50 protein-coding genes, 4 tRNA genes and 3 pseudogenes (2 of these 57 running past the window's edge) are annotated in these 57,671 nt (G+C 31.7%); 3 read left to right on the top strand and 54 right to left on the bottom strand.

What is annotated here, in order from left to right; genetic code table 11:
* From rpoB to rpsU, 15 genes are all read right to left on the bottom strand, one after another.
* Positions 1-2,214, bottom strand: partial view of a DNA-directed RNA polymerase subunit beta gene (gene rpoB / locus RCH19_RS02025; RefSeq protein ID WP_121925846.1) — the 5' portion only. The gene continues 1,599 nt to the left of window position 1, outside the view; the window shows 2,214 of its 3,813 coding nt (coding positions 1-2,214); it begins with the start codon at positions 2,212-2,214; the stop codon falls past the left edge of the window.
* 274 nt (positions 2,215-2,488) lie between these two features.
* Positions 2,489-2,857 (bottom strand): 50S ribosomal protein L7/L12, encoded by a 369-nt coding sequence (rplL, locus tag RCH19_RS02020; RefSeq protein ID WP_072993142.1) that lies wholly within the window; start codon positions 2,855-2,857, stop codon positions 2,489-2,491.
* Positions 2,858-2,945: 88 nt separating this feature from the next.
* Complete coding sequence (gene rplJ / locus RCH19_RS02015; RefSeq protein ID WP_343021806.1) at positions 2,946-3,458, bottom strand: 50S ribosomal protein L10; 513 nt, start codon at positions 3,456-3,458, stop codon at positions 2,946-2,948.
* Positions 3,459-3,480: 22 nt separating this feature from the next.
* The gene (gene rplA / locus RCH19_RS02010) at positions 3,481-4,170 is read right to left on the bottom strand and encodes a 50S ribosomal protein L1 (protein ID WP_121925844.1); all 690 of its coding nucleotides are present in this window, start codon (positions 4,168-4,170) and stop codon (positions 3,481-3,483) included.
* A gap of 13 nt (positions 4,171-4,183) precedes the next feature.
* Positions 4,184-4,621, bottom strand: a complete 438-nt coding sequence (gene rplK, locus RCH19_RS02005; protein ID WP_121925843.1) for a 50S ribosomal protein L11 — start codon at positions 4,619-4,621, stop codon at positions 4,184-4,186.
* A gap of 68 nt (positions 4,622-4,689) precedes the next feature.
* A complete protein-coding gene (gene nusG, locus RCH19_RS02000; RefSeq protein ID WP_121925842.1) occupies positions 4,690-5,241 on the bottom strand; it encodes a transcription termination/antitermination protein NusG in 552 nt (183 codons plus the stop codon).
* A 10-nt stretch (positions 5,242-5,251) separates the two neighbouring features.
* Positions 5,252-5,449 carry a preprotein translocase subunit SecE gene (gene secE / locus RCH19_RS01995; RefSeq protein WP_121925841.1) on the bottom strand — a complete coding sequence of 66 codons (198 nt, stop codon included), beginning with the start codon at positions 5,447-5,449 and terminating at the stop codon, positions 5,252-5,254.
* Between the two features lie 16 nt (positions 5,450-5,465).
* Positions 5,466-5,536, bottom strand: a tRNA-Trp gene (locus RCH19_RS01990).
* Positions 5,537-5,596: 60 nt separating this feature from the next.
* Positions 5,597-6,784 (bottom strand): elongation factor Tu, encoded by a 1,188-nt coding sequence (gene tuf / locus RCH19_RS01985; RefSeq protein ID WP_121925840.1) that lies wholly within the window; start codon positions 6,782-6,784, stop codon positions 5,597-5,599.
* A gap of 53 nt (positions 6,785-6,837) precedes the next feature.
* Positions 6,838-6,909, bottom strand: a tRNA-Thr gene (locus RCH19_RS01980).
* A gap of 88 nt (positions 6,910-6,997) precedes the next feature.
* Positions 6,998-7,078 (bottom strand) — tRNA-Tyr (locus RCH19_RS01975).
* A 52-nt stretch (positions 7,079-7,130) separates the two neighbouring features.
* A tRNA-Thr gene (locus tag RCH19_RS01970) sits at positions 7,131-7,204 on the bottom strand.
* A gap of 91 nt (positions 7,205-7,295) precedes the next feature.
* Positions 7,296-7,598 (bottom strand): ribosome-associated translation inhibitor RaiA, encoded by a 303-nt coding sequence (raiA, locus tag RCH19_RS01965; RefSeq protein ID WP_121925839.1) that lies wholly within the window; start codon positions 7,596-7,598, stop codon positions 7,296-7,298.
* A 34-nt stretch (positions 7,599-7,632) separates the two neighbouring features.
* A complete protein-coding gene (locus tag RCH19_RS01960; protein ID WP_343021805.1) occupies positions 7,633-8,529 on the bottom strand; it encodes a tyrosine-type recombinase/integrase in 897 nt (298 codons plus the stop codon).
* Positions 8,530-8,597: 68 nt separating this feature from the next.
* The gene (rpsU, locus tag RCH19_RS01955) at positions 8,598-8,792 is read right to left on the bottom strand and encodes a 30S ribosomal protein S21 (protein ID WP_121925837.1); all 195 of its coding nucleotides are present in this window, start codon (positions 8,790-8,792) and stop codon (positions 8,598-8,600) included.
* A 104-nt stretch (positions 8,793-8,896) separates the two neighbouring features.
* Here rpsU and RCH19_RS01950 point away from each other — a divergent pair, with 104 nt between their 5' ends.
* The gene (locus tag RCH19_RS01950) at positions 8,897-9,964 is read left to right on the top strand and encodes an endonuclease/exonuclease/phosphatase family protein (protein WP_343021804.1); all 1,068 of its coding nucleotides are present in this window, start codon (positions 8,897-8,899) and stop codon (positions 9,962-9,964) included.
* 43 nt (positions 9,965-10,007) lie between these two features.
* Here the strand turns inward: RCH19_RS01950 and RCH19_RS01945 are convergent, their stop codons facing one another.
* Positions 10,008-11,177, bottom strand: a complete 1,170-nt coding sequence (locus RCH19_RS01945; RefSeq protein WP_343021803.1) for an acyl-CoA dehydrogenase family protein — start codon at positions 11,175-11,177, stop codon at positions 10,008-10,010.
* Positions 11,178-11,349: 172 nt separating this feature from the next.
* A complete protein-coding gene (locus RCH19_RS01940) occupies positions 11,350-12,237 on the bottom strand; it encodes a helix-hairpin-helix domain-containing protein (RefSeq protein WP_343021802.1) in 888 nt (295 codons plus the stop codon).
* Between the two features lie 325 nt (positions 12,238-12,562).
* Here RCH19_RS01940 and RCH19_RS01935 point away from each other — a divergent pair, with 325 nt between their 5' ends.
* Positions 12,563-14,041: an amino acid permease gene (locus RCH19_RS01935; protein ID WP_343021801.1), complete on the top strand. Its 1,479-nt coding sequence runs from the start codon at positions 12,563-12,565 to the stop codon at positions 14,039-14,041.
* A gap of 75 nt (positions 14,042-14,116) precedes the next feature.
* Here the strand turns inward: RCH19_RS01935 and RCH19_RS01930 are convergent, their stop codons facing one another.
* The 7 genes from RCH19_RS01930 to RCH19_RS01900 form a co-directional block, all read right to left on the bottom strand.
* The gene (locus RCH19_RS01930; RefSeq protein ID WP_121925832.1) at positions 14,117-14,344 is read right to left on the bottom strand and encodes a PspC domain-containing protein; all 228 of its coding nucleotides are present in this window, start codon (positions 14,342-14,344) and stop codon (positions 14,117-14,119) included.
* Between the two features lie 64 nt (positions 14,345-14,408).
* Positions 14,409-15,680, bottom strand: coding sequence for a DUF2851 family protein (locus tag RCH19_RS01925; RefSeq protein ID WP_343021800.1), 1,272 nt, complete (start codon positions 15,678-15,680; stop codon positions 14,409-14,411).
* 99 nt (positions 15,681-15,779) lie between these two features.
* Positions 15,780-16,262, bottom strand: coding sequence for a 3'-5' exonuclease (locus tag RCH19_RS01920; RefSeq protein WP_343021799.1), 483 nt, complete (start codon positions 16,260-16,262; stop codon positions 15,780-15,782).
* A gap of 165 nt (positions 16,263-16,427) precedes the next feature.
* The gene (locus tag RCH19_RS01915; protein WP_343021798.1) at positions 16,428-17,789 is read right to left on the bottom strand and encodes a pyridoxal-phosphate dependent enzyme; all 1,362 of its coding nucleotides are present in this window, start codon (positions 17,787-17,789) and stop codon (positions 16,428-16,430) included.
* A gap of 203 nt (positions 17,790-17,992) precedes the next feature.
* Positions 17,993-19,921: a putative porin gene (locus RCH19_RS01910; protein ID WP_343021797.1), complete on the bottom strand. Its 1,929-nt coding sequence runs from the start codon at positions 19,919-19,921 to the stop codon at positions 17,993-17,995.
* Positions 19,922-20,158: 237 nt separating this feature from the next.
* Complete coding sequence (locus RCH19_RS01905) at positions 20,159-21,595, bottom strand: SusD/RagB family nutrient-binding outer membrane lipoprotein (protein ID WP_343021796.1); 1,437 nt, start codon at positions 21,593-21,595, stop codon at positions 20,159-20,161.
* A 17-nt stretch (positions 21,596-21,612) separates the two neighbouring features.
* On the bottom strand, positions 21,613-24,798 hold the full coding sequence (locus RCH19_RS01900; RefSeq protein WP_343021795.1) for a SusC/RagA family TonB-linked outer membrane protein: 3,186 nt from the start codon (positions 24,796-24,798) through the stop codon (positions 21,613-21,615).
* A gap of 315 nt (positions 24,799-25,113) precedes the next feature.
* Here RCH19_RS01900 and RCH19_RS01895 point away from each other — a divergent pair, with 315 nt between their 5' ends.
* Positions 25,114-25,854, top strand: coding sequence for a CpsB/CapC family capsule biosynthesis tyrosine phosphatase (locus tag RCH19_RS01895; protein ID WP_343021794.1), 741 nt, complete (start codon positions 25,114-25,116; stop codon positions 25,852-25,854).
* Positions 25,855-26,025: 171 nt separating this feature from the next.
* Here RCH19_RS01895 and RCH19_RS01890 read toward each other — a convergent pair whose 3' ends face one another.
* The 30 genes and pseudogenes from RCH19_RS01890 to rfbB (RCH19_RS01745) all read right to left on the bottom strand — a co-directional run.
* On the bottom strand, positions 26,026-27,993 hold the full coding sequence (locus RCH19_RS01890) for a nucleoside-diphosphate sugar epimerase/dehydratase (RefSeq protein WP_343021793.1): 1,968 nt from the start codon (positions 27,991-27,993) through the stop codon (positions 26,026-26,028).
* Positions 27,994-28,174: 181 nt separating this feature from the next.
* Positions 28,175-29,044 (bottom strand): annotated as a pseudogene (rfbA, locus tag RCH19_RS01885) (glucose-1-phosphate thymidylyltransferase RfbA).
* Between the two features lie 38 nt (positions 29,045-29,082).
* Positions 29,083-29,472, bottom strand: coding sequence for a GxxExxY protein (locus RCH19_RS01880; protein WP_343021792.1), 390 nt, complete (start codon positions 29,470-29,472; stop codon positions 29,083-29,085).
* Between the two features lie 26 nt (positions 29,473-29,498).
* Positions 29,499-30,535 (bottom strand): annotated as a pseudogene (rfbB, locus tag RCH19_RS01875) (dTDP-glucose 4,6-dehydratase).
* 202 nt (positions 30,536-30,737) lie between these two features.
* Complete coding sequence (rfbD, locus tag RCH19_RS01870; RefSeq protein ID WP_343021791.1) at positions 30,738-31,622, bottom strand: dTDP-4-dehydrorhamnose reductase; 885 nt, start codon at positions 31,620-31,622, stop codon at positions 30,738-30,740.
* A 31-nt stretch (positions 31,623-31,653) separates the two neighbouring features.
* On the bottom strand, positions 31,654-32,202 hold the full coding sequence (gene rfbC / locus RCH19_RS01865) for a dTDP-4-dehydrorhamnose 3,5-epimerase (protein WP_343021790.1): 549 nt from the start codon (positions 32,200-32,202) through the stop codon (positions 31,654-31,656).
* 96 nt (positions 32,203-32,298) lie between these two features.
* A complete protein-coding gene (locus tag RCH19_RS01860) occupies positions 32,299-34,668 on the bottom strand; it encodes a polysaccharide biosynthesis tyrosine autokinase (RefSeq protein ID WP_343021789.1) in 2,370 nt (789 codons plus the stop codon).
* Between the two features lie 7 nt (positions 34,669-34,675).
* Positions 34,676-35,452 carry a polysaccharide biosynthesis/export family protein gene (locus RCH19_RS01855; protein ID WP_343021788.1) on the bottom strand — a complete coding sequence of 259 codons (777 nt, stop codon included), beginning with the start codon at positions 35,450-35,452 and terminating at the stop codon, positions 34,676-34,678.
* 458 nt (positions 35,453-35,910) lie between these two features.
* Positions 35,911-36,147 carry a polysaccharide biosynthesis protein gene (locus RCH19_RS01850; RefSeq protein WP_343021818.1) on the bottom strand — a complete coding sequence of 79 codons (237 nt, stop codon included), beginning with the start codon at positions 36,145-36,147 and terminating at the stop codon, positions 35,911-35,913.
* 620 nt (positions 36,148-36,767) lie between these two features.
* Entirely contained in the window at positions 36,768-37,055 is a 288-nt protein-coding gene (locus RCH19_RS01845) for a hypothetical protein (RefSeq protein ID WP_343021787.1), read from the bottom strand.
* A gap of 2,243 nt (positions 37,056-39,298) precedes the next feature.
* Positions 39,299-39,982, bottom strand: a complete 684-nt coding sequence (locus RCH19_RS01840; protein ID WP_343021786.1) for an alkanesulfonate monooxygenase — start codon at positions 39,980-39,982, stop codon at positions 39,299-39,301.
* A gap of 140 nt (positions 39,983-40,122) precedes the next feature.
* A complete protein-coding gene (locus RCH19_RS01835) occupies positions 40,123-41,262 on the bottom strand; it encodes an aminotransferase class I/II-fold pyridoxal phosphate-dependent enzyme (protein WP_343021785.1) in 1,140 nt (379 codons plus the stop codon).
* The gene (locus RCH19_RS01830; protein WP_343021784.1) at positions 41,259-41,816 is read right to left on the bottom strand and encodes a sugar transferase; all 558 of its coding nucleotides are present in this window, start codon (positions 41,814-41,816) and stop codon (positions 41,259-41,261) included. The genes RCH19_RS01835 and RCH19_RS01830 overlap by 4 nt, the downstream gene beginning before the upstream one ends.
* 21 nt (positions 41,817-41,837) lie before the next feature.
* Positions 41,838-42,485 carry an acetyltransferase gene (locus RCH19_RS01825; RefSeq protein ID WP_343021783.1) on the bottom strand — a complete coding sequence of 216 codons (648 nt, stop codon included), beginning with the start codon at positions 42,483-42,485 and terminating at the stop codon, positions 41,838-41,840.
* A 4-nt stretch (positions 42,486-42,489) separates the two neighbouring features.
* Positions 42,490-43,098 carry a sugar transferase gene (locus RCH19_RS01820; RefSeq protein ID WP_343021782.1) on the bottom strand — a complete coding sequence of 203 codons (609 nt, stop codon included), beginning with the start codon at positions 43,096-43,098 and terminating at the stop codon, positions 42,490-42,492.
* On the bottom strand, positions 43,091-44,296 hold the full coding sequence (locus RCH19_RS01815) for a glycosyltransferase family 4 protein (protein WP_343021781.1): 1,206 nt from the start codon (positions 44,294-44,296) through the stop codon (positions 43,091-43,093). Before RCH19_RS01815 ends, RCH19_RS01820 begins: the two co-directional genes overlap by 8 nt.
* Position 44,297: 1 nt before the next feature.
* The gene (gene wecB / locus RCH19_RS01810; protein ID WP_343021780.1) at positions 44,298-45,437 is read right to left on the bottom strand and encodes a UDP-N-acetylglucosamine 2-epimerase (non-hydrolyzing); all 1,140 of its coding nucleotides are present in this window, start codon (positions 45,435-45,437) and stop codon (positions 44,298-44,300) included.
* Positions 45,438-45,495: 58 nt separating this feature from the next.
* A pseudogene (locus RCH19_RS01805) lies at positions 45,496-45,812 on the bottom strand (GxxExxY protein).
* Positions 45,813-45,916: 104 nt separating this feature from the next.
* Positions 45,917-47,035 carry an NAD-dependent epimerase/dehydratase family protein gene (locus tag RCH19_RS01800; protein WP_343021779.1) on the bottom strand — a complete coding sequence of 373 codons (1,119 nt, stop codon included), beginning with the start codon at positions 47,033-47,035 and terminating at the stop codon, positions 45,917-45,919.
* Positions 47,036-47,044: 9 nt separating this feature from the next.
* Entirely contained in the window at positions 47,045-47,467 is a 423-nt protein-coding gene (locus RCH19_RS01795) for a WxcM-like domain-containing protein (RefSeq protein ID WP_343021778.1), read from the bottom strand.
* A gap of 140 nt (positions 47,468-47,607) precedes the next feature.
* Positions 47,608-48,642 carry a polysaccharide biosynthesis protein gene (locus tag RCH19_RS01790; RefSeq protein WP_343021777.1) on the bottom strand — a complete coding sequence of 345 codons (1,035 nt, stop codon included), beginning with the start codon at positions 48,640-48,642 and terminating at the stop codon, positions 47,608-47,610.
* 12 nt (positions 48,643-48,654) lie between these two features.
* Positions 48,655-49,758: a glycosyltransferase family 4 protein gene (locus RCH19_RS01785; RefSeq protein WP_343021776.1), complete on the bottom strand. Its 1,104-nt coding sequence runs from the start codon at positions 49,756-49,758 to the stop codon at positions 48,655-48,657.
* Positions 49,759-49,850: 92 nt separating this feature from the next.
* The gene (locus RCH19_RS01780) at positions 49,851-50,984 is read right to left on the bottom strand and encodes an O-antigen polymerase (RefSeq protein WP_343021775.1); all 1,134 of its coding nucleotides are present in this window, start codon (positions 50,982-50,984) and stop codon (positions 49,851-49,853) included.
* Between the two features lie 105 nt (positions 50,985-51,089).
* A complete protein-coding gene (locus tag RCH19_RS01775; protein WP_343021774.1) occupies positions 51,090-52,457 on the bottom strand; it encodes a GNAT family N-acetyltransferase in 1,368 nt (455 codons plus the stop codon).
* On the bottom strand, positions 52,450-53,397 hold the full coding sequence (locus tag RCH19_RS01770) for a hypothetical protein (protein ID WP_343021773.1): 948 nt from the start codon (positions 53,395-53,397) through the stop codon (positions 52,450-52,452). The genes RCH19_RS01775 and RCH19_RS01770 overlap by 8 nt, the downstream gene beginning before the upstream one ends.
* Entirely contained in the window at positions 53,394-54,101 is a 708-nt protein-coding gene (locus RCH19_RS01765) for a WbqC family protein (protein WP_343021772.1), read from the bottom strand. Before RCH19_RS01765 ends, RCH19_RS01770 begins: the two co-directional genes overlap by 4 nt.
* Position 54,102: 1 nt before the next feature.
* Positions 54,103-55,185, bottom strand: coding sequence for a DegT/DnrJ/EryC1/StrS family aminotransferase (locus RCH19_RS01760; RefSeq protein WP_343021771.1), 1,083 nt, complete (start codon positions 55,183-55,185; stop codon positions 54,103-54,105).
* Entirely contained in the window at positions 55,182-56,618 is a 1,437-nt protein-coding gene (locus tag RCH19_RS01755) for a lipopolysaccharide biosynthesis protein (protein WP_343021770.1), read from the bottom strand. The genes RCH19_RS01760 and RCH19_RS01755 overlap by 4 nt, the downstream gene beginning before the upstream one ends.
* A 6-nt stretch (positions 56,619-56,624) precedes the next feature.
* Entirely contained in the window at positions 56,625-57,503 is an 879-nt protein-coding gene (gene rfbA / locus RCH19_RS01750) for a glucose-1-phosphate thymidylyltransferase RfbA (RefSeq protein ID WP_343021769.1), read from the bottom strand.
* A gap of 2 nt (positions 57,504-57,505) precedes the next feature.
* Positions 57,506-57,671: the 3' end of a dTDP-glucose 4,6-dehydratase gene (gene rfbB, locus RCH19_RS01745; RefSeq protein ID WP_343021768.1), read on the bottom strand. The gene runs 881 nt beyond the window's last position; the window shows 166 of its 1,047 coding nt (coding positions 882-1,047); the start codon falls outside the window, past its right edge; its stop codon occupies positions 57,506-57,508.

Raw genomic sequence — 57,671 nt, 5'->3', positions numbered from 1 at the left:
TTTTCTTACGATCGGTTTAAGGTTGATACTTGTTCCTTGATTGGTTTTTCTAAATTTAATTAGATTGTATGTTTTCTCATCAGATTCAAAACTAACCATTCTTTCTTCCTCAGTACGGTCGTATTTGATAGTTATGATATTAGCATCAACATATTCAATAACTCCATCTCCTTCAGCATTTATCAATACTCTAGAATCAGAAGCAACTTGACGCTCTAAACCAGTTCCAACGATTGGCGCTTCAGGACGAATTAATGGTACGGCCTGACGCATCATGTTAGATCCCATCAAGGCTCTATTCGCATCATCATGTTCCAAGAAAGGAATTAACGAAGCTGAGATAGAAGCAATTTGATTTGGAGCTACATCGGTATAATCAACTCTTGTAGGCTCAATTACAGGGAAATCTCCTTCTTGACGTGCAATTACGTCTTCAGATGTAATTTTTCCTGTAGCGTCCATAGGAATATTTGCCTGAGCAATCATCATTCCTTCTTCTTCTTCTGCGCTTAAGTAAATTGGAGTAGACTCTAAATCTACAGTTCCATTAGTTACTTTACGGTAAGGTGTTTCAATGAAACCCATTCCGTTTACTTTAGCATAAACACCAAGAGATGAAATCAAACCAATGTTTGGTCCCTCTGGAGTTTCAATTGGACATAAACGTCCGTAATGCGTATAGTGAACGTCACGTACCTCAAATCCAGCTCTTTCTCTAGAAAGTCCACCTGGTCCTAGTGCAGATAATCTTCTCTTGTGCGTAATCTCAGCAAGTGGATTCGTTTGATCCATAAACTGTGACAACTGGTTTGTACCAAAGAAAGAGTTGATAACTGATGATAATGTTTTAGCATTAATCAAATCAATTGGTGTAAACACCTCGTTATCTCTAACGTTCATTCTCTCACGAATAGTTCTAGCCATACGAGCCAAACCAACACCGAATTGTTGAGACAATTGTTCTCCAACTGTTCTAACACGACGGTTTGATAAGTGATCAATATCATCAATCTCTGCTTTAGAGTTGATTAATTCGATCAAATATTTTACGATAGTTATGATATCTTCTTTGGTCAAGACTTGCTTTTCCATTGGAGTATCTAAACCTAATTTTTTATTTATTCTATAACGACCAACTTCACCTAAGTTATAACGTTGATCAGAAAAGAATAATTTATCTATAATACCACGAGCAGTTTCTTCATCAGGCGGTTCTGCGTTACGCAATTGTCTGTAGATATGCTCAACAGCTTCTTTTTCAGAGTTTGTTGGATCTTTTTGTAACGTATTATGGATAATAGCGTAATCACCTTGATTAGCATCTTCCTTATGTAACAAAATAGATTTAACGTTAGAATCAATGATTTCTTCAACATTATCTTTGTCGATAATTGTATCTCTATCAAGGATTATTTCGTTACGTTCGATAGAAACTACCTCACCAGTATCTTCATCTACGAAATCCTCATGCCATGTATTCAATACACGTGCAGCTAATTTTCTACCGATATATTTTTTAAGACCTGTTTTAGATACTTTAATTTCCTCAGCAAGGTCAAAAATTTCAAGGATATCCTTGTCTCTTTCGAAACCGATTGCACGGAATAAAGTAGTTACAGGTAGTTTTTTCTTTCTATCAATATAAGCATACATTACGCTGTTTATATCAGTAGAAAATTCTATCCAAGAACCTTTAAAAGGAATTACCCTAGCAGAATACAGTTTTGTTCCATTTGCGTGGAATGATTGACCAAAGAAAACACCAGGAGATCTGTGTAATTGAGAAACAACTACACGTTCAGCACCGTTGATAACAAAAGTACCACTTGGCGTCATGTAAGGAATTGTACCAAGATATACATCTTGAACAATTGTTTCAAAATCCTCATGTTCTGGATCTGTACAATATAGTTTCAACCTTGCTTTTAAAGGTACACTGTAAGTAAGACCTCTCTCAATACATTCTTGAATGGTGTAACGTGGTGGATCTACAAAATAATCAAGGAATTCCAATACAAAGTTATTTCTTGTATCTGTAATTGGGAAGTTTTCCATGAAGGTATTGTAAAGCCCTTCATCGCCTCTTTCGTCAGATTTAGTTTCTAATTGAAAAAAATCTTTAAACGATTTAACCTGAACATCTAGAAAATCTGGATATTGAGGTATGTTTTTTGTTGAGGCAAAATTTAATCTTTCAGTCTGATTTGTAATCATCAATGGAGAAATTTTGATTAAAAAAAGTAGTTTTTGTGCTAAACACTGTTTAATTTATAAAACAATCTATACTTTTTTTTTATAACCGATACATCTTTAAAAATACTTCAAGAGAGACTCCTTCTATATTTTCTTTCATCGTATTGATTTAAAAACCTGTTGTATTTATGCTATTTTATAATAAAACTTAAATATAATTTTATTATACGAAAAATGGTTTAGGCCTTGGACATACATCCAAGACCTAAACCTAAATTCTTAAAAGAGAGATAAACTATTTAAGTTCAACCTCAGCTCCTGCTTCTTCTAAAGATTTTTTAAGACCTTCAGCCTCTTCTTTCGTAACACCTTCTTTAACGTTACTTGGTGCGCTATCTACTACATCTTTAGCTTCTTTCAAACCTAAACCTGTAAGTTCTTTTACCAATTTAACTACAGCTAATTTAGAAGCACCTGCTGCTTTTAATACAACTGTAAATTCTGTTTGAACATCTTCAGCAGCAGCTTCACCACCACCTGAAACTACTACAGCTGCAGCAGCTGGTTCGATTCCGTACTCATCTTTTAATATTGTTGCTAATTCGTTAACTTCTTTAACTGTAAGGTTAACCAATTGTTCTGCGAATTGTTTCAAATCTGCCATTTTTTCTATCGTTTTAAAATGATTTGTAAAAATATAATTTATTTATTGTGCGCTTGTTTAAATTAAATTAGAGTGAACTCTATTTTAATTATGCTTCTACTTCTTCTGTAGCCTCTTCGCCTTTTGCGAATTGGTTTTGAAGAGCAGAAATAACTCTTTGAGCTGGTGATTGAAGTAATCCTATGATTTCTCCAATAAGCTCTTCTTTAGATTTGATCGTTGCTAATGCATTCAATTGATCATCACCAATATATACTTCAGCATTGATGTAAGCTCCTTTTAAAACCGGTTTGTCCGATTTCTTGCGGAAATCTTTGATGATTTTTCCAGGTGCATTTGCTACGTCTGAAATAAATATAGCACTACTTCCAGTTAATACTGAAGGTAAATCACCATAATCATTATCAGAAGCTTCCATTGCTTTTGCAAGCAAAGTGTTTTTAACAACCTCTAATGTGATACCTGCTTTGAAACAAGCTCTTCTCAAGCTTGAAGTTGCTTCTGCATTAAGTCCAGAAATATCAGATACATAAATAATATTTGTACCAGCTAACTGTGCAGTTAAATCTTCAATCGCGATTGATTTTTCTTCTCTAGTCATACTAAAAATTTTTAACTACCAATTATACTGCTTTAGGATCCAATGCAATTGCAGGACTCATAGTGCTAGTTAGGTAAATACTTTTGATGTAAGTTCCTTTAGCCGCAGTTGGTTTAAGTTTGATTAATGTTTGAATAATTTCGTGAGCATTGTCAATGATTTGTTCAGCTCCAAAAGAAACTTTACCAATTCCTGCATGCACAATACCAGTTTTATCAACTTTGAAATCGATTTTACCAGCTTTTACCTCTGCAACAGCTTTTGCAACATCCATAGTTACAGTACCTGTTTTAGGGTTAGGCATTAAACCTCTAGGTCCTAAAATACGACCTAATGGACCTAATTTACCCATAACTGAAGGCATAGTGATGATTACATCAACATCTGTCCAACCGTCTTTGATTTTTTGTAGGTAATCGTCAAGACCAACATAGTCTGCACCAGCTGCTAAAGCTTCCGCTTCTTTATCTGGAGTAACTAATGCTAATACTTTAACGTCTTTACCAGTTCCATGAGGTAATGTAACCACACCTCTAACCATTTGATTCGCTTTTCTTGGATCTACACCCAAACGTACCGCGATATCAACAGACTCATCAAATTTTGCAGAAGCAACTACTTTTATTAATGCCGCAGCATCTTTAAGAGAGTATAATTTGTTCTTTTCAATTTTTGAAGCAGCCTCTTTTTGCTTTTTTGTCAATTTTGCCATGTCTTTCTCTTAATTAAAAAGGAGCTTCTCCTGATACAGTTATACCCATAGATCTAGCTGTTCCAGCAATCATGCTCATAGCAGATTCGATTGTGAATGCATTTAAATCTACCATTTTATCTTCAGCAATTGCTTTGATAACATCCCAAGTAACGCTAGCTACTTTTTTACGATTTGGCTCACCAGATCCAGACTTTAGCTTTGCAGCTTCCATTAACTGGACTGCCGCTGGAGGAGTTTTTACAACAAAATCAAATGATTTGTCTTTATACACAGTAATTTGTACTGGGCATATTTTGCCGGCTTTATCTTGAGTTCTAGCATTAAATTGCTTACAGAACTCCATGATGTTTACACCAGCAGCTCCTAAAGCAGGTCCAACCGGTGGCGACGGGTTCGCAGCACCTCCCTTAACTTGTAGTTTAACTACCTTACTAATTTCTTTAGCCATTTTTTAAAAAATTTAACATTATAATCATTGGAAGCGATTATAATGGATATTATAGATGTAACAAAAAATTATACTTTTTCAACTTGCATAAAACTTAACTCTAATGGAGTTTTTCTTCCGAAAATTTTAACCATTACTTCTAGTTTACGCTTTTCTTCATTAATTTTTTCAACAGTACCGTTAAACCCATTAAAAGGTCCATCGACAACTTTAATTGTTTCACCAAGGTTGAAAGGAATTGCACGAGTATCAGTATTAACTGCTAACTCATCTACTTTTCCTAACATTCTGTTTACTTCTGAAATTCTTAAAGGAACGGGTTCACCACCTTTGATCTCACCTAGAAAACCAATAACACTTGTTATCGATTTAATAATATGAGGTATTTCTCCAACAAGATTTGCCTCGATCATAACATAACCTGGAAAATACACCTTGTCTTTGATTATTTTTTTTCCTTCCTTTACAGTAACGACTTTTTCAGTAGGAACTAAAACCTGAGAAACATAATCAGTCATCTCTAATCTTGCGATTTCGGTTTCGATGTATGCTTTTACTTTGTTTTCTTGTCCGCTTACTGCTCTAACGACATACCACTTTTTAACATTATTATCTGCCATAACAAAAAATTTAAGCTTTTATCCAGTTAAAAAATCCAGCTAAAGCTTTTGCAAAGACTTCATCAACACCCCAAGTTGCCAAGGCGAATAATATTGAAAAAACAGCAACAACAATCGTTAGACGTTGTACTTCAGGCCATTCTGGCCAAGTTACATTTGACTTTAATTCTTCAAATGCTTCCGAGATATAATTTACAACTTTTGTCATTATCATTAGTTTTTTGCACGGGCGGAGGGATTCGAACCCCCATCAACGGTTTTGGAGACCGCTATTCTACCCTTGAACTACGCCCGTAGTGAAAAGCCAGTTATATTTCAGTTAAGAAAACTAACTGGCTTTATATAATTTTTAGGATTAACCTACAATTTCAGTTACTTGACCAGCACCTACTGTTCTACCACCTTCACGGATAGCAAAACGTAAACCAACACTCATTGCGATTGGGCTTAATAAAGCAACATTGATAGTTAAGTTGTCTCCTGGCATTACCATTTCAACTCCTTCTGGAAGAGTAATAACTCCTGTTACGTCAGTTGTACGTACGTAGAACTGTGGACGGTAGTTATTATGGAATGGTGTGTGACGACCACCTTCTTCTTTTTTCAAGATATAAACCTCAGCTTTGAAAGTAGCGTGTGGTTTTACTGATCCTGGCTTAATGATAACCATTCCTCTTTTGATAGATTCTTTATCAACACCTCTTAACAATAAACCTACGTTATCTCCAGCTTCACCTCTATCAAGGATTTTACGGAACATCTCAACTCCAGTAATAGTAGAAGTTAATTTTTCAGCTCCCATTCCAATGATTTCAACTGAATCTCCTGTATTAGCAATACCAGTTTCGATACGACCTGTAGCAACAGTTCCACGACCAGTAATTGTAAATACATCTTCAACTGGCATCAAGAAAGGCTTTTCAGTATCTCTGATTGGTTCTTCAATCCAAGCATCAACAGCTGCCATCAATTCAAGAATTTTTGGTACCCACGTTGCATCTCCGTTCAATCCTCCTAAAGCAGAACCTTGGATTACTGGACAGTTGTCACCATCATATTCATAGAAAGACAATAAGTCTCTAATTTCCATTTCAACAAGCTCTAATAACTCCTCATCATCAACCATATCCACTTTATTCATGAATACAACCATTCTAGGAATACCAACTTGACGTCCTAATAGGATATGCTCACGTGTTTGTGGCATTGGCCCATCAGTTGCAGCTACCACAAGAATAGCACCATCCATTTGAGCAGCTCCTGTAACCATGTTCTTTACGTAATCCGCGTGACCTGGACAGTCAACGTGAGCGTAATGACGATTAGCAGTTTCATACTCAACGTGAGATGTATTAATTGTAATACCTCTTTCTTTTTCTTCAGGAGCATTATCAATTTGATCAAATGATCTTGCTTGACAGTAACCAGCATCAGATAATACTTTTGTGATTGCTGCTGTTAAAGTAGTTTTACCGTGATCTACGTGTCCGATCGTACCAATATTTAAGTGTGGTTTCGAACGGTTAAAGGTTTCTTTTGCCATTTTACTTAATTTTTAATCTTGTTATATATTAATTTTTAATTCTTACTTACTTGAGCCAATGTCGGGAATTGAACCCGAGACCTCTTCCTTACCAAGGAAGCACTCTACCCCTGAGCTACACCGGCGGTAAAGACTTTATTGTTTAAGATTTAGAGGCTCACACTGCGTTTTAGACAAGTAGAATCTCAAAGTCATTAAAACTTTCTTTGATTGTGGGGAGAGCAGGATTCGAACCTGCGAAGTTTACACAGCAGATTTACAGTCTGCCCTCGTTGGCCGCTTGAGTATCTCCCCTTTTTCTTATCAATAAAACAATGAACTCTTCCAAATCGTATTGGAATTTTTGAGCCGGCGGAGGGACTCGAACCCACGACCTGCTGATTACAAATCAGCTGCTCTAGCCAACTGAGCTACGCTGGCATTATCAATAAAAAAAGTCCGCTATTTCTAACGGACTGCAAATGTAGAGATTTTATCTCTCAATCAAAACATTTTTTTAAAAAAATTTATATTAAATATGCGAACTTATTTTTTCTTTTCTTTTTACTAACAAGCGTTCTAGCGATTCTGAGGAAAGTTCAATTGCTTCTTCAAAAGTTTTACATTGCTTTTTAACTAAAAAATCATCTCCAGGAACATTAATTTTTATCTCTGCAATTTTATTTTCTTTATCACTAGTGTTTTCAACTTTTAAGAAAACATCTGCAGACACGACTTTGTCATAATACTTTTCAAGTTTATCCAATCTCATTTGAACAAAATCTACTAGCTTTTTGTCAACTGTAAAGTTAACTGCATGAACACTTACCTTCATAATTTTCTTTTTTAATTATTATTTATTTTCAAAATCATTTTCGTCCTCTAGGATGAGCATCCTTATGCACACTTTTAAGACCCGCTAAACTGTTATGTGTGTAAACTTGAGTAGAGGCTAAACTAGAATGTCCTAGTAATTCCTTAACCGAATTCAAATCTGCTCCATTATTTAACAAATGTGTCGCGAAGGTGTGCCTTAAAATATGAGGGCTTTTTTTTACCTTTTCTGTTACACTACTAAAGTAAGTATTTATTAAACGATACACAAAAGATTCATTCAATTTTAATCCTTTTTTATTGAGAAAAAAATAATCGCAATCGACAACGTCAGGCAGCTCAGACCTTTCTTCTAAATATAAGTCTATTTGATTGATAACAATAGGCAAAATAGGAATCAATCTTTCTTTATTGCGTTTTCCTAGCACTTTAATCATACTATTAGATACATCAACATTTTCCATTTTTAATTGAATCAGTTCTGCCCTTCGAATTCCTGTAGTATATAATAAATCAATTACGAGTTTGTTCCTTACTTCCTCAAATCCAACTGCAAGTTGCATTTGGTTTAAAACTGAGGAAACTTCTTTTTCAGAAAAAGGAATTTGAATTGTTTTAGGAACTTTTAAGGCTTTGTGTTTTAGCAGCGGATTAACTTCTATTTGCTTCGTTTTTAATAAAAACCTGTAGAACGCTTTTAGGGAAGCTATTTTTCTATTTACAGATATATTCGAAACCTTTGAATCTATTAATGAAACAATCCAGTTTCTTATTTGGGCGTATTCAACGTGATCAACATTTTCTTGATCGAAATTGATTTTATTGAAAATTTCAAAAGAGTCAATATCGTTGCAATACGCAGTTATAGTATGCAATGAATATTTTTTCTCGAATTGGAGATAATCGCGAAATGCATCCTTATTTTTTGACATAAAAAAACCGTTAGCATCAAAGTTATAAAATTTTGATGACTAACGGTATTTTAATTTAATGGAATCGATTAACTCTCTAAGTTATCTCTCATATTTTGGATATAAGCCGCTTTTTGAATTTTGATTCTATTCGATACTGAAGGCTTAATAAAAGCAGTACGTGCTCTTAGTTGACGAACAGTTCCTGTTTTATCAAATTTTCTTTTATAGCGCTTTAATGCTCTATCGATATTTTCTCCGTCTTTAATTGGTATAATTAACATAATATAGACACCCCCTTTCTTTAAGTGTGCAAAAGTAGGATAATAATACCAACTAACAAGGAATTGTGTATATTTATTTAACTTTACCAATTAATCGAAGCAGCATGTGGTTTATTATCATTTCAACACTTTTACTTCTCGCTAGTGCATTACCGTACTTACCATTGACGCACTGGTTCTACAGATTTTTCGAATTTGGTAAAATCCAAATACTTGTACTTCAAATTTGTACATTAATTTTTAGCTTCATTGCGGTAGAAAATTTTTCAATTGGAATACGTGTTTTGCAACTGCTGACTTCCGTTAGTATTGTAATCCATATTGCTACACTTTATAAATATACATCATTTTATAAGTCAGTAGAAAAACAACATTGCGATAATTCATCTAAAATGATCAAGGTCCTTTCGGCCAATGTCTATCAAGATAATACCGATCACGATTCGTTTATTACTTTAATAAATAAATACGATCCTGATATATTCCTAACGATGGAGTCAGATGAAAAATGGGAGAGCGCACTCTTAGCACTTGATTCATCTTTTAAATATAGAGTCAAAGTAGCACAGAGAAATACTTATGGAATGCACTTATATTCTAAGGTAAAGATTGTCTCTCATGAAGTTCATTATTTCGTTGCGAATGATTTACCAAGCATTGAGGCAAAATTAGAGACGACAGATAATTACAAGTTTACTTTTTTTGCAGTCCACCCGCCACCGCCAAGTCCCACTGAAGAAGAAAATTCTAAAGAGCGCGACGGAGAGCTTCTAAGCATAGCTAAGAAAATAAAACAGAATTCAGATACTTGTGTAGTAGTAGGAGATTTTAATAACGTTGCATGGGCCAAATCATCAATTCTATTTCGAAAAACAAGTTTAACATTAGATGGTAGAATAGGACGAGGTTTTATTTCGAGCTTTCACACTAAATATTGGTTTTTACGATTCCCTATTGATTTAATGTTTCATACTCCAGATGTTTTCATCGAAGAACTAAAAAGTTTAGAGCACTTTGGCTCTGATCATTTTCCAATATTTGCGAAATTTTTTATAAATAAAAAAACTGGGAATCAAGAACCATTGATTGAAAACTTAGAAGAAGGAGAACGTGAAATAGTGGCGGAAATAATAGTAGAAGGCAAAAACGAAAAAAGCGACAATCGTAATTGATTGTCGCTTCTCTATATTTAATAAACTACTTGTAACTGTGTTATTAGCTTACAGCAGGCTTGTAATTTTTATTATCAATAATCATTTTTGACAAAATCTCTTTTAAGATCTCAGATGTTCCACCACCAATTGGTCCTAATCTACTATCTCTTAAAAGACGTGCTAAAGGATACTCTTCCATATAACCGTATCCACCTAACATTTGCAAGCAACTATAGATTGTTTCGTCAGCTACCTTAGTTGATTTTAATTTGGCCATTGTAGCCTCTTTAACTACATATTCCCCTTTATCTAAACGCGCTACAGCAGCATAATTAAAGACTTTGCAGTGCTCCACATCTGTTGCATGTTCAACTATCGTGTGGCGCAAAGCTTGGAACTTATCAATAGTTTTTCCAAAAGCCTCACGTTGTGACATATATTCTATCGTATAATCAATAGCATACTCCGCTCTCGCATGTCCGTTGATCGCCATAATTAAACGCTCTAATGCAAAATGCTGCATTATATATGGAAAGCCTTTACCTTCTTCTCCCATTAGATTTTCTGCAGGAATTTCAACATTGTTAAATGCTATCTCTGCAGTATCTGACGCTCTCCAACCTAATTTATCTAATTTAGTTGCAGAAACACCAGCTGTTTTAGTATCAACTAAAAAGATACTAATACCTTTATTACCTTGAGTTGGATCTGTTTTTGCAGCTACAATATAATAATCAGCGTAAATACCATTTGTAATAAAGGTTTTAGAACCATTTATTACATATTTATCACCTTGTCTAATTGCAGTTGTGCGCATACCAGCAACATCACTACCACCAAAAGGTTCACTGATACATAAAGCACCTATTTTTTCACCAGCGATACTTGGTGCTAAATAATCTTGTTTAATTCTTTCATCACCTTCAGCATTTAAATGCGTCATCGCTAAATAAGAATGTGCCCACATTGCTGCGGCAAAACCTGATGATTTTATTTTTTGTAATTCCTCTAGAAAAATTACTGTGTAAAACAAGTCTAAATTTAGACCACCATATGCTTCAGGATACGAAATTCCGAAGAAACCCATATCTCCAAACTTTTTCCAAATAAAACGTTCAATCGTTCCTGTTTTTTCCCACTTTTCAATATGAGGAACAACTTCTTTTTGCAAAAATTCCTGTAAACTTTTTCTAAATGATTGGTGTTCTTCTGTGAAATAAATTGATTCCATATAAATTCTATCTTTTTTTTAACAAATTTAATTTAATAGAAATGCAAAATTGCATCTCAATAATAGTTTTTTTTATAAAGCACTAAACACTGCTTACCAACTGAATTTACACGTTGAAAATCGTTTATTTCCTATAAAATATAAGATTTAAAAACAGCAGTTTTGTCAAGTTCTAATTAAAGTCCAAATATAAACTAATTATTTTTGCTTTATCAACAGGAAAACCCTTAACTTTTGTTAAATCCTCAATATTCTTAAAATCTCCGTTCATACTTCTATAAGTCAAAATATCTTTTGCTAAAGCGTATCGAAAGTAATGAAACTGCGAGAGATCTTTAAGTGAAGCGTTATTAATATCTACTTTTTTAATAGCTGGAACTTTCAAAACCTTAAAATGCAGATTTAATTTCTCAATAACTTCAGGCGATAGACCCCAGACATCTGTCATTTGATCCATCGAAACAAACCCGCCTATAATTTCTTTCTGTTTTAAAATTCGAACAGAAATAGCTTCTCCAACACCGTACACTTTTATTAAGTCCTCCTTAGTTGCTTCATTAATATCTATTACAACTATTTTATCTTTTTTGGCGAAAGCCTCTACTGGAAATTTATTATAACTTTTAAATTCTTTTCTATTATTTAACCAATCTGGAAATTTAAACAACGGCGCTATTTCTTTTAGCAAGGAATCTGACACTTTAGTTACCTGCTGAAATTCCTCTGCTGACTTTACATATTTATTTGTTTTTCTAAATTCAAATAAGCGATCAATTTCTTCCACAGACATTCCTAGCTTATATCCCTTATAATCCGTTATGAAGTTTGGATTAAAAAGATATATTTTCGGACTACTATTATTCCGATTTAATTTCATTGAATCAACTTCCGCCTGAAGTGATAACCATTCTTGTTTTTTTGGATCAATTTCAGTTTTACTAGAAAAATCTGTAAAAAAATAAATGCATTGCAAAATAATGATGATTATAAACAACGACAGTACTCCTGTACGCTGCTCCTTTGAAAATTTAAAATAAGTCTGCAATTCTTTAAAACTCATTTCTTCCGAATTTAGCCATGTAATTAGAAATCTAAAATTATAAATTAAAATAATACGTACTGCATTTGAAAGAAATTATTTCCAAAATAAAAATAATAAAAACACCTGATTATCAACAATCAATGATAAATCAAGCATTCAAAATTTTGTTCCTTAGACAGCTAAACCACTTTGCCTTGTGATTTTAAAGAAATAATAGCATCAATCTCAAAACTGAAATCAATAATAATTTACTTTTTATGACTTAAATCACTAAATATTATTTTTATTTTTTATAAAAAAGAATACATTTGAAATCTAATAACAAACAAAAACTAAATAGCCCATGTCAATTTGGAAAACTAAACCACTTTCGGTTTTACTAAATGAAGCCTCAGACGATGAAAAAGGATTAAAGAGGACACTTTCTGCAAGATCACTTGTAGCACTAGGAGTTGGTGCAATAATTGGTGCTGGATTATTCTCTTTAACAGGAATAGCCGCAGCAGAAAATGCAGGACCGGCGGTAACTTTATCTTTTATTCTAGCAGCTGTTGGATGTGCATTTGCAGGATTATGTTATGCTGAATTCGCTTCAATGATTCCAGTTGCCGGAAGTGCTTACACGTATTCTTACGCTACGATGGGTGAATTTGTAGCTTGGATAATAGGTTGGGATTTAGTTTTAGAATACGCATTAGGAGCCGCAACTGTTGCCGTCAGTTGGTCACAATATGTGGATAAATTTCTCGGGAATTACGGCATTCATATACCGCAATCCATCTTGCATGGACCATGGGATGCTAAACCAGGATTTATAAATTTGCCCGCGATAGGAATTATTTGCTTACTGTCGGTCTTATTAATAAGAGGTACCAAAGAATCTGCATTAATAAATAATATATTAGTTATTTTAAAAGTAACAGTGGTAATTGTGTTCATCGCTTTAGGATGGGGCTTCATCAATAGTGCAAACCATACTCCATTTATTCCTGTAAACGAGGGTGAGGCACTTTTAAGCTCTGGAAAAATGTCTTTCCTTAATTTCTTTAGCAGTGATTATTTTGGTCATTATGGTTGGAGTGGTATTTTAAGAGGTGCTGGTGTTGTATTTTTCGCTTTTATTGGTTTTGATGCAGTATCTACAGCTGCACAAGAGGCAAAAGATCCACAGAAAGGAATGCCAATTGGTATTTTAGGTTCATTAATAATCTGTACAATATTATATGTTCTATTCGCTTTCGTATTAACTGGTTTAGAAAACTATATTAACTTTAAAGGTGATGCGAGCCCTGTAACAACGGCATTTGCAAAAACAGGATATACATTTTTAAATTCAGCACTTACAATCGCTATTATTGCAGGATATACCTCTGTAATGTTAGTAATGCTGATGGGACAAAGTAGAGTTTTTTACAGTATGAGTGTGGATGGATTGTTGCCAAAATTCTTTAGCACATTACATTCTAAAAATAGAACTCCGTATAAAACAAATCTTCTTTTTATGGTATTTGTTAGTTTATTTGCAGGATTCGTTCCCGTATCAGACCTAGGCCATATGGTGAGTATCGGTACATTATTTGCATTTACACTTGTTTGTATTGGCGTAATTGTAATGCGTAAATCTAATCCTGATGCGGTTAGAGGTTTTAGAGTACCATTCGTTCCATTATTCCCAATTATTGGTGTTGTAATATGCCTAGTTTTAATGGCTGGTCTACCAATTGAAAGTTGGGAGCGTCTAGCAATATGGATGATACTTGGGGTAGCTATCTATTTCTTTTACAGCAAGAAACACAGTAAATTAAATAATCCTGGAAAATAAAGTTAAATAATTAATACAAAAAGGGGACTAAAAAGCATAAGCTTTATAGTCCCCTTTTTATTTTCAGATTTCTAGTTACAAATCAAAAACAGAAGTTCGTTTTGCTCGTACCAGATCTTTCAATCGGATCCAAAAAGCTAAAGTTAAATAAATTCCAAAACCCAATCCAGCGGTTACAAAAGAAATGTAAATAAAAAATATTCTTACGCTACTCGCACGCATACCTAAAGTGTCAGCCAATCGAGAAGAAACATGGAAACCATGTTTTTCAAAAAAGAACTTAAGTTTTATAATTGCAGACATAATTGAAAATTTAAAACGTTAGAGCAAAATTACTAAAAAAAATACTTGGGTTATTTTAATTGTACTATTTCTTTTTTAACAGCTCCATCCCTATCGCGCATTCTAGGCATCTACTTTTATTACAGTACTCGTTTTTAAGTTGCAGTAAAGATTGTGTTTCAAAAGCATTTAAAGGTTTTATTCCAAATGATGTAAATTTATCTATTATCGCATTTTTTTCTGCATGAATATCTTTCAGAAGCACTATCAGATTTTCTGATATTTCTTTTCCCACACTTGACGAATAAGCAAACTGCAGCGGAATAATTGTATTGATGACAAGCAAGTCAATAAAAGATTTAGAAAGCATCTTGTTCTTCTTAGGACTTTCTTTATCAAATTGATAATGATTTTTCCAATATTCTGATGTTGTTATTTGAAATACATCGTAACAGCTTTTTAGCGACTTAAAATCCTTTATTTTCGAAAATAAATTTTGATGCGTAAAATATAAATTAGCTAATTGAGACAATCTGATGGTAGGGAAATTATCTGGACGATGCTTAAAAAATTGAAGTGGTTCAATGCAGCTTTTATCCAATTTATATTTATGCAGGAGGTAAAAGTATCTAAACTTTAAGTCTTTAAAATAGTTATCTTCCATTTCGCTATCTAATAATCCTGCTGTTCCAAAAAGTAGTGCTTCTAAATTCTCTACTTCAAAACTTTCTTTCCTAATAATAGAAAATGGAATAGATTCTGCGATTTTTCTAAAAATCGGACCATTAGTATTTAGACCAAAATTCTTCGCTAAAAGAATAAATGAAACTGCTTCCCAATCTTGTTGAGAGTCTTTTAATAAAGCGAATATAGGTTTTGATTTGCGTTCTAAACGTTCAAAGAACAAGCGCTCTTGCCAATTTTTAAGCGTAAAATCATCAATATATTTTAGTTGCTTTTCGCAAAAAATCCATGATTTAGGAGCTACTAAAGATTGATAGTTATTCACCGTTTCCTTATCAACATAGTCTCTAAGTTCCAAGACTGCAATTTCATTATTATCAACTCTAAAAACTGCCGCGTCATTCTCCCACACCACATGCAAAATTACATTTTCATATCCAACATCTTTCTCATGATGATGCACATACCAATCTGAAGATTTTAAATGAATTTCGACATTTCCAGCCCATTTTTGATTGCCAATTGTGATTTGGGCATTGAAAAAGTCTGGACCTGCAAGCTCCGTATATTGTCCAACATTACTAATGGTAATTTCCTCTCCGGTAGAAGTTTTTAGATTTAAAGTAATAAACTTCTTGTATTTCCAAATATAGTGGAGAAAGTCTTCTTTCATTTACAACGTATTAGATTGAATACTAATGTACTAAAAAAAATGAAAGTAATTAAAATCTTATAGATAACTAATTAAGAAAATTGTGAAAGTCGTAGTAAATTACCGCATTAAATATAATTTTGCGCACGCTCTAGCGTCAGAAAGTGCTTCATGATGATTCAATTGAATTTTCATTTCGCGACAGCAATCACTCAATTTTGTAGGCTTAAGGCCTTTAGCTTTGTAGATTTTTACAGTGCATTCCCATCGAGAGGCGATATTTAAAGACGTATAATCTAAGTTGTAAATTTCCATAGATTTTGCTAAAACATTTCGGTCAAAGCTTTCGTTGTGGGCAACAACAACCCTATTCTCTAGTCGCTTTCTAATTTCGGGAAAGATTTGGGCAAAACTCTTTGCGTGCATTGTATCTCGTGGATAAATTCCATGAACTTGGATAGTATAGGGAGAATATAGATTATTAGGTGGCTTTATTAAGCTCACAAACTCGTCAACTATAATTCCATTCTCAACTGTAACAATGCCTACAGAACAAGGATGAAAACCAATAGCAGTTTCAAAATCAATAGCAGTAAAATTCATAAAAAAATTTAAGAATAGTATATAAACAGCAAGCTTTGTTTTATTATTGTTTAATAATTAATACAACAGTTCAATTGCACTTAAAATAAAAAAAGCCACAGATTAAAATAGCTAACATAAATAAATTTATGCTAAATAATTTAACCCATGGCCAAAAAAAAAAACTTATTTTATAGAACCAATAATATCGTACTTGGTTATAATATGGTGTGTTCCATTTTCTAATTCTAATAGAACAGCAGCGTTGTCCTTAGTAAATAATTTCGAAACTTCTTCAATAGATGTTCCTTGTTTTACAATTGGGAATGGCTTACCCATTACATCTTTAATTGGTTTATCAGCAACATCTTTATCCGCAACGTAGCTTTGAAACAAATCACTTTCATCTACAGAACCTACAAAACCATTTACATCAATAACTGGTATTTGAGAAATTTTGTATTTACGCATGCGCTCTATCGCATGAGAAACTAGCTCTTCTGTTCGCACTACAATTAAAGGCTTATCGATATGATCTTTGATGACATCTTCAGCTTTTGTAATTACTTCTTCAAGAAAGCCTCTTTCACGCATCCAGTCATCATTGAACATCTTACCTACATAACGACTTCCTGAATCGTGGAACAAAACCACAACAACATCTTCTGGCTTAAAATGATCTTTCAACTGCAGAAGTCCTTTAATTGCAGCTCCTGCTGAGTTGCCTACAAAAATCCCTTCTTCTAAAGCAATTCTACGGGTATAGACAGCTGCATCTTTATCAGTTACTTTTGTAAAACCATCAATTAAAGAAAAATCAACATTCTTTGGCAATATATCCTCTCCAATTCCTTCTGTAATGTACGAATAAATTTCATTTTCGTCGAAAATTCCGGTTTCATGGTATTTTTTGAAAACAGATCCGTACGTATCGATTCCCCAAATTTTCACATTTGGATTTTTCTCTTTTAAATATTTAGCAACTCCAGAAATCGTTCCACCAGTTCCTACACCTACCACAAAATGAGTTATTTTACCTTCTGTTTGCGCCCAAATCTCCGGACCAGTTTGCTCGTAGTGTGCGATTGCATTTGATGGATTATCATACTGGTTAACGTACCAAGAATTTGGCGTTTCTTCAGCTAATCTTTTTGACACCGAATAATAAGAGCGTGGATCTGTTGGATCTACATCAGTAGGACAAACAACAACCTTTGCACCAACAGCGCGAAGAATATCCATTTTTTCTTTTGACTGCTTATCTGATATTACGCAAATTAGCTTATATCCTTTTATAATCGCTACTAGAGCTAAGCCCATTCCTGTATTCCCTGAAGTTCCTTCAATAATGGTTCCACCAGGCTGTAAACGACCATCTGCTTCTGCATCTTGAATCATTTTCACGGCCATTCTATCTTTTACAGAATTTCCAGGATTAAATGTTTCCACTTTTGCAAGAACAAGAGCGTCCACTTCTGCGGTAATTTTATTTAGTTTCACTAAAGGTGTATTTCCTATCGTGCCTAATATATTTTCTGCGTATTGCATTTTGAGTATAATTTAAAGATTGTAGTATGTTATAAAACTTTCGCAAAGATAGTATTTTGTTACAAAACATTATAGCGAAGGATATTTTGCGTTAGTGATAGCAGCGACATCCTTTACTTGCGCTCTTAAGCAAGGAAAGATACATCGGATAGCACGTTTAAACGCCCAAAAAAATAGAATTAAAAAAGTACCTGCGTAGAAATTTAATTGAAAAAGTTCCAAATTAAACCAAAACGTATTGTAAAGTCACGGGAAGGATTATTAGGTGAAGCATAAAAATCATTGCCCATAAATGAAGAATTAAAATGTTCTGCTTTAAAATAAATTCTTGTTCTTTGGACTTTTGCATTTATAAAAAAATCTAGATTAGGATGATTTCCTATCTCTTTCTGGTTTTGAACAAAGAACTCCCCTATTACCGGATTGTAGTCATTAGCATAGTATTTTGAAAAATAATTTAGCGTAAGACCAGTTTGCAAGAACAAGGCTTTCTTAAACATATAAGTAGTGAAGTAGAAGGTATTTCTTGTTACTAAATCAGGGACATTTAGAATTTGATCAGTTTGATCAACCTTTTGATATAATATGGTGTTGTCTAAAGCAAATTTGCCAAACTTAAATTCTCTACTCGCCTTAACAGACAAATAATTTATTGTTCCGTCATATTGCGATGGCGAAATGATTTGCACTTTATCAGCAATTTGCGCAGCGGTTGAAATATTTTTAAAATACAAATGATCATTTAGAACAGAAAACTGAACTTCGGCATTTACCCATGGAGAAATAGCATTTACTTTGAGAACATTAATTTTTTCATTTTTAAAATCATTCGACCAATTGTATTGAATATAGCTGCTTTGGTACAAATTATAATTGTTGTTCGGCAGTTTATTAATATTTTGATACTGCGCTGATAATTGAATTTCATCATTCCAATCATACTTTAATTTAGCATCAAGATTAGAAAGTGATTGTGCAGTCACTGACCTCGAATATAAAAATTTTCCATTCCACTTATTGTGACGGTATTCATATTGTCCACCAGCAGAATTTATTACTTGGCTGTACGCACTAGGAATTGTATTTTGATTATCGAAAATTAATATTCTGCTGTAATAGTAATTCGATCTAAAATCGTCAGCAAAAAACATAAAATTACCTAATATTGTATTCTCATATACAAGTCCTACACGATTGTACATCTTGTTATATTTTGTTTGATCATTGATTCCACTATCTAAGAAAGAGTCGCCAAATCGATTGATTATTCTATTACCTACAGTAGATTGAACAGTTGCCTGATTGTATTCGAAAAATTTATTTTCGTAATTGAATTGATGTGTGATGTATAAATTGTTTGTTCCCTTTTTTGAATTAATTCTGAAATTATGATCTAAAAAAGCTCTTTTTCCTTTCAAAAATGACTTAGCATCATTGAAGTAAACCTCAAATCGCTGTCTGTTATTATAATTTGGGTCTTCACTTTCAAAATCTTCGATAGTAGTAATTCCGCCATTTTCTCTATTTAAAATATCTTGATAGGTATAATGCGCATTTGCAAAATAACGTTTGTTCTTAGTATTATAACTAGTGGTAAATCTAAAATTACCTGTGCTAGATAACTGATTGATATATTCACCCTCAGAACGCAGTCCTTTATAAGCAATTGAAAAATTCAGGTTTTCTGAAGTATTCAAAGTTATAAAAGCATCTACCGATTGCCCTTTTTTGATTGTACTTTTAAAATAAAGTTCCGTTAAAGGAGTCGCAACAGAATAATATTTGATTTGGTTTGCTTCTAAAAAATTAAAATGCTTGGCTTTAAAGCCAAATTCAGGAAGAGGAGAAAAATCCGTTAAGCTATATTGTAGCGTATTATAGGTTTGGCCATCATTTGCAAAAGGCAAAAGACCAAAAATATCTTTTCGTAAATAATTATGACTGTATTCTTTTTGAATGGTAAGTGAAGTATCTATGTAAGTAGTATCGCGATCTATGGTAATAACTCTGTAAAGATCTATCGAAGCAACCTTAACTTTAGTAGTATCACTTAGAGGTTGTTCAAATTTATTATTTGATTTAATGTCTCTACTATTTTTATCTTGAGAAAAAAGCAATTTAGGGAATACCAAAAAAATTAATATATAGAAAATCCTCATTTGGAAAAGATATGGTTAAGTAAATATTTAAAACGTGAAATCGACAGTAAAGATATAAGTTAATAATTGCAAATTTAAAAAACATAAGATAGTTAGTTGCTGTTATTTAAAAAAAAGAAAAATTAATGATTATTTATTACAAAAAGAAAATCCCGATTGCACAAGCAATCGGGATTTTTCAAAGAACTTTAAATTCTTGTTACATAAGAACTATCTCGTTCCTCCTGCCCACCAAACTTTTTCAGTGTATACATAAGAACCGTCTCCAAATGCTTCTTTTACTTTTAAATTAGCTGAAACATCTGATTGACCATATCCAAATCTATTTGGAAATTTCTCAGTTTGAGGATTTACCATTGGAATTAAATCTCCATTACCCATTGCCTTTAAACGTCTAATATCATTAAAAGCTTCAATTCCCTCATTTTCGTAGAAAGAAATGTATTTCTCAACCATTATCTTTTTCAACAAAGCATTACCCGTCAAAGTTCCTATTGAAGCGATATATGTATCTGCTTGTTGAGTAGTAAAGGTTTTCTCCTGCGCTTTAGTGTAAGCAGCTTTAATCGCACTATTCATTGTAGCCTGCGCGGTTGCTAGACCTAATCTTGCTTGCGCTTCAGCTTTTAGAAACAATAATTCATGATAGCTCATCAAGTATATTGGATTTTTATCATTCATTAAAGCTGAGTTAGAATAAATCGTTTGACCCTCAACTGGGAAAACTAATGAGTTGTCAAATGTTGCAACTGAGCCATCAATTTTAGTAAAAAATTCTTGATTACGAATATCAGCATTTCCGTTAGCTTTCAATATATCATAAAAACTTTTAGCAACGCCTAAACCATCTCTATCTCTCTTAAATAATGCGTAAGGATTAGGAACATTTGGATGAACTAACTTAAACTCCTCTGACACATTAGAAAAAGAAGCATCTACGTAAGAAATAACAGCTGCATAATCAGCTTTTCTTAAAGACAATCTCATAGTATATCTTGCTAATAATCCATTTGCTGCTTTTTTCCATTTTGCCGAATTACTTGCGTAAATAATATCTTGATTACCCAATTTGTAAGGTGTTGTTTTATCTAAATTAACAATTGCATCTTTTAAAAGAGCAAATACTGAATTATAGATATCTTCTTGCTTATCTACTTTAGGCTGAAGAAACTCACTCGGTTTTGATGCCTCGCTGTAAGGAACATCCCCAAAAAGGTCTGTCAATATAGCCAAGTTATATGCATACAAAATTTGCGCGACACCTAATGTTTGATAATTACCAACTTCGCTTCCGCCTTCAGAACATTTAGCAATGATCGTTTGAAGTGTTTTCAATTGTCTATAACTAGCATTCCAAGGGTTGTTATAAGTGGATTCTGCTGTTGGCTCTCCTTTTCTAATTTGAGCATTGAACATTTGATTGTGTTTCCCTGCGTTTAGTTCAGCGTAAATACCTGCGTAAAATGAATAATCAGATCCAGTAATCGTGAATGCTGAAGCACTCATAACATCAGTTATGATTAGACGACTTGGAATATTTGTTGGATTATTTTTGTCGGCGTTAATTTCATCCATCTTGTCCTCAGAACAAGATTGAAATAAAAATAATGCCATCACTGCTGTGATTGTAATTTTTATATTTTTCATTGTAAATTAATTATAGATTAGAAAGTAGCACTTAGAGAGAAACCAACGCTCTTAGCTTGTGGGATTGACCATTGTTCAAATCCACCACCAATATTATTGTTACCTTGCGACGCCTCTGGATCTAGATTAGGCAATTTAGACCATAGTAAAATATTTCTTGCAAAAACGGAAGCTCTTACATCTAATAATTCACCCATCAACTTCGGCAACTGATAACTCAAAGTGATTTCTCTAAGCTTAACAAAACTAGCATCATAAACATTTGCCTCAGCAATCCCATTCAAAGTGTTCGCTAATTTTTGATATCCGTTCGGATTAGCAGCACCACCTAAAATAATATTATTTGGAGTACCATCAGATTTAACTCCTGGATAGATATACTCAGATGCTCTGTCAGCTGTTGATGCATCAACACCGTAAAAACGCATTAAGTTATTTGAACCACTGTAGATGCTTCCACCGTTTTTCCAATCAAATGTTGCCCCTAAAGACAGTTTTTTATAAGTAAATTGTGTAGAACCTCCTAAGTTGAATTTTGGAGAAACCTCACCGATAGCTTTGGTTCCGCCTACTAGAGGAGTACCATCCGTATCAACCATTATATTATTATCTGCATCTCTTTTAAAACTAGTTCCGTAAATTACTGGAAATCTATCTCCAACGCTAGCTCTAATTTGAGGCGTTACAAATCCTCCTAAAAAGATATTTGGAACACCTGGCGCTAATTTGTCTACAAAAGAGTCGATCTTAGAAAAATTTACATTAAAATTCCAGTTAAAGTCTTCACTTCTTATTGGATTAACATTAAGAACAATTTCGTGTGCATCTGTATGAATTTTTCCACCATTAGTTACGAATGAAGAAATCCCAGTTGAACCTGCCATTGGAACAGAAAATATTTGATCAATTACATTTTGTTTAGAAAAAGTATAGTCTAAACCTATTCTGTTGTTAAAGAATCTAAAATCAAAACCAACTTCATACGATTTTGTATTTTGCGGTTTTAAATTTGGATCGTACTGAGTCGTACTTGGTATGAATGAACTTACTCCTCCTAAAGGATACTGAATAGGAACTCCTGCCCAAAAACCTCCACCATAAGAAGGTTTCTCAAAATAATCTGGAAGGTAAGTTCCTGCTTGACCAACCTCAGCATAAGAACCTCTAATTTTAGCAAAAGATAAAAAAGAATTACCTTTTAAAGCCTCAATTTCAGTTAATACAATCCCTAAAGATGCTGATGGATAAATAAAATCTCTATTTCCTCTTGGCATAGTTGAAACAATATCTTGACGGATTGTCCCGCCCAAGAAAATCATATTTTTGTATGCTAGTTCAGCGTTACCGAAGAAACCAACTGTACGCCTTTGCACTCTAAATTCTTCAGAAGTTACATCGTTTGCATTTGCAATTGTTGCAAATCCACCAAAATTTAACCCTTGTCCGTAATCATCGTATCTCTTACTGTTTTCATGATTATATTCATTTCCTGCTAAAACATTTAATGCTAAATCAGTTGATATATCTAAATTATAATTTACTGTAAATAACGAGTTAATCACGTCAGATGTTATTCCGTATAGGTTAACATTACTGCTACCACCTGTTAAATCATGCTTATTCCCAAATTCAAAAATATCTCTGTAATTTGTAGTGTAAGAATCTAAACCAGCTTGGTATTTAAATGTAAGTTTTTGACTTCCATCTTCACTGATAATTGGAGAATACTGAACGTTACCATTACCATAAAATCTATTTGTTTTTTCACCAAATTCATTGTTTTTAGCAGCCCAATAAGGATTATTAAAAACATTAGGTCTAAAAAAAACTTGATCGTAAGGATCACTAACTGAAGCAAAACCATTACCTTTTAAATCGTAACTTCTAGGAGCTCCAAAAACACCAGGCAAAACACCATCATTTGCTGATGTGCTTTTAAACAATTTTGTTTGTACGTAATTTACAGAAAAACCTGTCTTCCATGTTTCGCTCAAATTTGTTTCTACAACTGCTTTTAGCGTATATCTATCCATAGAAGTTCCTAGCATCATTCCTTCTTGATTAGCTGAACCAACACCAAATGAATAGTTTGTTTTTTCAGTAGCCTGAGCGATGTTGAATGAAGTATTTATTGTTTGACCCACTCTGAAGTAATCACCAATATTATCATAAGAATTAGGAGTTACCCAAGGGTCTAATCCTGATTTAGCTCTTTGCGGAACGTAGTACATTCCTGGTCTTAGTGTACCACCATTAATATCATTAGCAATATTACCACCATACCTTGGATCATTTGGCAATTCTGAGATTTTTGGTCCCCAGCTAGTTGAAGCAGTAGGATTGAATAAACCATTTGAACCTTGTGCGTATAAATTTTGAGTTTCTGGTTTTTTAGAAATAGACTCAAAACTTGAAGATGTAGTAAAACTAATAACAGGCTTTCCACCTTTAGCTAATCCTCTTCCGCTTTTAGTTGTAATAAGAACTACTCCATTTGAAGCTCTAATACCGTATAATGCTGATGCCGCTTGTCCTTTCAAAATAGAAATTGATTCAATATCATTTGGATCAATATCTACTGCTCTGTTTGAAGAGTCAGAACCAGTAACACTATTCCCTGTAGAATAGTCAGCAGTAGATGCTACCGGCATTCCATCAATAACATATAATGGAGTATTATTACCTGTAAAAGATCGTGCTCCTCTAATAACAATTTGAGAAGAAGCTCCTGGCGCTCCACTAGAAGGTGTTATTTGCACACCAGCTAATTTACCTTGTAAAGCTCCTGATAGACTATTATTACCGCCTTTTGTCAATTCAGCTGCTTTGATTTCCTGAACAGCATAACCCACTGCTTTAGAACTTTTTTTAACTCCTAAAGCCGTAACTACTACTTCATTTAATTCGTTAGCCGCATCTTTCATCGTAATATTTATTACCATTGATGAACCAACTGTTGCAAAAGAGTCATTCATTCCGATGAAAGTAAAAACTAATTGATCTCCAGCAGAAGCTTGGATTGAATACTTCCCATCAAAGTTAGTTTGTACACCTGACTGGGTTCCTTTAATTAAAACATTTACTCCAGGAATTGGACCTGAAGCATCTGAAACAACACCCGAAACAGTTTTTTGCTGCGCGAAAGAAAACTGCATAGATAACGCTAATAATAGCGTAAAAATCCATTTGAATTTTAACCTCATATTAAATTTATTTGTGAATTAGTTATTTCGCAAAACTGACAATATTTTTCTATAAAAACAAACCAAAAATTGGAGAAAATTTAGAAATCAAAAGAACTAATAGCCCGTAAACATTGGGATTTAACAAAAATAATAGAGGAAACACATAATTTTATATTCAAAAGTAGAAGTAAAATTATTAAAGTGACAAATTTCAAAATTTTCCATATTAATTGATTTTTTAGCACTTTTATCACAATAATAAAAATAGCCGTATTTGTCGCGAATAATTGAAAGAAACCTCATATAGAAGTACTTTTTTTCTACCTTTGACTTATGTTTTCAATATTCAAATCAAAATCAGTTTTAAAGGATTTAATTCCAGATCATCACGTTGACATTCATTCTCACCTTCTACCGGGAATTGATGATGGTGCAAAAACTTTTGATGACACGCTACGACTTACTACAGCACTCCAAGAAATGGGGGTGACTCAATTTATTACTACACCTCATATAATTCAACATGTTTGGGAAAACACACATGAAATTATAAAATTGAACAAAGTAAAAACAGTCTTAGAATTAAATAAAAATGGCATTACTATTCCTTTTAAGGCTGCCGCCGAATATTTGATGGACGATCAATTTGTGCTTCTTTTTCAATCAGGTGAATTGCTTACCTTAAAAGATAATTATGTATTAGTAGAAATGTCATACATAAATGCACCTATACAATTGTATTCAATATTATTCGATTTGCAAGTAGCTGGATATATACCAGTTCTTGCTCATCCCGAGCGATACCTTTTTTACCATAATAATTTCAGCGAGTACCAAAAATTAATTAAGGCAGGTTGCCGCTTCCAACTCAATCTTTTATCCGTAGTTGGTTATTATGGAGCAGGTATAACAAAAATAGCAGAACAACTTTTAAGTAAAGGAATGTATAGCTACGTGGGATCTGACGTCCATCACAATAATCATATTGCTGCGTTTGATCAGAAAGTGCTAGTCAAAGATTTAAAACCTTTGACTGAAGCAATTTCTAATAATCAGTTCTTTAAATTTGGTTAAAAATATTGTTTATAAAATGCAATTACATTAGTTAAAGGATTATGTCATCCTAATGCCCATAAAAACCGAAGCAAATATTAAAATCTATAATTTTTAAGTATTGTTCCAAACAAAAAAAGTTCGAAGAGAGTTAATCTCTTCGAACTTTTTTTTAAAATATTACTTTTTAAATTACTTATCTAATAATTGAAATGTCGAATTCATACTTTTAAATTCAGGTACAATTTTTTTCATTTGCATTACAATGTCATCATTTGTCAAGAAGTTTGCTTTATGAATTAATTCTTCAATACTGTTATTTAAAATTTCGTAATCATCTTGCTCATCTTCAGCAATCATAATTTTTTCGTGATAAGTTGGTAATGTTTTTGAAGTATCGTTCAATAACTCTTCATATAACTTTTCACCCGGTCTTAAACCAACAATTTGAATCATAATTTCCTTGTCTGGAATAAAGCCGGCTAGTTTAATCATCTTTCTTGCTAAATCAATAATTTTAACTGGTTTACCCATATCAAAAATATAAATTTCTCCACCATTACCCATCGCTCCAGCTTCTAAAACAAGCTGACAAGCCTCCGGAATAGTCATAAAATATCTTATTATATCTGCATGAGTTATGGTTACTGGACCACCCTCAGCAATCTGTTTTGTAAACAATGGCACCACCGATCCGTTAGAACCTAAAACATTTCCAAACCGAGTTGTTATAAATTTCGTTGTTATTTTCTCATCGCCATTCTTACTCTTTAACTGTAGAGATTGTACATATTTTTCAGCTATCCTTTTACTAGCTCCCATCACATTACTTGGGTTTACAGCCTTATCTGTAGAAACCATAACGAACTTCTTAACTTTATATCGGCATGATAAATCAGCAATGTTCTTAGTTCCTTCAATATTAGTTAAAATTGCCTGAGCTGGATTTTGCTCCATTAACGGCACATGTTTATAAGCGGCAGCGTGAAATACAACTTGAGGTTTATAGCGACTAAACACCTTTTCCATCGCTTCTTTATTTCTTATATCTCCAACCAAAGATATTATTTTACTAGTCGAGTTTAAAGTTTCAGTCTCTAATTGTAAATGGTGCAAAGGAGTTTCTGCCTGATCTAAAATAATTATTTTCTTAGGGTTAAAAGTTAGGACTTGTCTAGCAATTTCGCTACCAATTGAACCAGCCGCACCGGTGATTAGAATGGTTTTATCTTTTAACTGCTTAGAAATTAACTTACCGTCTAGAATAATAGGTTTCCTTTCGAGTAAATCTTCAATCTGTATTGTTTTTACTTTTTGAGAGATTTCTTTCTGATTTTCCCAGTCGGTAATTTTAGGTACATTGTAAACCTTGTAATTAAATTCAAGACATTGGTCAATAATAACCAATTGCTCGTCTTTTGTTAAGCTTTTGTCCGCTATAATTACAGCCTCCGCACCGATTGATCGCATTAATGTTGGTAATTTTTTCTTTTGTACAAGTATGGGTAAATCCAACATTCTTTTAGAGGCATTTTGATTTCTCTTATCAACAAACCCAACAATCTTAAAACGAGTAGGAGTTTCGAACTTTAATGCATTAGCAACTGAAATAGCATTTGCATCTGTTCCGTAAATTATTGTTCTAATTAATTTTTCTTTTCCTGTTTCAGAAAAGTAAAGTTCGAAGGTTTGTTTGATGATCACACGATAGACAAAGAGACCACAAAAGGAAAGAACAATATTTATAAAAAAGGCAGTATTTAAAAATAATTTTATACCGTAAGCAAATTCATAGGAGAAATTCAAAAAAAGAAAAACTACAAGAACTCCACTTTGAGAAAACAAAAGCTTTACTGCATCAATGTATGACGAGTGCCTAATAATCCCGGAATAGGTTCTAAATATCCAAAAAAAGAAAATATTTACGAAAAAGAAAGAAAGAGAAAATAGTATACTGTGTGGAGTGATTATATAGTCTAAACCAGTACCTCTAAAAATAAGCAGAGTGAAGAAAAATGAAAGTAATAATACACATAAATCTATTAGTACAATTACCCACCTTGGTAAATATCCTAAATTATGAACACTAAATTTAAAATTCTCTCTTGAAAAAAGAAGAGAGCTCAATGCTGTCGAATTAAATTTATTATTTGTACTCAAGATGATTTTTTAAGGGTTATTATTTTTTCTGTAACAAAAATAACACTTTCTAAATTACTAAAAAAAATGTTAATCAATTATTCCTGCAATCTTTCAAACTTTATAATATAATCATTCAATTATGTTAACCCCAAAAAATTAGAGACATTACAAATAAAATTTTAAATCTAAAAAGCTAAAACTACAACTTTTGTTTTAATAAGCTTAAAAGGTATTCACCATAACCTGATTTTCTCAGTGGTTCAGCAAGATATTTTAACTCTTTCTCTGTAATAAAACCTTGTCTCCAAGCAATTTCTTCAATACAACCTACTTTTAAGCCTTGACGTTCTTCTATGACTTGAACAAATTGTCCTGCATGCATCAAACTATTAAAAGTTCCAGTATCCAACCAAGCAGTTCTTCTACTTAAAATTGCTACTTTAAGCACCCCTTTTTCTAAATATACTTTATTTACATCAGTGATTTTATATTCACCTCTTGCACTTGGCTGAATATTTTTTGCAATTTCAACCACTGAATTATCGTAAAAATATAATCCATGTAAAGCATAATTAGATTTTGCCTCTATTGGTTTTTCTTAGATTGAGAGCGCATTTAAATCTTTGTCAAATTCTACAACTCCATAGCGTTCTGGATCGGATACATGGTATGCAAAAACAACTCCACCCTCTGAGTTAGTATTCGATTTTAGTAATTGATCCATGTTTGCGCCAAAGAATATATTGTCTCCTAAAACAAGTGCAACACTATCCTTACCAATAAATTTTTCACCAATGACAAAGGCTTGTGCTAATCGATTTGGAATTGCTTGGTCCTCGTAACTAAATTTACAACCAATAGCCTTTCCATCTCCTAATAACTTTTTAAAATGTGGTAAAACATGAGGAGTTGAAATAATTAATATCTCGTTAATCCCAGCCATCATAAGCGTTGATAATGGATAGTAAATCATCGGCTTATCGTATACAGGCATCATTTGTTTACTCATAGCAAGCGTTAATGGATGTAAACGCGTACCGGATCCGCCGGCTAATATAATTCCTTTCATCTTGTGCTAATTTTGCGAATTAATCCGAATTTTACGAATCATTTCAAATTAATCATTCTTTTATAAGTTAAGGAAGGCGTACCAAAATTGATCAACATTCCTAACTCTATCTTTGTGCATTTTAAATAGTTTTGTAATTGCGCATAAAACGCAACAGGCATTTGTGTCAATGCTTTTATTTCTACAATAATTTCATCATAGCAAATAAAATCAGCTCTATACTGTTTTGTTAATTTTTGATTGTCGTAATATAAATCCAATTTAACTTGTCTTTTAAATGGAATTTTCAAATTTTGAAATTCTCTTTCCAATGCTTCTTCGTAAACTGCTTCCAAGAATCCTGCTCCTAGAGTACGATGTACTTTCATACAAGCCCCAATAATAGCGAAGCTTTCCTCTTTGTAAAGTATTTTATTTGTAGCATCCATTCGTTTCAATTCGCTTTAAATTCGTTTTAATTCGCGTATTGTTTTTCATAGTAAGTTGCGTATTCTCCTGAGTTAATGTTATTCAGCCAGGTTTCATTTTCTAAATACCAATTTACAGTTCTTTCTAAACCTTGCTCAAAAGCAACGGAAGGCTCCAAACCTAATTCTTTATTAATCTTTGACGCATCAATCGCATAGCGCAAGTCTTGACCAGGACTGTCTTTCACATGATCGGTTAATTTTTCCGAGGTTCCAGCTACTCTCTCTAGCTTTTCATCCATTATTTTGCAAAGTAGTTTTATTAAATCAATGTTTTGCTATTCATTAAAACCGCCAATATCGTACGTATCATGATTTTTACACCTTCGTGAAATACAAGATCAATAGCAACGGCATGATCTTCTACAAAAAGCCAGTCGCGTATATATTTCCCATCACCATAAACAGGTAGCGGCTTGTTTTGAATGATATTATTAATAAGCAATGGAATTAATTTTTCAGGGAAATTAAAGGGTCCGTAATTGTTACAGCAATTGGTTAATAATTACGGAAAATTATAAGTTTCACCATAGGCTCTTACAAAATGATCAGAACTCGCTTTAGAAGCAGAATATGGAGAATTTGGATCATAAGAAGTAGTTTCTGTAAACAATCCTTCTACTCCTAAGCTACCATAAACCTCATCTGTGCTAATATGATAAAAACGTTTGTTTTCCTTACTGTCTTTCCAAATAATCTTAGCCGCATTCAGCAAATTAACTGTTCCAATAACATTTGTTTTTACAAATGACAATGGATCAGTAATGGAACGATCTACATGCGACTCAGCTGCAAAAAGTAGTACTCCATCAAATTTATGTTATATAAAAAGAGCGTCTATAAAAGTAGCATCGACTATATCCCCATTTACAAAAGTATAATTTGGAGCATCTTGGATATCGGTTATATTTTCCAAGTTACCAGCATAAGTCAAAGCATCCAAATTAAAAATATAATAATTAGGATATTTATTTACAAAACGTCTTACAACATGTGATACTATAAAACCAGCACCACCAGTGATTAATAGTTTTTTCTTTTTTTTTCTTTGTTACGAATTTCTCGAATTTTTTCGAATTATTTCAAATTAATGTTATTTTTTAAGCTCATGAAAGATTCTTCTTCAAATTCATCTACAAAATCAAAATTCGATAAACTATTTTATGATTAAAATCTATTCGATTAATTCGAAGTAATTCGTTTTTAAATTAGTTTTTAAATTAGTTTTAATTAGTTTTAATTCGCAATAAATCCATGCATTTTCTTAAACTCTCTTTGTATTCTGGTACTGCAACGCCAAAACTATTTTTTATTTTACTTTTATCCAATAGAGAATAGGCTGGACGTTTTGCAGGTGTAGGATAATTAGAGGCTGGGATTCCGCCAACTTCACAGTCAAAACCGCCAATCTCTTGAATCGCTAAAGCAAAGTCGTACCAACTAATTTCTCCTTCATTAGAGAAATTATAGATGCCAGATTGCCAATTTTTGTGTTCCATGATAGTCATGATGGCTTTTGCTAAATCAGCTGCATAGGTTGGACTACCTACCTGATCATTAACCACATTTAGGCTGTCTCTTTCTTGCATCAAACGAGACATTGTTTTTACAAAATTATTGCCAAAACTAGAATACACCCATGAAGTCCTAATTATTATTGCATTTGGGTTTTGTTCTAAACACGCTTTTTCACCTGCTAATTTAGTAACACCATATACATTTATAGGATTTGTTTGTGCCGTTTCGGTCAAAGCTATAGCTGAGTTTCCATCAAAAACATAATCTGTAGAAATATGAATTAATTTACAATCATTAGCATTACTCCATTTAGCCATAATAGCTATCGACTGGTGGTTTAGCACATCTGACAACTCCACTTCTGTCTCAGCTTTATCAACCGCAGTATGCGCTGCACAATTAATTATTATTTGAGGATTAATTTCTGCTACTTTTTTCTCTAAATGATTTAAATCGCAAAGATCTAATTCTTGATAATCGGTAAAATCCCATTCGTATTGCGTCGTACTAATAGCAATTTCTCTAATTTCTGAACCTAACTGTCCATTTGCGCCTGTAATTAATATTTTTTTTAACTTTCTACTTTTTATCATTTTATGAAACTATAAAAATCTTATTTCGTAATTAGAATTCCCAATCAATTTGGTCAAAATTAGGTAATACTAAATCCTTCTCAGAAACAATTAAATCCTCAAGATTTATTTGCCAATCAATTGCTAAAGTAGGGTCATCATACCGAATTCCTCTTTCACTATCTTTGTCATACAGTTGATCTACTTTATACATAACCGACGTAGTAGCACTCAAAACTGAGAATCCATGAGCAAAACCCGGAGGTATCATTAATTGTTTTCTATTCTCAGCACTCAAAATCACGCTAAAGTGTTGACCATAAGTAGATGATTTTGCACGTAAATCAACTGCTACATCAAGAATCTCCCCTTCTAAAACTCTCACTAATTTTGCTTGCGCAAAAGGATTGATTTGCAAATGCAAACCACGAATCACTCCTTTGGTTGAAAACGATTGATTATCTTGAATAAAATCATAAAGTATTCCAGCATCATTGTATATAGATTTCTTGTAGGATTCAAAAAAGAAGCCCCGCTCATCTTTAAAAACATTTGGCTCAATTATTAAGAGATCCGCGATATTTAAATTTTTGATTATCATAAGTTAAAAATAATGAATTTATCAATAGATTAAAAAAAATAAGGTTTATAAAGAAAAATCTCTATAAACCTTGTCAATAAATGATATCAAATAAAATTACTTTTTAAGTATTTTTTTATACCAAGGACTCTTTTCCAGTTGTACGCCATAGCCGTAACCATAACCATATCCTTTTGTAGAATCAGTATCGTTAAGTAGCATACACATATTTGGCAACTTTTCCTCTCTGTACAACGTATTTGGAATGTTCAACATTCTCTTCTCTAAAAAATTAGCTCTAGCTACATAAACAAAGCAATCAGCATATTTAGCAATCAATAATGTATCTGTAACTAAGCTAACTGGAGCTGTATCAACAATAATATAATCATACTGACTTTTTAAAATATCAAATAGATCGTCTGTTTTTCTATTCATAAGTAATTCAGCAGGATTAGGTGGTATAATACCTGCAGGAAGAACATGAAAATCATTAAAACCATCATATTTAACAATTAGATCTTCTAAAGCTAAAGTTTTTGAGGATAAATAGTTCGTAACGCCTCGGTCTGGTAAAGTTAAATACTCATCTAATCTTGGACTTCTAATATCCATACCAATCAACAAGACTTTCTTACCTGATAATGCGAAGGTAGCAGCTAGATTTACCGAAACAAAGGTCTTTCCTTCTTGAGGAAATGTAGATGTTAAAAAAATAGTTTTAGCGCGACCTTCTGAAACTTTAGTAAGCATAAATTCTAAATTGGTCCTAATAATTCGTAATGCTTCTGCTGAACTCGTTCTACTTTCGGACTGTATAATCTCGGATGGAGAATCAGACGTAGGCACATCTCCAATAAATGGAATTAAAGTTTTTCCTTCTAAATCTAAACGACTCTTGATTTTAGTATCCATCAAATCCATTAGATAAATTATCCCAAATGGCAACAAGATTCCAAGAAGTAAAGTAGCTAAATAGACAATAGTCTTTTTAGGAGATACAGGTTTATCGTTTGCTTTAGCAGAATCAATAACTCGCGCATTTGGCTCAGTGGCGGCTAAGGAAATTGCAGTTTCCTCTCTTTTTTGTAATAAATACAAATACAATTCTTCTTTTACTTTTTGTTGTCTAGCTATTACTCTAAACTGACGTTCTTGTACTGGTATTTTCCCTATTTTTGAATTCAAAATACTTTCATTGCTATTTAAATCTCTTTTTTGAATAGTCAAATTGGACTGCATTCGAAGTAAACTAGACATTACATTTGACTTTAAAGAAAATATTTGTTGATCTAATTTAAGCACAGATGGGTTTTCTGTAGTCGCAGATTTTAAAATCCTATTACGATCTAGTACTAAAGCATTATAAGAGTTGATTAAAGTACTTGCTTCACCTTGTGTTGAAATGATATTGCTGGGTAATAAATCTCCATTAGAACTCTTTTTCATAAAGCTCAGCAATGACGAAACCACATTTAACTGAATTTCAGTTTCAACTCCTTTTTTGTCATACTCATTTGAACCTTCGATATAAAGCTTTGCTTCAGTCTCAATGTCGGTCACTTTGTTAGAAGTTTTAAAGCTTTCAACATTTTTTTCAACACCCTCTAATTCTTGTGTAATGATTGCTAATCTTTCATTTATAAATTTTGAAGTATTCTCCGATATAAAATTTTTATCAGCCGCAGCGTCATTGTTATAAATAACCACTAAACTATCTAAAAAATCTTCCGCTTTTTTAACTACTGGATCATTAATAGATATTTCCACAACGCTGCTTGATTTACTGACAGGCGTCACGTTTAATCTATCCCTGAAGCTCTTAGTAACAATCTCTAAAGGAGTAATAATAATACTAACTTCTTTATTATTATCTGAAATTTCATTTTTAATTAATTTAGATTTATTAATAATAAACTGCCCATACTGAGTACTTATAATTTGACCATAACGAAATTTGTTGTTCGAATTTAAATTTATTTTAGACTTGGGATTTACCAACTGATTCTTTAGTTCAAAATTATTAGGTCCTAATTCAGTAAAAGTAAAATTCATTTTATTATCATAGAATTGATCATCAGGGTTTAATAAAGTCACTTCTATAGGAGAGTCTTTGTAAGTATCGGAATCAATAATTCTCCCTTCGACTATTATACTTACATTCAACTTCAAATTCTTAACCGTACTCTCTACTAAGGTTCTGGATTTTAAAATCTCAATTTCATTATCCAAATTACTTTTGATACCTCCGCCGATATCCGCAAAAGCAGATAGCTCTGAAAGCATTCCGCCTTTCTTTTCATCCTTAACTAAAATTGTCGTTGCAGCTCTAAATTGAGGTGTACTGTATCTTAAATAAATAAAAGCAATAAACAAAAAAACAAAAATACCCAAAGCGAACCACTTCCATCGAATTAGGTATATATCTAAAAATGCCTTTAAATCAAATTCATTTTCTAAATTATAATCAAACTTGTTATTCTCCATTTTTAATTTATTTTCCAGTGGTAACTATTAGTGTAATCAAAGTAATCAATATAGATGTAATAGAAATAATTACACCCGTGTTAGGGCCTACTGCAGCACCGTTTATTTTACTCTTATTGGGTTCAACATAAACCACGTCATTTTGAGCTAGATAGTAAAAAGGGGAATTAATAAAATCGGCTTTTGTAATATCAACTCTATTAAAGGATTTAATTCCATCTATTTCTCTAATTACTAATATATTATCTCTTTTCCCATAAATTGTTAAATCATTTGCCTTGGATATAGCCTCGATCAATGTCATTCTTTCTGAAGGTACATCATAAATCCCGGGTAAAGCAACTTCACCTTGCACAGAAATCTTAAAATTTGCAATTCTGATGTTTATAATTGGGTTTTTTATGTAATTTCCAATTTTAGTGTGAAACATACTTAAGATCTCAGTTCTAGTTAAACCACTTACTTTCAGTTTGCCTAAAACCGGAAAATTAATATTCCCTTGTGCATCTACTAGATACAACTGCATTGTTGACTGCGCATTGACCAAATCTAAATTTTTCACGCTCTGTAAACTTACAGATTGTAAGTTAAAAGGGGCTGCAATTTCTGGATCTTCAGCAGATACAATTATTGATAACAAATCGTCTGGTTGAATCTTTATTTCATAAGAGTTTACAATTGAATTTGCGCTTAAACCATCAATATTCTGGTAGTAAATTATATCTTTCCTTGAGGCGCAAGATATGATAAGTAATGGTATAAAAAAGAGTGCTATTTTTTTCATCAAAAGATTTTATTTAGTTTTTTTTTAAAGTTGCAAAAGTATGTTTTTTTTTAAAAAAAACAGGTTTAAATATAAATGAATTTACATTATTAACTTTATTTATCTAATATTTAATTTGTAGAGTTAATATTAAAAATTTCTTACAAAATATTCTTCACTTGAGTCACATTACTATCATTAAAAAAAATGCGCAATAGCAATTAATTTATTAATCTCGATATGAATTACCTCAAATTCTTCTTGAACCTCTTCTACAATAATAATTTTCGCAAGGTGCGTATTAATGGTTTTTTGATGTATCTTTCAGTAACTCCTCATATATTTTTTCTCAAGGTGGTAATACCACAATTTTAATTTCGATATCATTTTATAAGAATATATCAATCTAATTTAATCGCCTTGCGTGCTAAATCGATAATTTTAACTGGTTTACCCATATCAAAAATATAAATCTGACCTCACTTCCCTATTGCACCTGCCTGCAAAACCAATTTATAAGCTTTTGGAATTGTCACAAAGTACGTAATAATATCATTATGAGTAATCGTTAGTAGTCCGCCTTCTGCAATGTGCTTAGTAAATAAAGAGACAATAGAACCATTGGAGCCCAATACATTTCCAAAACGAGTCGTGAAAAATTTTGTTGCATTAGTACCTTTTTCTTTAAGTCTCGAAGTTGCAGTGAATGCACATATTTTTCGGCTATCCTTTTACTAAAACTAATGACGTTAGTAGGATTAACTGCTTGTTCAGTAGACATCATAACAAATTTTTTAACATTGTAAAGGCGTGATAGGTATGATAGGATTTTAGTTGCCTCAATTTTGTAAAAATAGCTCGACAAGGATTTTGCTGAATCAACAGGACGGGCTTGTAAGCAGCGGCATGAAGGACAACTTGAGTAAAGTTTTATTCCTGAAAATCATTTGAATTACTTACCTAATCCTGATATCAGTAACAACAGTTTGTATTTTTGCAATGGTGATGCTATTTACAGTCTCTAACGTTATACCTTGCCGCGAAGTTTCCACTTGATCCAATTTTTTATTTTTTTTGAATTAAAAACTAAAACTTGACGGACAATTTCACTTACTATCGATTCCACTGCTACAGTTATTAAAATAACTTTATCGCTTAATTGATTAAATATTAATTTATATTCTAGGACAATTGGGTTTCAATCTTAAAGATTTTCAATTTATATCTTATTCACCATTTGAATAATATTCCTTTGCTTTTCCCACTCTGAAATTAAAGTTATTGTAAAAACTTTCAAATTAAATACTAAACACTGATCAACAATAACGAAGTGTTATTATTTTTGCATTACTTTACCTCCTATAATTACACTCTGCGCTCCAACATTACGGATTAAAGTTGGTAGCTTTTTCTCTTGTACTAAAATCGGTAAATCTAATATTTGCTGCGACTCATTCTCATTATTTTTATCAACAAAACCGAAAATTATCAAAGGTATTGGGTTTTCAAGCTTTAAAGCATTAGCTAATGTTATTGCTTTACCGTCAGCACCGTAAATAACTGTTTGTATCAGTTTTAAATTCCTTTCCTCCGAAAAGTACAAATCAAAAGTCTGTTTTACCACAACTCAATTTAAAAAAGAGAGCAAAAAGAAAGTACAAAAATAATAAAAAGCATAATCTTTAATAATATTTTTTCATTCAACAAAACTCCTGCAAAAAAAATAAATAATAGGGCACCGACAAAATTGCTCTATATAAAATAGAAGTTAAACCGTATCAATATTAAAGTAAAGTTTAGTAATGCCTAAATAATTTCTAAAAAGCCCTAGTAAAAATAAATTTTTTCAAAATAGGGAGGCTATATAAATAAAATAATGAAAAGTAGTAATATATCTTAAAAATGCAACTTTGAAAGTAAAAAAAGTAAATAAAAAACAGATTAAATGATCAATCAAGTAAGCTAATACTATTATACACTGCGGCAACTAACCTAAATTATTTAAATTTATTCAAAAACTTTCTATGGATAAAAAATCAGAAATAACTATTGTTCGTTTATTAGTGATAAGAATATCATTTTTTTTATTTTACAATTTTTTATTAATCAAGTACAAAGAATATGCCTAATTTGTGGGGTTTTAATGAAACTATTAAAAAAACTACAGAAAATATTAATTATCTACCTATCATTTCAAAGATTATGAATACACTATAAAATAAAATTACAGCTGATAATGTAATAAATAAAAACCAAACAATTCCTTCACATGGTTACTTCCAAAATATTGCTGATTTTATAAAGCAAAGTATTAAAAAATTATTGAAATTTCGAAAACTCAGATTATCAAATTTCATATGTATATCCAGATAAATAAAATTTCCAAATATTTAAACTAAACTCGAACTATCTTTTAGCTTTATACACACTTAAACAAATTATCGTTTCCATGTATTCCATACTAAATTAACGAAACAGTAAAATAGTATTGTTTAGTAGAGAGTAAAAACATAACTATATCAACTGTAAAATGTTTTTAAGTAAAAATTACTTCTTTAAGACAAAAAAGTGATATTAAGAAACTTTATTCTCTTTCTTTCAGCGTCGGTAGTGCTAAAACCAGAAGTTAAGCGCAGACATTTCGCAAATAAATTTTCAACTACAATAATTCTCTGATAATCTAATTTTTGAACGATAGTCTGAAAAAAAAACGTATCTCACTTTAAATGAGTATTGGATATGTTTAATAAATATTTTATTGAAGTTTACAAAAATATTAATTACATGTATAAAGTCATAATCGGATTAATCCCCGCTTATTAAGTATTAAAATCTAAATTCATTTCACTAGAAAATCTATAAATAGTTTTGTCTGATGTGTATTATATAATGTGAAAAAAAATATTGGGAAAAGTAAAACACTAAACCGATTTAAAAATAAAATTGTTCTTTCATTGATAATTTCATCAAAAGGATATAATAATAAAGCAAAAACTACATAGGGTGAAAATCGATAAGAAACAATAGGATTTATAAAAAAAGTACTTCCATAAAAAATTATGGTGGTAACAATTATAGGATGTAACATTTGACGTTTATACAATAGACAACCCGCGATAACTAAAATAAAAATGAAAAGAAAAAATAAGACATGTATAAACCCAACAACTGGAATTCCTTTTGAATAAATTGTAATTTTAGATAAAATAGATTCAAATTCGGGGAAAGTTGACATAAAAGGTTTAAGCACAAAATATATTAAAAACAATAAAAGAGGACCTAATAATAAGAACTTAAAATACGATTTCGATTTATGAAAGTAGGTAACCAACATTAAAAAAGAACTAATATGCATGAACGGTGATAGCAAAATCCAATTGAACTTCTCCTGTCTGTATTTGTAGTAAAAAAAAAGTGCAAATAATATATAAGCAGGTCCATTCCTAAGAAAAACATAACCAAATATAAAATAATGTAAAACAAATAGTAAGACTTTTTTCCAAATTTCTACATCTTCCCTATAAAGTAACCATATAAAAAAAAGTGTGGTAATTAAAAAATTAGACCAATACATCGCACTAAAAACATCCTCCTTGCTATTTATAAAGGTTTTAAATAAAGCATATAAAGAATAGAGATAAGGTTCATTAAGTAAAAAAGAAAGAAAACCATTTGGTTTACGGAAAATATCAAAATTGTAGTAAAAAAAATAATCTTTATTCAAATTAAAACTGATTACTATTCTAAGTATGAAGGAATTAATTAGAAAAGAAACTAAAAAAATATTTTTTTTAATTCTATCCGCTGATTCTAAACAAACAAAGTAATAGGACAAAAAAGTTAAAAGTAATGGGCAAATTATAAGTATCATCTAATAAAAATAAGAATTAAAACTAGAGTAATATGCACCAAAATTCGACTACTAGTTAAAATATGAATTTCTTTATGACCACCCCCATCATCTATTGCACCCATTATTCTAGGATCTATAAAAAGTATAATTAACATCGAACCAAACATATTAATAAACTGAGTCAATGAACTCAAAATTAAAGCTTTTTGATTAAAATAAAAGCTTACATAATATAGAAAGGTAATACTAATAGAAAATAAAAAACCTGCTATATAATTAGTGATGAAAAGAATCCAATTAGTAGAAAAAAAAGTAAATCCATCTTTGGCCCGCTCTTTTACTTCTACTAGTTGAAGAACTTTTGATTTTCCAAAAAAACGATTCAAAGTTTTAATAATTTTTGTAGAAAAAGAAGAGGTGAATTTAAAAGAATATAACGGTAATAAAAACAAAACTACTAAAAAGTGTGCCATTATCGTAATGGTCCATACTTCTTTCTTATCCTTTATTGACTCTGTTGTGTAAGCCATTACTGGAATGAAGATTAAAATAAAGCCGCGGGAAAAATATTGAAAAATATTTATTAATGCTAAAAGGTGTCTCGTGTTTTTATTATCTTGAATATAGTATTTTAAATGATATACTGAAACATCAATAAATATAGAAAAAGCATACGCAATTGAAGCTATTATAAACATAAACACGAATAAAAAAAGATGTAAACTCTAAAGGAAATTTAAAGCATATTTAGAGTTTCCATTTTTAATTTTTAAATACAGGTTGATATTTCTTGAAAAAATAAATCTGATAAAAACACTTTGTCTTAATGTATTTAAAATTATTTAAAAAACTTATTTACAACTTCTTTTATTCTTTCTCTTTCAGCTTTTGTCAAATTAGATCCAGAAGGAACACACAATCCATATTCAAATAAAGTTTCGGCTATTTTAGTCCCATAATAAGGATATTTGTCGAAAATAGGCTGTAAGTGCATCGGTTTCCACAAAGGGCGAGACTCAATATTGGCTTGCTCAAAACACAACCTCAGCGTTTCACGATCGATTCCTACAGCAGCATTGGGTTCGATTACAATTGCTGTTAACCAATAATTTGCAAAATAATCGTCATTAGGAACAGTAAAGACGGTCACGACATCAATAGTAGCAAATAAATCCACATAGAAATCATGCATATCTCTTCTCAATTGCACATGAGCATCTAGCACCTCCATTTGGCCACGACCAATTCCTGCACAAATGTTACTCATTCTATAATTATAACCTATTTCTGAATGTTGGTAATGCGGAGCCTCATCTCTAGATTGAGTAGCAAAAAATACCGCCTTATCTTTCAATTCTTTTGACTTTGCCACTATCGCTCCACCTCCCGAAGTGGTGATGATTTTATTCCCATTAAAAGATAACACACCTATATCACCAAATGTTCCGCACTTATGCCCTTTGTAAGAACTTCCTAGGGCCTCGGCGCTATCTTCTAGAACAGGAATGTCGTATTTATGAGAGATCGCTTTTATAGCATCAATTTGATAAGGTACTCCATATAAATGAACTGCTATAATAGCCTTTGGTTTCTTACCTTTAGCGATACAATCTACAATTGCTTCTTCTAATGCTTTAGGGCAAATATTCCAAGTCTCTTCTTCACTATCTATAAAAACAGGAGTTGCTCCCAAATATAAAATTGGATTAGCAGAAGCCGAAAAAGTCATACTTTGACAAATTACTTCATCGCCCGCCTTTACATCTAATAAAATAAGTCCCAAATGTATGGCTGCCGTCCCAGAACTTAAAGCGCCTACATGAACTTCATTTCCTAAATACTTTTCAAGATCCTTTTCGAGCCCGTTCACATTGGGACCTAAAGGTGCTACCCAGTTCGTATCAAAAGCTTCGTTAACAAATTTCTGCTCGTTTCCACCCATGTGTGGTGAAGAAAGCCATATTTTAGAATTGGTCATTTTATATATCTATATATTGTTTTAAAAATTATTTTTATATCTCCTAAAAAACTACGGTTATAATAATATTCCACATTCATTTTTAATTTATCAGGGAATAGTACAGAATTATTATATTCAAATGGATTTTTTTTATTTGCTAAAATTTGTTCTTCGTTAAAGTATTTTATAGATGCTTCACTAGTTAAGCCTGGTTTCAGTTCTAATATCTTCGTAGCGTCACCCTCCAAAATATCGTAATATCCAGGAATATCCGGCCTTGGTCCTACAAAACTCATGTCTCCTTTTAGAATATTAATAAGTTGAGGCAATTCATCTAGTTTTAATTTTCGTAAAAACATTCCGATGAAAGTTGTTTTTCTTGTAACCGGATGTATTGTTTTAAATTTAATAATCTTGAAAGTTTTCCCAAACTTTCCAATTCTATCTTGCATAAAAAACCCATTGGAACATGTATCATAACTAGCCAAAATAAATAATCCAATTAATAGAAAATTTAACACTAGAATACCTAAAAAAGAAAATAAAAAATCGAAAATACGTTTAGAAATCAATTTTATTTATATATAAAATCACTAGGCTTTCTGAAACTTAATCGGTTTTGCAGGAATTCCTACGGCTGTACAATTTTCAGGCAAAGATTTAGAAACAACTGCCCCTGCACCAACAATTGTATTCTGCCCTATTTGAAGTTGATTAATTATTTTCGCACCAGTTCCAACATAAACTCTTTCTTCTATCAAAACTTCACCAGAAATATTTACTGAAGGCATAAAAGATGAAAATGAAGATATTGTCGTATCATGCCCAACAGTACACATCCAGTTCAATATTACAAAATCTTTAATAAAAATATTACAACTGATAATACATCCAGCACAGATTATATTTCCTAAGCCAATTTCTACAAAATCATCTGAGATCAAAACATTTGGATGGATAATGTTGGGGAAATCTAATTTGGTATTTTTAATTTTATTAAAAATACCAAATTTTATTTTTGGATCTCCTATTGCGATAACAATCGAACAATTCTCATTGATTCCATTAATATCTTCAATTCCTCCTAAAACAGGATGCCCATTCACAATCTCTCCTTTTTTAAATCCATCGTCATAAAAACCGAGAAACACAAAAGTTGGAGTAACTTTATTTATAGAATCCAACATCGTTTTCACTTCTCTACCAAAACCACCTGCACCAATAATTGCAATATTTTTCATTATTTTATTTTTTAGTTCCTTTAAAAGCCTCCATAGTCATTTGCCCCTCTTGAGATATACCCTCTCTAAAAAAAACTTTTTTTATCGTAAGAATAATTATTTTAAAATCTAATAAAAAGGATATATGATCCACATACCATACATCCAATTCAAATTTAGTGTCCCAACTTATGGTATTTCTACCATTGACCTGAGCCCAACCGGTAATTCCGGGTTTTACTTCATGTCTTCTATTCTGAAAATCAGAATACAACTCTAAATATTGAGGCAAAAGTGGTCTAGGCCCGATAATGCTCATATCTCCTTTTACAACATTTAACAATTGCGGAATTTCATCTAAAGATGTTTTACGAACAAAAGATCCTACTTTTGTTAATCGCTCGCAATCTGAAAGTAAATTTCCGCGAGCATCTTTCTTATCATTCATTGTTTTAAACTTTATAATGCTAAAAACAGCTCCGTTTTCACCAGGTCTTCTTTGCACGAAAAATGGCTTTCCATCATTTGCAATACCTAAAAATAGTATTAAAAGTAAAAATATAGGCAAAATTGCCAGTAATACAATAAATGCTACAACAAAATCTATCGTTCTTTTAAAGAATGATTTATACATTTATTTTATCTTTTATTAAATTGTACGAACGCTCTACACGATATTGTGCTTGAAGTAAATTCCATGCGCTCTCTTTCATCTGATTGTAATTTGTTTCATTAGAAAGTATCTTTTTAATGGCACTTTGCATTTTTTCAGTATCTCCAGAAATTACTTTATACCCACACTTATATTCTTCAATCACATCACCAATATCTGTATTCATATCTGTCGCGGCAATGATTGGCATTTTCATTTCTAAATAAGAAAGTAATCGTGATGGAAAATTCGGTATCGTAAAATCTTTATGCAAAAATATCATTCCAACATCGCAGGCATTTAATAATAAATCATAATCTTCTTTCGGCAAACCTGCTAATAATAATGCATTTTTAGGCTTAATTTCTGCAAACCATTTTCCAATTCGATCGTATTCGGTCCCAGAACCAACAATCAAAAAAAATACATTTTTGTCTGTAGCTGATAAAATAGTTTCTAATAAAAAATCTAAACCTTGTGGTTTTCCTAAATTCCCTCCATAAACAAAGATTTTTTTATCATTTGGAAGATTGTATTTCAACCTTATAGTTTTCTTTTCTACTTCATTTTGATTAAAATCTCTTGACTGAACCGAATTCGGATTTATTTCAACTTTACTACTATTAATTGATGGATTATGTTTTAATATATAATTTTTATTTGCATCAGACATACAGCCAATAGTGTCCGAAATTGCATATAATGTTTGCTCTTTATCTAGAAACATTTTATGAAGTATTCCATTTTCTTTCAACATTTTCATATCTACAGCGTTTTGAGGAAAAATATCCTTCAGCAATAGATAAGAATAGGCGTCGTCTCTTTTTTTTATAAAATTAATAACTTTAGAAAACGTAATTGGTGGAGTTGAATAGATAACTAAATCAAACTTTTCTTTAAAAAAATGTTTTTTTATGGCGCTAAGAAACTGATATTCTATTGCTAATGTCCCCAAACCCTTTTCAACAATATTAGTTTTTTGAAGATTAAATGTTTTTACATTTAAAATTGTTCCTTCTTTTTCTTTTCTAATAGAACTTTTCTTTTTTTCTCTTCGTTCAATTGGACAAACAGCAAAGACTTCATGACCTTCTTCATAAAATTTACGAAGAAGATCCGTGTAAATTCCTCTATCTTTAAAGGAACTAATTTTCACCATAGTTAAAAAAAGTACTTTCATTTTATAATTCTCTCCAAACTGTTCTTTTAACATAATCCGTGTAACTCAATATGATACGAACCATTTTTTCAGAAACATTTGGCATAGAATAATCAGCGACAGGTCTAAAATTTCTTTCACTACCTATTTTCTGATATTGTAATTGTACTAATCCTTGCATAATTCTTTCTGGATTTAATCCTACCATCATAACCGAAGTTTCTTCCATTGCTTCAGGTCTTTCATGAGCATCTCTAATATTTAACGCTCTAAAATTTAATATGGAAGATTCCTCCGCTATAGTACCAGAATCAGATAAAACGGCAAAAGCTTTCATTTGCAACGCATTATAGTCGTTAAAACCTAAAGGCTTTAAGAACTGAACGTTTTTGTGCATTTCGATATTTTTCTTATCTATCATATTTTGCGTTCTTGGATGCGTGCTTACAATGATTGGAAAATCGTATTTTACAGCAATCAAGTTCAAACTGTCCATTAGACCTTGGAAATTTTGCTCGCTATTTATGTTTTCTTCTCTGTGTGAAGAAACAACAAAAAATTTGCCTTCTTCTAGACCTAATCTTTCCAGAACATTAGAAGCTTGAATGGATGGCAAATAATGATGTAATACTTCATACATAGGTGAACCTGTTTTGATAATTCTATCTGCTGGCAAACCTTCTCTCAATAAATATTCTCTAGCTATATCGCTATAGGTTAGATTAATATCTGAAACATGATCCACTATCTTGCGATTCGTTTCTTCAGGAACACGTTGATCAAAACAACGATTTCCTGCCTCCATATGGAAAATTGGAATATGTCTTTTCTTTGCTGGAATGGCACAAAGACAACTATTAGTATCGCCTAAAACTAAAAACGCATCTGGTTTTTCGCTTTCTAATAAAGGATCTATTTTTATTAAAATTTGCCCAACAGTTTCAGTAGCTGTAGCTCCTGCTGCATTCAAGAAAAAATCAGGTTTACGTATACCTAAATCATCAAAGAAGATTTGGTTCAATTCGTAGTCATAATTCTGTCCAGTATGAACAATAACGTGCTCGATAGCTTCTGAAGCATCTAATGCTGCCATAACTCTTGATAATCTTATAATTTCTGGACGGGTTCCTACAACCGTCATTACTTTTAATCTTTCTTTCATTTTATATTTTCATTGGAACGCGGATCAAACTGATTTAACAGATTTCCACGGAAATTTTTTATTCAGTGTATATTTTTCTTTTAAACTGGGACTTCTTTCCGAAATTCAATAACAGCCCGACTTCTATTTCTGTAGCTTTTAGATAATTTATAAGTTGGCATTCGTGTTCTTCATGTAAATTTTCAGCAGCCTTAAGTTAGAGTATTATATTTTCTTCCACCACTAGATCTATAAAATATTCACCCATTAATCCTTCTTCATAAAAAACCTTAATCGCAACTTGTCTTTAGCATTCAAACCTAGCTTTTGTAACTCTATTAAAATTGCATTTTCATAAACCTTCTCCAAAAAACCATATCCTAATGTATTAAACATTATAAAAAACTTTAATAATCACATCTGTAAATTCTTTATGCAGCAACATCGTTTATAGTTTAAAATTAAATAAATCCGCAAGCATCCGCTAAGTCCGCGTTCAATCAAACATTTTCAAAGTAAGTATCATGATCGATTGGATCATAAAACTCATTTATCCAAAAATTGGTATATAAAACTTCATCACCTATATTTTTGATATTGTGCGTGTACCAAATAGGCATATCAACGTAAGCAGGTTCTTCACCATCCAAATAAAAATCTAAAACTTCATCCGTTCCAATTCTTCGCAACTGAATTAAAGCTTTTCCTTTTATTACTGCAAAGCGTTCAATTTTTCTGGTGTGGTAATGATTTCCTCTAGTTATTCCCGGAACTGTCGTAGAGAAAGAAACTTGTCCTCCTACTCCAAGACGAATCACTTCAACAAAACTTCCTCTTGAATCAGTATGTTGGGTAAATTTTACTGGAAAATGATTGGCGATATCCATGTAGCAACGAAATGTATTGAACAAATTCAATTCGAATATGTTGGCTATTGTTGGAATAATACCATTATCTTGATATTGATTTTTATAGTTTTCTAAAAGAGCTAATAGTTGAGAAACCTTAGATTCCGATGTATGTTTTACGATCGCCTCAGGTTTTCCTTCCTCACTTCTAATTTCAGAAATTATAGCATTGACTAATTCTCCAACATAAATCAACTTTAAATCACCATCTGCATCTATTACAGGAGTTTCATTGTGTGCTAATTTATGACTGAAAGTTGCTACCACAGAATTATAATTAGGATGACCAAAAGGACCAAAGACATTAGGTATTATCATTCCAGAAAATTTTCCTTCTGAATTAGCAGCCCAATCAATCATTAGTGCTCTACCTTCCTTTTTAGATTTACCGTAAAGATTGTCTCTTTCTTCTTGAGTCGAAGAAGAAAACAGTACATGAGCTTTACTATTAGTTGCAGTAAGGGATTTAACTAATTTCTGAACCAAACCTAAATTGGTATCATAAATAACTTTCGGATCATTGTGTCGATTCATAGCCGCTAAATGGACAATGACATCACAATGTGACACAAAATCATTTAATTTATTTTCATTCTCGAAATATTCCTTCTGAAAATCAATTCGCTCGAACTCTGCTGGAAACAATGCAATTGTATTATACAAATGTGTACCAACAAATCCAGCCTGACCCGTAATTCCTATTTTTAACATCTTTTTTTCTTAATTATTAAAGTAGTTGATATCAAATCGATATTCATCACTAACTGCTCCTAAACTATGGTTAGACATAGCCATTAATCTTGAATTTTCTTCCAAGGATTGAATACTTGTAACATATCCTTTTGGAACATGAAGTACGTCAAAAGTAGCTGCACTTAACGTAAATGACTCAAATGATAACTCCTTTGAAGGATTTTTCCAATTATCAATAGCTCTTGTACAAATTTTAAAACTTCCCTGAACCGCAGAAAACCATCTCTGCTCAATTTGATGTCCCTGCCATCCTCTTACAAAATTTAATACTGCATTTTCAATAAAGTAAATGCGCTTTACTTCTATTGCGTTAAATTCATTATTGAATGAGATAGTTCCTCTATCATCTGAATCACTATTTCCCTTTATTATATTTGGACTCTCTTCCATTTATGACCATATTTATTTTTGACTTTATTTTGAATTACGCTAAGTTATTCAGTTATTGTAGGCAGACTTAAAAAGATTTAAAATATTTTTTTAATCAACATCTAAACTGAATACTTACAACTTTTGCCTGAATACTGCCTCTATCCTGGCATTTGTTCTACATCTTCACCGAAAATTTCTTTTCGAATTAGAGGAAGAGTGGATATTAATTTCTTCAATCCTTCAATACCTTCTTGAGTGGCATTGTGTGAATGATAATCTTCAATCATTGCTACCTCTTCTTCTCCTTGCGAAAAATAGGCGGCATAATTTAAATCTCTGTTGTCCGCTGGCACTCGATAAAAATTGCCCATATCTTCTGCTTTGGACATTTCTTCTCTAGTACAAAGCGTTTCATATACTTTTTCACCGTGGCGTGTACCGATGATTTTTATTGGAACAGTTTTTCCTGTTAATTCAATTAAAGCTAGTGCTAAATCTCCAATTGTTCCAGAGGGGGCTTTATTGACGAATAAATCACCAGGATTTGCATTTTCAAAAGCGAAAAGTACTAAATCTACGGCATCATCAAGTGACATAAAAAAACGAGACATGTTTGGATCTGTAATCGTAATGGGTTCGCCTTTTTGAATTTGATTCAAAAACAACGGAATCACCGACCCACGAGAAGCCATTACATTTCCGTAACGGGTCAAGCAAACTACCGTGTCTTTCAAATTACGAGCTTCAGCGACTGCGACTTTTTCCATCATCGCTTTGGAGATTCCCATCGCATTGATTGGATAAGCTGCTTTGTCTGTGGACAAACAAATCACTTTTTGCACACCATTACTTGCCGCAGCACGGATTACATTTTGAGTACCTTCCACATTGGTCTTCACCGCTTGCATAGGGAAAAATTCACACGAAGGCACTTGTTTTAAAGCAGCTGCATGAAAAACATAATCTACTCCACGAGTAGCGGGTTCTACAGAAGTATAATCGCGAACATCACCAATATAATATTTTATCTTATCATTTTTATACAAATTTCGCATGTCGTCTTGTTTTTTCTCATCGCGAGAAAAAATACGTATTTCTTTGAAATGATCCGTGTGCAGAAAACGGTGAAGTACAGCTGTACCGAAAGAGCCGGTGCCTCCAGTAATTAAAAGTGTTTTATTTTGTATTTTCATAATCAATATATTTTAAACTGAGTGCCAAATTTTTACAATTTCTGGCCATACAAAGGAAATACTATAACTTTCTGAAACTCTTTTAAGTGCATTTGTTTTGCAGTTTAGAGCGAATTGATTGTCATTAAGCATATTTTCGATTGCATTTTTTAATTGCAATGCATTATGGGTTTCTACGCAAATTCCGCAGCTTAAACCTTCATTTTTGACATTTAAAATTTCTGGAATTGCTCCAACATTTGTAGCAATTATAGCACAACCACAGGCCATACTTTCTAGTATTACGTTTGGGAAGCCTTCGGAATAAGATGGCAATACAAAAATTTCGGTAGCAAGCATATGTTTTATAGTGTCACTGTATTCTTTTTCGCCATGAATTTTAATCCTACTAAAATCATTTCCGATTGCTTTCTTTAGTTTTTCTCTAGTATCTCGAGAAACATAACCAATGAAGTCAACTTGTACATCATCAATTTGTTTACAAGCTTCTATTAATTCGAAAACACCTTTAGTAGCAACCATGTGACCTACAAAAACAATGGTTCGAGCCTTTCTTTGTGTTTTATTGTAGTTAATTGCTATTATTTCCTCTGCATTTGAATTGAGTGGATTGGGTAAATAAATTACATTTGCAAATCCGTAATTATGTAAAGCTTCAAATGAATTATTATCCATAACAATAACCTTATTAGCCAATTTCAACACCTTTTCAAGTAGATATTTTTCCCAATTATTATTACCGAAAATAACGGGTATCCTACCAAAGTGAAAGTGAATTACAGTTTTAATTTTACTTTTTTTGGACAAGTGCAACAAAAATAAGTCTCGCAATAAACCGAAAGATCCACTCGATGAGATATGAACAATATCGTAATTTGTAGAAAATAGTTTTTTCTTGAAATTTATTAACAAAGGTATATATTCTTTTACTCCATAGAAAAATCTCGTAAAAAAATTATCGTTTGAATATACTGCTCTTTTTCTGCTTAATGAATACACTTCTAATTCTACAGAGGAATTTTGTGAACTTTCCTTATAATAATCTACAATCCCTTTTGTCCATTTAACAATGCCCCCAATATGCCCTTCAAATGGTGAGCATAACAATACTTTCATGTTATATTATTTAAAATATGTAATACTAAAATTTTATTTTACGTAAAAATGAAGTTGTAAACTTATAACTAATTTCAGCTTTAACTGCACAATTACTTTCTATTTAATTTATTCTTAAAAAATGCCGCAAGGATAATTACACTTATTAGATAAACAAAACTTACTGTATAAGCTAATTTAAAATAGAAAAAACCGTGTAATACAATTTGGGAGAATATCGTAATTAACAAAAGTTTGGAAAAGTCGACTCGTTTACATCTTCTAGATAGTGATGATCCAATAATAAAGGCGAATAATGAAACGCCTACTGTGCGAATAGTTCCTATTTGCAAAAAAAATGAACCAATAAAGGTAGAAAAAACGTTAGGATCAACTCCATATTTAAAAACATTATTATCCCAATTTGATAAAAAATCTTGGTTACCTTTTGACTGACCATCAAAGAAATTTAATATCGGTAGTAAGTTGTTAACAGAACCTATTTCTTCTGGTTTATCAATCCTGTTATAGAAGTTGTTAAAATTAGCAAATTGAGCACCAGCATAAGATTTTAGAGAATTTATTCCTGAATCTGGTACATCACCTCTATAGAAACGCGCTACTGTAATTGGCACAAGAAAAGTTAGCGCAATTACAAAAATGTAGATGAAAACTTTTTTCTGTTTGACTTTTATAACGGGAGTCATAAAACTATAAAACAATAAAAACGTAAATATATAGGACATCATCCACAAAATAAAACCGTCTCTACCAATTGCCGCAAGTACATTTAGAATGTAAGCTGTGGACGAAAATAACAATAAATTATTAAAAATTTTTTTGTTATTTAGATAAGAAATAGAGTAGAAATAAAAAACTAAAATAATAGGGTAAAACTGACATGTGAAATTTAATATAATTGGCAAAAATCCTTCACCTACGTAATTAGCTCCTCCAACCATATCAGTACGTAAGACCATTAACGAACCACCCGAAGAAAACAGTTTATAAACAATGGGCAAAAAATATACATAAGAAATAATTCCAAAAAAGATGAAAAAATAAGAAACTACCCTAAATAATTTTATTTGATTACGTGGTATATAATTTAAATATTTAGGTTTAAATTTAAGTATGGGAATCATATATAACATGAATACCATTAGAAAAAAAAAAGTTGCTTCAATAGAATATATAATGTTTTCTTCCTGAATCCAAAAAGTAATACTTACCGAAAAAAAATACATTGCTAAAATATAAGAACCAATAGTATATCTTTCGGATTTGTTTTTAACAAAGTAGAGATATGCTATAATAAAAGAAAATAACGTTAGGAAAACACTTATATACATCTATTTCAAAAATTTGTATCCTTTTAAAAATAACAATAAAATTTTATTATTTAATGATTTTTTATCTAAATTTTTAATTCTATTTCCGATATCCCATAATAAATTACTTTTGTGTCGCATTGCTGATAAAGACAAAAAGAATAATCCTTTATTTAAAAACAAATTATACTCTTTTTTATCTAAATATCCTTCAGCGAAAAAATCGGTCATTTCAAAACTATTGATGTTAAACAACACCCGCTTATTACCATCACTAAAATGAGAAGCACTGTTATTTAGTACTCGATAACATGCCGTTACCGTGTCTAGAAAATAAATATTACTGTGAATGTGAAACCACAACCACATCGGGTAATCTCCCATTTGCCAATTTTTATTCTCTAGATTTACATTTCGTATATAATTATTTAAAATTTCTCTTGAGAAAACGGTTGTTAAAGTTGGTATTTTGTTACTGTAGAAAAGATCATTACCCACAATTTTTTTTCCTACTAATTTAGAACTATCTGTTCTGGAACATTTAGTGTATACAAGTCCAATAGAACTGTCATTATTTAAAATATCAAATTGTTTTTGTAATTTTAAAGGATCGGTCCAATAATCGTCACCTTCGCAAATTGCTATAAAGTTTCCAGTACAATTATTAAAAATTTCAATTTGATTTTTAGTAGCTCCTATATTTTCGTTATGTAATAATAACTTAAATTTGCCTGGAAATTTGCTTTGATAATTTTTTAGAATCTCCCTTGAATTGTCACTTGAACCATCTTCTCCGACTATGATATCAAAATTAAAATTACATTTTTGCATCAATAATCCGCTAATACATTCTTCAATAAAAGATTCATGGTTATAAACCATTACACAAACATTAACCTCTGGATTATTTAGTTTTTTTAAATCGCATGTCATATTTAACCAACCATCTTCTGTGTCTTTGTATGTTCTTACAAATCCATTTTTTTCGTATGTTGCTATTGCAAAATAATTCTCTTCTTTAACTTTAAGATTAATGAGTTTTAAAGATAGAACTTCTTTAGCATAATAAAGAATTTGATAGGTAGCTAATTTTGCTATACCTTTTCCCCAATAATCTGTATCTCCAATAAAAATATGAAATTCCGCTGCATCTATATCAATGATATTAGTTAGTTGAATGTTTCCAACGTAAACATCATCTGCAAGGATAGCAAAACGTTTTGATGTACAATCTTTAATAGCTTTTTGAATCCAATCATATTCAATTTCGTATGTAATTTCCTTATTTGGTGATGAACCAGTTAATTCCCAAATTTTAGAATTATTACGCCATTTCCAGCTAGTTAGTGCGTCCGAAATTTCCAAAGGTCTTATTAACGCCCTAACCATTTTTAACTATTTTTAAAATTTTATTTAATTCCTTTTTTGATTGTCTTTGGTCAATTGGAAGGCATATAATTTCTTCGGTCAAGGTTATTTCTAAACTATTTTTATTACTCCAATCGTAAACATTTGGCCAATATATGGCTGTATATATTTTATTTTGTAGCAATTTAGCCCTTATTTCTGAAGTTGCCCAAAACGGATAAACCATTGGAGGTATTTTTCCATCGAAGGAGAGTTTTAATTTATTACTAGATTTTAATTCTTTTTCTAGACACAAATAATTATCAATCCTTTTTATTGCAACATTATCATAATCAATAGATTTCATTAAGTTTTTAGTTAAAATTGACATGGCAAGAATGGGTTGATTTTGTAGTTTTTTGTCATTTTTACAAAACGAATTGTATCCATCCTCTGCACTTTGATCAATTCTTCTCAATAAATGTTCAAATCTTTCAAAAGATATATCTTTTTTTAATTCGTCTTCAATCTTATTATTAGAATAAACATAACTTCCATCTGGAACACCAAAAAATTTTCTAGACGAATAAAAGGTATCTATATTTGCAACAGGTTTTGAGTAAAATGATTGTGCATTATCAATAACCAAATTTTTACATACTTGAGCTAAACTTGTTATAAACTTATCTTTTAATCCAAAATAATTGGTGTATAAAAAGCAACTTTCAATATTAATTTTCTGATAATCAAAAATAGGTTCTAATTGTTCATTTATAAAATAAAACTCATATTCCAATTTTAATTTTTCAATTGGCTGCAATAAAACATCGCAAGTAAAATAAGGTAAATATATTTTCTTGTACTGGTTAGCTTTAAGAATATACTCTAATGCGTTTCGTCCTGTGTTCAAGGCAATTGCATCAGTGTGATAAATACTATTTTGATTTAGTTCTAACTCAAAATAACCGCCAATTGCATTCATATCAATTCGTATTGGTTAATTAAATTCTTTACTTCTTCGACAGAATTAAACATTAAAACATCTATAATGGAAAGCCAAGGGACAAATTCATTGCCGAATTGCTTATAGTTAATTGCTCCAGCTTTTATGAAGTTTAGCTGTATTCCTTTTTCCTTGAATACCTCTTTAGAATATAGTTCCAAACCTCCACTAACATTAATATATTGTGATGCTTTTTCTATAGCACAAATGTCTAATACCCGTTGCTGCGCTTTAAATTGATTATTTTTATAAATTGCTGATGTTTCTAAAATTTCTGTATCTATAGTAAGATATCCACAGATTGATTTTATTGCTTTAACTGCCAATTTGCTTATTAAATTGTTGTCTTTGTTGTCCAGTATATTTTCTACTAAAAAATAAACCTCAGCATAAAAGGGAGCTTTTTTATAGGACTGTTCTATTGATCGTAAAAATTTTAATTTCCAACTTTCGTAAAAATTACAATTCAATTGTGTTTCATTTATTAATGTAAAAGGACTTGGTTTGTCTAAGGGGAGCGTAAACATATTTACTTTTTTGTTAATCAACAAATTATTTCTATTAATCCACCCTCCTTTAATAAAATTAACATCATCATAAACAACAAATTTATCGACAGCAGAAATCAACTGAAAATAACCGATATAAGGAAATAAATAAGGTTGCATTATTGCTAATTTCATCTTAATTATTTTGAATTCTTAATAATAACCTGCAAATTAAATTCACCTCTTCAAGAGTAAGATCTACATACAAAGGTAGACACATTACTCTTGTAGCAATATCATCCGTAACTTCAAAATCTTTTTTCTCAAGATAGGGCAGTGTATTTGCCAATGATGGATAAAAATAACGACGGGTAAAAATTTCATGCCCTTTTAATCCTTCCATACAATTTAACATCAATTTTTCGCTTTCAAAAACCAATGGATAATAGGCATAGTTTAAAGTCCCTTCTTTATGCCAGATTGGTCTTTTGGCCCTTAATGTCTCTAATTTTTCATTATAATAATCTGTAAGCTCTTTTCTTTTATCGTGAATAGATTGGATGTAAAAAAAATTAGTAAGACCCATTGCTGCATGAAATTCCGAATTTTTCCCATTAATTCCTAATTCTACAAAATTTTCTGGACCGTTAAACCCAAAGTTTCTGATATAGGCTAATTTTTTTAAAACTGCCGGATCTTTTGCGATTACTAATCCGCCTTCACCCGAATGGTATAATTTGGTAGCATGCAAACTACATGTTGAAATGTCTCCATACTCAAATATGGATTTTCCATTTATTTGAACCCCAAAGGCATGTGCTCCGTCATAAATCACCTTAAGTTTGTGTTTATTAGCTATTTTTTCAATCGCTACTACATCGCAAGGATTACCGTAAACATGGGTCGCTAAAATAGCAGTCGTTTTTTCAGTGATACTGGCTTCAATTTTCGAGGTATCAATATTTAGCGAATCTTTATCTATATCAACAAAAACTGGTGTGCAACCCTCCCAAACAATACTACTTGTAGTTGCCACAAACGAAAATGGAGTCGTTATTATTTCTCCTTTTAAATCTAATGCTTTAATTGCCATTTGTAAAGCAACAGTACCATTAGTTACAAAAAGAAGGTGTTTTAGACCTAAATATTCTTTCAATTTAATTTCTAAATCACTAGCTAGAGGTCCCATATTGGTTAACCATTGACGGCTCCAAATTCCTATAAGGTATTTTTGGTATTCTTCAATTGGAGGCAGAAATGGTTTTGTTACTGGTATCATTTTTTTTGAATTATATTTTTAATTTCTAACAAACTATCAAGTTTAAACAGATACGATAAGCCAAGATAAACAAGTACACCACAAAATGAATTCATAATCAAGCGTAAGCTATCCGCTAAATTATTGAGCCAATAGTTATCTAAAATATACACAATAACTCCCATTAAACCTGCTAACAAAAATAGTGGTATCATATCCAACAATTGTCGTTTTGTACTATAACCAATCATATTGCCCGCAAAATAAGTATTTATAAACAGAGCAAAAATGGAAAATATTAACTGCCCCCACAATAGACCGTGTAGGCCGTAATAAAAACTAATAAATAGTATTACTGATAAGAGTATCTTTTTAAAAATTTCTAATTGTAAGTATAAATCACTTCTACCTTTTACTTGCAATATTAATAAGTTATACAAATGTAATGGATATAATAATCCTGACAAACATATTATCTTAAAGATAGGAACCATTGGTAACCATTTATCTGTAAATAAAAAAGTTGTTAAAGGTTCGGCCAAAACAAGCATTAAAACCACTATAGGATTAATAACAAATAGAACCATTAACATCATTCTTTTATACGCGTTCCTTAAACGTTCTTCATCATTTTGTATTTCTGCAAATAATGGAAAAGCTACTTTATTTAATGCTGTTGAAACATTTCCTACAGGCATCATCATCAATTGGTTTGCCCTCGTATAAAACCCTACAACACTTGCATTGAAAAATCTTCCAATAACAATCTGATAAATATTTGTGAAAATTATATCTAATATACTAGATAACGTTAATTTATAGCCATAATTGAAGTGCTTTCTAAATTTTTCTTTTGAAAAGCTGAAGCTAGGCTTCCAACTTGATGCAAACCATAATATAATACTAAGTACAAAAGTATTAGATAAAGTCATAGCTACCAAACTCCAAACACCAAAACCCTTATAAGCGAATATTAAAGCTATCAAACAACTTATCAATAAGGCGGGTATTGTTAGTAAAGCTTGTCTTTTAAAATTCATTGTTTTTGTCAAGATTGTATTTTGAACGGAGCCAAAAGCAGCAAACACAAAAGATAAGGTGTAAATTCTTGTAACATCAGTCAACACAGGCTGTCTATAAAAATCGGCTATGAAGGGTGCGAATACAAATATAATTATATAAACTCCTAAACTTACAAGTAAATTAAAAATAAAAACAGTACTATAATCTGTATCGTCTAATTTATCACTGCGTATTAAGGAACTTGTCATACCACCATCAAAAAGAGTTAAACCAATACCCATAAAAATAGCAATCATTCCAATTAGTCCAAATTCTTCAGGTAAAAGAGCTCGAGCTAAAACAATAGTCACAGCAAAGTTAATTAACTGTGTGCCAAACTGTTGAGAATAACTCCACACTGCCCCTGATAAAGCTTGCTGTTTTAAAGACACTATTGCTTATTTTCTGTTTGCTAATCGTAACAAATATTGCCCGTATTCATTCTTACTCAGCGGCGTTGCAAGTTCTAAAACTTTTTCCTTAGAAATATAACCTTTCTCAAAAGCTATCTCCTCCAAGCAGGCTACTTTTAATCCTTGTCTTTTTTCAATAGTTTGAATAAAATTCGAAGCCTCTAATAGTGATTCGTGCGTTCCGGTATCTAACCATGCATAGCCACGACCCATTAGCTCTACTTTTAAATCTTTAGCTGCAAGGTATTCTTGGTTTACTGTGGTAATTTCCAATTCTCCTCTGTGGCTTGGTTTGATTTTTTTGGCTACTTCAATAACCGAATTTGGATAAAAATATAGTCCTACCACTGCATAATTGCTTTTTGGAGATTTTGGTTTTTCTTCGATTGAAATTACGGTTCCCGCTTTATCAAATTCAGCCACGCCATAACGGTCAGGATCCTGAACGTAATAACCAAAAACAGTTGCCTTTTTTTCCACCTCTACATTTCTTATAGCTGTTCTCAACAAGTCAGTCAATCCTTGCCCATAAAAAATATTATCACCAAGAATCAAACAAACATCGTCAGCTCCAATGAATTTTTCACCGATAATAAATGCTTGAGCTAATCCATCAGGACTCGGTTGTTCCGCATATTCCAAGCGGATGCCCAAATCAGAACCATCACCTAAAAGATTTTTAAAATTAGGTAAATCCTGCGGTGTTGAAATAATTAAAATTTCTTTTATTCCGGCAAGCATTAATACTGATAACGGATAATAAATCATTGGCTTATCATAAATAGCCATCATCTGCTTAGACACTGATTTTGTTAAAGGATACAATCTCGTCCCTGAACCTCCTGCAAGTATAATTCCTTTCATAATTAATTATATTGAGTCGAATAATATTTTTGGTATTCTCCAGAAGTCACATTTTCCAACCACCCTTTATTATCCAAAAACCAATCAATTGTTTTAGAAAGTCCTTCTTCAAAAGTCACAGAGGGTTTCCAACCCAACTCCTGATTTATTTTATTGGCGTCTATTGCG

Origin of the sequence: Flavobacterium sp. PL12 (assembly GCF_039123485.1) — a bacterium.
GTDB classification, from domain to species: domain Bacteria; phylum Bacteroidota; class Bacteroidia; order Flavobacteriales; family Flavobacteriaceae; genus Flavobacterium; species Flavobacterium weaverense.
The sequence above is the reverse complement of the archived record's forward strand: the minus strand, read 5'-3'. Positions and strand labels throughout refer to the sequence as shown.

Bases quoted from the DNA above. Each gene is read 5' to 3' on its own strand.
- rplL (WP_072993142.1), bottom strand. From the start codon at position 2,857: ATGGCAGATTTGAAACAATTCGCAGAACAATTGGTTAACCTTACAGTT.
- rplJ (WP_343021806.1), bottom strand. From the start codon at position 3,458: ATGACTAGAGAAGAAAAATCAATCGCGATTGAAGATTTAACTGCACAG.
- rplA (WP_121925844.1), bottom strand. From the start codon at position 4,170: ATGGCAAAATTGACAAAAAAGCAAAAAGAGGCTGCTTCAAAAATTGAA.
- rplK (WP_121925843.1), bottom strand. From the start codon at position 4,621: ATGGCTAAAGAAATTAGTAAGGTAGTTAAACTACAAGTTAAGGGAGGT.
- nusG (WP_121925842.1), bottom strand. From the start codon at position 5,241: ATGGCAGATAATAATGTTAAAAAGTGGTATGTCGTTAGAGCAGTAAGC.
- secE (WP_121925841.1), bottom strand. From the start codon at position 5,449: ATGACAAAAGTTGTAAATTATATCTCGGAAGCATTTGAAGAATTAAAG.
- tuf (WP_121925840.1), bottom strand. From the start codon at position 6,784: ATGGCAAAAGAAACCTTTAACCGTTCGAAACCACACTTAAATATTGGT.
- raiA (WP_121925839.1), bottom strand. From the start codon at position 7,598: ATGAAGGTAAGTGTTCATGCAGTTAACTTTACAGTTGACAAAAAGCTA.
- RCH19_RS01960 (WP_343021805.1), bottom strand. From the start codon at position 8,529: ATGTCAAAAAATAAGGATGCATTTCGCGATTATCTCCAATTCGAGAAA.
- rpsU (WP_121925837.1), bottom strand. From the start codon at position 8,792: ATGTTAATTATACCAATTAAAGACGGAGAAAATATCGATAGAGCATTA.
- RCH19_RS01950 (WP_343021804.1), top strand. From the start codon at position 8,897: ATGTGGTTTATTATCATTTCAACACTTTTACTTCTCGCTAGTGCATTA.
- RCH19_RS01945 (WP_343021803.1), bottom strand. From the start codon at position 11,177: ATGGAATCAATTTATTTCACAGAAGAACACCAATCATTTAGAAAAAGT.
- RCH19_RS01940 (WP_343021802.1), bottom strand. From the start codon at position 12,237: ATGAGTTTTAAAGAATTGCAGACTTATTTTAAATTTTCAAAGGAGCAG.
- RCH19_RS01935 (WP_343021801.1), top strand. From the start codon at position 12,563: ATGTCAATTTGGAAAACTAAACCACTTTCGGTTTTACTAAATGAAGCC.
- RCH19_RS01930 (WP_121925832.1), bottom strand. From the start codon at position 14,344: ATGTCTGCAATTATAAAACTTAAGTTCTTTTTTGAAAAACATGGTTTC.
- RCH19_RS01925 (WP_343021800.1), bottom strand. From the start codon at position 15,680: ATGAAAGAAGACTTTCTCCACTATATTTGGAAATACAAGAAGTTTATT.
- RCH19_RS01920 (WP_343021799.1), bottom strand. From the start codon at position 16,262: ATGAATTTTACTGCTATTGATTTTGAAACTGCTATTGGTTTTCATCCT.
- RCH19_RS01915 (WP_343021798.1), bottom strand. From the start codon at position 17,789: ATGCAATACGCAGAAAATATATTAGGCACGATAGGAAATACACCTTTA.
- RCH19_RS01905 (WP_343021796.1), bottom strand. From the start codon at position 21,595: ATGAAAAATATAAAAATTACAATCACAGCAGTGATGGCATTATTTTTA.
- RCH19_RS01900 (WP_343021795.1), bottom strand. From the start codon at position 24,798: ATGAGGTTAAAATTCAAATGGATTTTTACGCTATTATTAGCGTTATCT.
- RCH19_RS01895 (WP_343021794.1), top strand. From the start codon at position 25,114: ATGTTTTCAATATTCAAATCAAAATCAGTTTTAAAGGATTTAATTCCA.
- RCH19_RS01880 (WP_343021792.1), bottom strand. From the start codon at position 29,472: ATGGATGCTACAAATAAAATACTTTACAAAGAGGAAAGCTTCGCTATT.
- rfbD (WP_343021791.1), bottom strand. From the start codon at position 31,622: ATGATAAAAAGTAGAAAGTTAAAAAAAATATTAATTACAGGCGCAAAT.
- rfbC (WP_343021790.1), bottom strand. From the start codon at position 32,202: ATGATAATCAAAAATTTAAATATCGCGGATCTCTTAATAATTGAGCCA.
- RCH19_RS01860 (WP_343021789.1), bottom strand. From the start codon at position 34,668: ATGGAGAATAACAAGTTTGATTATAATTTAGAAAATGAATTTGATTTA.
- RCH19_RS01855 (WP_343021788.1), bottom strand. From the start codon at position 35,452: ATGAAAAAAATAGCACTCTTTTTTATACCATTACTTATCATATCTTGC.
- RCH19_RS01840 (WP_343021786.1), bottom strand. From the start codon at position 39,982: ATGTTTATAATAGCTTCAATTGCGTATGCTTTTTCTATATTTATTGAT.
- RCH19_RS01835 (WP_343021785.1), bottom strand. From the start codon at position 41,262: ATGACCAATTCTAAAATATGGCTTTCTTCACCACACATGGGTGGAAAC.
- RCH19_RS01825 (WP_343021783.1), bottom strand. From the start codon at position 42,485: ATGAAAAATATTGCAATTATTGGTGCAGGTGGTTTTGGTAGAGAAGTG.
- RCH19_RS01820 (WP_343021782.1), bottom strand. From the start codon at position 43,098: ATGTATAAATCATTCTTTAAAAGAACGATAGATTTTGTTGTAGCATTT.
- RCH19_RS01815 (WP_343021781.1), bottom strand. From the start codon at position 44,296: ATGAAAGTACTTTTTTTAACTATGGTGAAAATTAGTTCCTTTAAAGAT.
- wecB (WP_343021780.1), bottom strand. From the start codon at position 45,437: ATGAAAGAAAGATTAAAAGTAATGACGGTTGTAGGAACCCGTCCAGAA.
- RCH19_RS01800 (WP_343021779.1), bottom strand. From the start codon at position 47,035: ATGTTAAAAATAGGAATTACGGGTCAGGCTGGATTTGTTGGTACACAT.
- RCH19_RS01795 (WP_343021778.1), bottom strand. From the start codon at position 47,467: ATGGAAGAGAGTCCAAATATAATAAAGGGAAATAGTGATTCAGATGAT.
- RCH19_RS01790 (WP_343021777.1), bottom strand. From the start codon at position 48,642: ATGAAAATACAAAATAAAACACTTTTAATTACTGGAGGCACCGGCTCT.
- RCH19_RS01785 (WP_343021776.1), bottom strand. From the start codon at position 49,758: ATGAAAGTATTGTTATGCTCACCATTTGAAGGGCATATTGGGGGCATT.
- RCH19_RS01780 (WP_343021775.1), bottom strand. From the start codon at position 50,984: ATGTATTTTTTTTCGGTAAGTATTACTTTTTGGATTCAGGAAGAAAAC.
- RCH19_RS01775 (WP_343021774.1), bottom strand. From the start codon at position 52,457: ATGGTTAGGGCGTTAATAAGACCTTTGGAAATTTCGGACGCACTAACT.
- RCH19_RS01770 (WP_343021773.1), bottom strand. From the start codon at position 53,397: ATGAATGCAATTGGCGGTTATTTTGAGTTAGAACTAAATCAAAATAGT.
- RCH19_RS01765 (WP_343021772.1), bottom strand. From the start codon at position 54,101: ATGAAATTAGCAATAATGCAACCTTATTTATTTCCTTATATCGGTTAT.
- RCH19_RS01760 (WP_343021771.1), bottom strand. From the start codon at position 55,185: ATGATACCAGTAACAAAACCATTTCTGCCTCCAATTGAAGAATACCAA.
- rfbA (WP_343021769.1), bottom strand. From the start codon at position 57,503: ATGAAAGGAATTATACTTGCAGGAGGTTCAGGGACGAGATTGTATCCT.